Origin of the sequence: Psychrobacter sp. DM8 (assembly GCF_051307025.1) — a bacterium.
Classification (GTDB): Bacteria; Pseudomonadota; Gammaproteobacteria; order Pseudomonadales; family Moraxellaceae; genus Psychrobacter.
The window spans coordinates 1-43,077 of sequence record NZ_CP195539.1 but is presented as its reverse complement, the minus strand read 5'-3'; the positions used below and the strand labels follow the sequence as shown (position 1 = coordinate 43,077).

At 41.2% G+C, this 43,077-nt stretch carries 36 protein-coding genes and 2 pseudogenes; 14 read left to right on the top strand and 24 right to left on the bottom strand.

Annotated features, from left to right (window positions below; genetic code table 11):
- The first annotated feature begins 142 nt into the window (after window positions 1-142).
- Complete coding sequence (cadR, locus tag ACR64J_RS12705) at window positions 143-553, top strand: Cd(II)/Pb(II)-responsive transcriptional regulator (protein ID WP_025643920.1); 411 nt, start codon at window positions 143-145, stop codon at window positions 551-553.
- A 147-nt stretch (window positions 554-700) separates the two neighbouring features.
- Here cadR and ACR64J_RS12700 read toward each other — a convergent pair whose 3' ends face one another.
- On the bottom strand, window positions 701-1,423 hold the full coding sequence (locus ACR64J_RS12700; protein WP_198336923.1) for a CHAP domain-containing protein: 723 nt from the start codon (window positions 1,421-1,423) through the stop codon (window positions 701-703).
- A gap of 796 nt (window positions 1,424-2,219) precedes the next feature.
- Window positions 2,220-2,864 (bottom strand): DUF411 domain-containing protein, encoded by a 645-nt coding sequence (locus ACR64J_RS12695; protein WP_082787298.1) that lies wholly within the window; start codon window positions 2,862-2,864, stop codon window positions 2,220-2,222.
- Between the two features lie 239 nt (window positions 2,865-3,103).
- On the opposite strand from ACR64J_RS12695, the gene lnt reads away from it, so the two are divergent.
- A complete protein-coding gene (gene lnt, locus ACR64J_RS12690) occupies window positions 3,104-4,672 on the top strand; it encodes an apolipoprotein N-acyltransferase (RefSeq protein ID WP_068039556.1) in 1,569 nt (522 codons plus the stop codon).
- A 186-nt stretch (window positions 4,673-4,858) separates the two neighbouring features.
- Here the strand turns inward: lnt and ACR64J_RS12685 are convergent, their stop codons facing one another.
- From ACR64J_RS12685 to ACR64J_RS12660, 6 genes are all read right to left on the bottom strand, one after another.
- Window positions 4,859-5,785, bottom strand: coding sequence for a cation diffusion facilitator family transporter (locus tag ACR64J_RS12685; protein ID WP_058025953.1), 927 nt, complete (start codon window positions 5,783-5,785; stop codon window positions 4,859-4,861).
- 245 nt (window positions 5,786-6,030) lie between these two features.
- On the bottom strand, window positions 6,031-6,171 hold the full coding sequence (locus ACR64J_RS12680) for a hypothetical protein (protein WP_156410079.1): 141 nt from the start codon (window positions 6,169-6,171) through the stop codon (window positions 6,031-6,033).
- A gap of 1,109 nt (window positions 6,172-7,280) precedes the next feature.
- On the bottom strand, window positions 7,281-8,249 hold the full coding sequence (locus ACR64J_RS12675; protein WP_058025952.1) for a DNA-binding protein: 969 nt from the start codon (window positions 8,247-8,249) through the stop codon (window positions 7,281-7,283).
- A 127-nt stretch (window positions 8,250-8,376) separates the two neighbouring features.
- Window positions 8,377-8,673 carry a hypothetical protein gene (locus ACR64J_RS12670; RefSeq protein WP_025643904.1) on the bottom strand — a complete coding sequence of 99 codons (297 nt, stop codon included), beginning with the start codon at window positions 8,671-8,673 and terminating at the stop codon, window positions 8,377-8,379.
- Window positions 8,674-8,813: 140 nt separating this feature from the next.
- Complete coding sequence (locus ACR64J_RS12665) at window positions 8,814-9,755, bottom strand: replication initiation protein (RefSeq protein WP_058025554.1); 942 nt, start codon at window positions 9,753-9,755, stop codon at window positions 8,814-8,816.
- Window positions 9,756-10,116: 361 nt separating this feature from the next.
- On the bottom strand, window positions 10,117-12,303 hold the full coding sequence (locus tag ACR64J_RS12660) for a MobA/MobL family protein (protein WP_435951091.1): 2,187 nt from the start codon (window positions 12,301-12,303) through the stop codon (window positions 10,117-10,119).
- Between the two features lie 287 nt (window positions 12,304-12,590).
- Between ACR64J_RS12660 and ACR64J_RS12655 the strand changes: the two genes are divergently transcribed.
- Both ACR64J_RS12655 and ACR64J_RS12650 read left to right on the top strand, forming a co-directional pair.
- Window positions 12,591-13,106 carry a hypothetical protein gene (locus ACR64J_RS12655; protein WP_025643898.1) on the top strand — a complete coding sequence of 172 codons (516 nt, stop codon included), beginning with the start codon at window positions 12,591-12,593 and terminating at the stop codon, window positions 13,104-13,106.
- Between the two features lie 6 nt (window positions 13,107-13,112).
- Window positions 13,113-13,673 carry a hypothetical protein gene (locus ACR64J_RS12650; RefSeq protein WP_435951090.1) on the top strand — a complete coding sequence of 187 codons (561 nt, stop codon included), beginning with the start codon at window positions 13,113-13,115 and terminating at the stop codon, window positions 13,671-13,673.
- A 45-nt stretch (window positions 13,674-13,718) separates the two neighbouring features.
- On the opposite strand, the gene ACR64J_RS12645 is transcribed toward ACR64J_RS12650, so the two are convergent.
- The 6 genes and pseudogenes from ACR64J_RS12645 to parA all read right to left on the bottom strand — a co-directional run bounded on the left by ACR64J_RS12645 (window position 13,719) and on the right by parA (window position 21,303).
- A complete protein-coding gene (locus ACR64J_RS12645; protein ID WP_435951089.1) occupies window positions 13,719-16,595 on the bottom strand; it encodes a type I restriction endonuclease subunit R in 2,877 nt (958 codons plus the stop codon).
- A gap of 8 nt (window positions 16,596-16,603) precedes the next feature.
- A complete protein-coding gene (locus ACR64J_RS12640; protein ID WP_435951088.1) occupies window positions 16,604-17,779 on the bottom strand; it encodes a restriction endonuclease subunit S in 1,176 nt (391 codons plus the stop codon).
- Window positions 17,779-18,768 (bottom strand): RhuM family protein, encoded by a 990-nt coding sequence (gene rhuM / locus ACR64J_RS12635; RefSeq protein ID WP_435951087.1) that lies wholly within the window; start codon window positions 18,766-18,768, stop codon window positions 17,779-17,781. The genes ACR64J_RS12640 and rhuM overlap by 1 nt, the downstream gene beginning before the upstream one ends.
- Window positions 18,765-20,361, bottom strand: a pseudogene (locus tag ACR64J_RS12630) (type I restriction-modification system subunit M). The gene rhuM and the pseudogene ACR64J_RS12630 overlap by 4 nt, the downstream one beginning before the upstream one ends.
- A 94-nt stretch (window positions 20,362-20,455) precedes the next feature.
- The gene (locus ACR64J_RS12625) at window positions 20,456-20,659 is read right to left on the bottom strand and encodes a hypothetical protein (RefSeq protein ID WP_025643755.1); all 204 of its coding nucleotides are present in this window, start codon (window positions 20,657-20,659) and stop codon (window positions 20,456-20,458) included.
- Complete coding sequence (gene parA / locus ACR64J_RS12620) at window positions 20,656-21,303, bottom strand: ParA family partition ATPase (RefSeq protein ID WP_435951086.1); 648 nt, start codon at window positions 21,301-21,303, stop codon at window positions 20,656-20,658. The genes ACR64J_RS12625 and parA overlap by 4 nt, the downstream gene beginning before the upstream one ends.
- A gap of 236 nt (window positions 21,304-21,539) precedes the next feature.
- Between parA and ACR64J_RS12615 the strand changes: the two genes are divergently transcribed.
- The gene (locus ACR64J_RS12615) at window positions 21,540-21,752 is read left to right on the top strand and encodes a helix-turn-helix domain-containing protein (RefSeq protein ID WP_435951100.1); all 213 of its coding nucleotides are present in this window, start codon (window positions 21,540-21,542) and stop codon (window positions 21,750-21,752) included.
- 129 nt (window positions 21,753-21,881) lie between these two features.
- A complete protein-coding gene (locus ACR64J_RS12610; protein WP_435951099.1) occupies window positions 21,882-22,157 on the top strand; it encodes a hypothetical protein in 276 nt (91 codons plus the stop codon).
- Window positions 22,158-22,217: 60 nt separating this feature from the next.
- Here ACR64J_RS12610 and ACR64J_RS12605 read toward each other — a convergent pair whose 3' ends face one another.
- Entirely contained in the window at window positions 22,218-23,975 is a 1,758-nt protein-coding gene (locus tag ACR64J_RS12605) for a hypothetical protein (RefSeq protein ID WP_435951098.1), read from the bottom strand.
- Window positions 23,976-24,276: 301 nt separating this feature from the next.
- Between ACR64J_RS12605 and ACR64J_RS12600 the strand changes: the two genes are divergently transcribed.
- From ACR64J_RS12600 to ACR64J_RS12570, 7 genes are all read left to right on the top strand, one after another.
- Window positions 24,277-24,630 (top strand): hypothetical protein, encoded by a 354-nt coding sequence (locus ACR64J_RS12600; RefSeq protein ID WP_435951097.1) that lies wholly within the window; start codon window positions 24,277-24,279, stop codon window positions 24,628-24,630.
- Window positions 24,631-24,649: 19 nt separating this feature from the next.
- Complete coding sequence (locus ACR64J_RS12595) at window positions 24,650-25,369, top strand: lecithin retinol acyltransferase family protein (protein WP_394213694.1); 720 nt, start codon at window positions 24,650-24,652, stop codon at window positions 25,367-25,369.
- Between the two features lie 71 nt (window positions 25,370-25,440).
- Complete coding sequence (locus tag ACR64J_RS12590) at window positions 25,441-26,349, top strand: viperin family antiviral radical SAM protein (RefSeq protein WP_435951096.1); 909 nt, start codon at window positions 25,441-25,443, stop codon at window positions 26,347-26,349.
- 206 nt (window positions 26,350-26,555) lie between these two features.
- Window positions 26,556-27,260 (top strand): AraC family transcriptional regulator, encoded by a 705-nt coding sequence (locus tag ACR64J_RS12585; protein WP_286797629.1) that lies wholly within the window; start codon window positions 26,556-26,558, stop codon window positions 27,258-27,260.
- A gap of 104 nt (window positions 27,261-27,364) precedes the next feature.
- A complete protein-coding gene (locus ACR64J_RS12580) occupies window positions 27,365-28,294 on the top strand; it encodes a DMT family transporter (protein ID WP_286797631.1) in 930 nt (309 codons plus the stop codon).
- Between the two features lie 281 nt (window positions 28,295-28,575).
- Window positions 28,576-29,172 (top strand): recombinase family protein, encoded by a 597-nt coding sequence (locus ACR64J_RS12575; RefSeq protein WP_114701980.1) that lies wholly within the window; start codon window positions 28,576-28,578, stop codon window positions 29,170-29,172.
- Between the two features lie 164 nt (window positions 29,173-29,336).
- Window positions 29,337-30,920, top strand: coding sequence for a Fic family protein (locus tag ACR64J_RS12570; protein WP_435951095.1), 1,584 nt, complete (start codon window positions 29,337-29,339; stop codon window positions 30,918-30,920).
- Between the two features lie 332 nt (window positions 30,921-31,252).
- Here the strand turns inward: ACR64J_RS12570 and ACR64J_RS12565 are convergent.
- Window positions 31,253-31,785: pseudogene (locus ACR64J_RS12565) on the bottom strand (recombinase family protein); the annotation flags it as partial.
- 433 nt (window positions 31,786-32,218) lie between these two features.
- A protein-coding gene (locus ACR64J_RS12560; RefSeq protein WP_435951094.1) for an IS3 family transposase occupies window positions 32,219-33,402 on the bottom strand; the annotation gives its coding sequence in 2 pieces (ribosomal slippage) (window positions 32,219-33,111 and window positions 33,111-33,402; 1,185 coding nt in all).
- Between the two features lie 256 nt (window positions 33,403-33,658).
- Here ACR64J_RS12560 and ACR64J_RS12555 point away from each other — a divergent pair.
- Window positions 33,659-34,651 carry an IS110 family transposase gene (locus ACR64J_RS12555; RefSeq protein ID WP_435949141.1) on the top strand — a complete coding sequence of 331 codons (993 nt, stop codon included), beginning with the start codon at window positions 33,659-33,661 and terminating at the stop codon, window positions 34,649-34,651.
- Window positions 34,652-34,741: 90 nt separating this feature from the next.
- Here the strand turns inward: ACR64J_RS12555 and ACR64J_RS12550 are convergent, their stop codons facing one another.
- The 7 genes from ACR64J_RS12550 to ACR64J_RS12520 all read right to left on the bottom strand — a co-directional run bounded on the left by ACR64J_RS12550 (window position 34,742) and on the right by ACR64J_RS12520 (window position 43,077).
- Window positions 34,742-35,083, bottom strand: a complete 342-nt coding sequence (locus tag ACR64J_RS12550; RefSeq protein ID WP_102076232.1) for a DUF3817 domain-containing protein — start codon at window positions 35,081-35,083, stop codon at window positions 34,742-34,744.
- Between the two features lie 267 nt (window positions 35,084-35,350).
- Window positions 35,351-36,058, bottom strand: a complete 708-nt coding sequence (gene lspA / locus ACR64J_RS12545; RefSeq protein WP_133104927.1) for a signal peptidase II — start codon at window positions 36,056-36,058, stop codon at window positions 35,351-35,353.
- A 141-nt stretch (window positions 36,059-36,199) separates the two neighbouring features.
- Window positions 36,200-37,480: a c-type cytochrome biogenesis protein CcmI gene (ccmI, locus tag ACR64J_RS12540; protein WP_435951093.1), complete on the bottom strand. Its 1,281-nt coding sequence runs from the start codon at window positions 37,478-37,480 to the stop codon at window positions 36,200-36,202.
- Window positions 37,477-37,959, bottom strand: a complete 483-nt coding sequence (locus tag ACR64J_RS12535; protein WP_371532842.1) for a cytochrome c-type biogenesis protein — start codon at window positions 37,957-37,959, stop codon at window positions 37,477-37,479. The genes ccmI and ACR64J_RS12535 overlap by 4 nt, the downstream gene beginning before the upstream one ends.
- Window positions 37,960-38,042: 83 nt before the next feature.
- Window positions 38,043-38,705: a DsbE family thiol:disulfide interchange protein gene (locus tag ACR64J_RS12530; protein WP_114701929.1), complete on the bottom strand. Its 663-nt coding sequence runs from the start codon at window positions 38,703-38,705 to the stop codon at window positions 38,043-38,045.
- On the bottom strand, window positions 38,706-40,754 hold the full coding sequence (locus tag ACR64J_RS12525) for a heme lyase CcmF/NrfE family subunit (RefSeq protein ID WP_114701930.1): 2,049 nt from the start codon (window positions 40,752-40,754) through the stop codon (window positions 38,706-38,708).
- A 121-nt stretch (window positions 40,755-40,875) separates the two neighbouring features.
- Window positions 40,876-43,077 (bottom strand): heavy metal translocating P-type ATPase, encoded by a 2,202-nt coding sequence (locus tag ACR64J_RS12520; RefSeq protein ID WP_435951092.1) that lies wholly within the window; start codon window positions 43,075-43,077, stop codon window positions 40,876-40,878.

Here is a 43,077-nt window from a genome sequence, read left to right as displayed (position 1 = left end):
AATAATTTACCCTTTGAATAATGATATTATGAACCCTCTAGTGGCTTTAGAGTCAAGGTTATTTATCTACAGTTTCGTAATTTTAATTTCTCTAGCGCTAGTCTTTACAGCCACTTTAATTATTTAAATCATAGAGGTTGTTATGACAATCAAAATTGGTGAGCTCGCTAAACGCACAGGTGCCACAGTAGAAACCATTCGCTATTACGAAAAGGAGCACTTATTACCCGAGCCTTTTCGTAGCGAAGGGAATTATCGTTTATATAATGAAGAGCACATTGAGCGTCTACAATTTATCCTACATTGCCGTACGCTCGATATGGCTTTAGATGATGTGCGAATCTTACTTGAATACTGGGAGTCGCCTGACAAGGACTGCGGCGATGTGAATAACTTGCTAGATGAGCACATTCATGCTGTGGAAATACGAATGGAAGAACTGATGCACTTAAAGCATCACTTGACCGTTTTGCGCCAGAAATGTGCAAGTAGTGCACCAGCGTCATCATGTGGCATTTTAAACGCGCTTGTCGATAACTCCTGTCATGAGTAATGATATCAGTAGTGTTCATTTCTGACGGATCAAATCATGAAAGGTTAAATACGCCCTGATGTTAAGCACAAAAAAACCCAGCAATGATATTAAGATCACTACTGGGTTGGAGGAAATAACAACTATGTTGTGCTGACTTAGAAAGTCTTATTTATCATTCATAGCAAGGTGGATATTACGATCTGATGCGGATGCGTCATCCACGTATTTTGAATCGCGCCATGTCGTATAAGCATAGACACCACTGTATGGGCTGATGCTGTTCTGACGGAAATCAGAAATCCAATTTTCGCCATCAAATATTTGGATATGGCCATGCGGGCGCTTTGATGAGCGATCATAGACAATAACATCACCTACTTGGGTTGGCATATCATTACTGATTTTGCTAAAACCTGCTTTATCAAGCGTGCCACGAGTGGCGTACTGATAGGCTGAAGGATTGGGTGTAAATTCATAACCAGCTGATTGTAGTGCTTTACGTACGTAACGGGCACAATATCCAGAGCTGCCAGATAAAGCCACTTTTGAGGCGCGAGCAGCAGCGATAGCGGGGGCTGAATTGCTGTCAGGAACCTTATTGACTTGCTGCTGTTGTTTTTCAGCGTATAAGCGGCTGTTTAATGATGAAAGCTGATTCTCTTTTTGCTTGGCCTGCGCACTTAGGTTGCTAATTGCTTGACTAATTTCATCATTATTAGAAACATAAGCACCACTTTTGGTGCTATAGATGTTTTTTGATGAACCGTAGTTTGATGCCACAGAAGTATTGGTGATGGTATTATTTGTTTGAGAGATTGTGATAGCAGCACCACTCGTTTGTGCTATGCCCATACCCAGTACTGACAAAATCAATAAAGCCTGTTTCATAAATCTAATACCTACGGTTAATTCAAAATCGTCTGTTATCAACAACAGCGCAGTCAATTAAATCTCAATAACTCAAGTATATATATGTCATAGTGACTGATACTTCTGCTGCATATTATTCATATAAAAAATGATTATTGGCGATCACAGCTCATTGAAGTCTTACGAAGCTGTTACAAATCAAGCTGCTGACCAAAACACAAAGCCGACTTTAGCATAGGCTGTTTAGCCTGTCATCCCCCTTAAAAACCCCAAAAATACTTTTTTGATGTCGAAAAAATTGCTAATATCCCACATTTTACAATGTAAGTTTGTGTAACATGTACAGAATATAGCTGACTAGATTGACCACAATTTCTACTGTTTTATAAGCAAAAAAACGTCTGAGGGTTAAATCTATAATTTAGATTTAACCCTCAGACGTTTTTCTATTGGATGAAGTAATTACCCTATATAGGGTCTAACTAATTATTAAGATAATATAATAATTTATAATATTAATATAGATGTTAATTCCCTACTGGCTTATGTAATATTACGTAATTGTTTCGATACATCCTGTATATTCTTGTATTAACCCTTAGTTATTTATCTATTTTAAGGGTTAATAACCGATAAATCCGCTTACATTGTCATCAAAAGTTACAAATTCAAAGTTATTTTTAGTTTTAAAGTCGCAATAGCTAATGAATTTTTTGATGAAGAATCATTTTATAAGCAATAGAACAGTCTTATACTTGCTTCATTCGCTTTTAACGCTAACACTATAATCAAAGTATTCTTAACTGCTAACACACTATAATTGCTGCTCTACCGATTCAATATCAGCATAAACTTGGGTCGTCCCGTCTTTATTGAGTTGCATAACCTGATAGGGCATGAATTTATTTTGATACTCCATACCCGGGCTACCAACAGGCATGCCAGGTACGGCAAGACCCATAGCTTGTACTGGCGGATTTTCTAAAAACTGCGCCATATATTTAGCGGGTACATGACCTTCAAAGACGTAACCATCAGTAGTGACTACAGTATGGCAAGAACGCATTTCATTTGGAACGCTGTAGCGCTCTTTAAATACGGCTAAGTCCGCAACATCTTGCGCGGTTGCACTTAGACCATTATCTTCTGCATGACTTATCCATTCTTTACAGCAGCCGCAATTGGCATCTTTATAGACAGTGGCTGAGACGTTTTTTAGTAGGTCTGGTTTACTTACTGATGTCATCATAGGAGTATTTATAACGTTTGGTTCAGCTGTCTTCGGAACAGTCACTACATCTTCAGTTGATGCCGATGTTGTGCTTGCATCAGATACGCCACTACTCGGTTGGCTACAAGCAAATAGTGATGAGGCGGCAAGTAATACTAACGTACTACGCAACCCCTTAGACAGATAACGATTGAATATAAGACTGGATTTTATTTTTAAGGGGGTCATAGTGCTCTCTCATGTACTGTAGATATTGTGAGCTATAGAAGGTCAAGTAACACTTCATATCGTTTGGTAATGTAGCATAATAACCCATCAAACGGAGTACGTAAATTTATCCATTGAGCAGTGCGGACTGGTATCATAAGCAGTTTTCATTTTGAAATGCTGCCTGTAGTATTAACAGGTCTATCCGAGTTTTGGATTTTGACTAAAAATTCAAAACTCATAATTTTGGATAATTTGCGATGCGCCTGTCTACTATTAATCTACAAAAGCGTTTGAGTACTCACTCAAATCAATTACCGCTATGGTTTACGCTAGTAGCAGCATGGCTTGCAGGGGCTATTTTTTTATTTGCGCTAGCGCCTCATGGGTTCTGGCCGCTAGCAATAGTGTCACCAGCGATTTTATATGCGCTGTTGGTACCAAATATGAGTGGTCGTCGCGCTTTTATTATCGGTGAAGCTTACGGTATGGGGCTATGGTGCGTCGGCGGCTTTTGGCTCTATACTGCCATCCATGATTATAGCGATACTCCAACGTGGCTCGCATTGATTATGATTGGATTGATGGGTCTCGGTATGGGACTGTTTCATGGATTTTTAGCACTAGTCTTTAACCGTATGGTAGGCAAACAACCCTTTTCATTTGCTGCTCTTTGGGTGCTACAAGAATGGTTAAAAACTTGGTTATTCACAGGCTTTCCGTGGCTGTTTGTTGGTTATGCATTTACTGAAGAGTATTGGTTATCGTCCTTAGCACCCGTTGCTGGTGTTTTTGCCGTCTCTTTTGTTGCCATACTATTGGCTGCAAGTTTAGTAGAGCTACTGCTTCGACGCAGTAGTTATGCCGTCGTTTCTGTACTGTTATTAGCCATTAGCACATCATTATGGCTGGTCAATCCGCAATGGACAAAACCTAAGGGCACACCTGATCTGTCAGTGTCATTGATTCAAGGTAATATTTCACAAGATATAAAGTGGCTGACGCAATATCAAGTAGAAACGCTAAAGATTTATGCGAAGTTAACGCGCACTGAGTGGGGACGTGATGTGGTGGTGTGGCCTGAATCATCTATTCCGATGTTTCAGGATGAGGCTGCGGGCTTTATTAGTGAAATGATAGAAATGGCCAATGCGACCAATACGACATGGATAACTGGTATCCCTTATAAGGATAAAGCGGCATTCAATGCCAGTACGGATAAGTATCCCCCATTTTACAATAGCGTGATTGCTCGAGGTGTAGAAGCGGAAGGCCTATACAAGAAGCAGCGTCTAGTGCCTTTTGGAGAGTATATTCCATTTGAAGGCGTGCTCGATATTTTCCCAAGTTTGGCCGGTAGTCAGGATATTAAGAGCTATAGTCGTGGTAGTGATCAGCAGTCACCGCTAAAGGTGCGTGAACACAATATAGGGACGGCTATCTGTTATGAGGTAGCTTATCCAGATACCACGCGTAAAAATGCCATCGATACTGACTTTTTGTTGACCGTCTCTAACGATGCCTGGTTTGGCACTTCAGCAGGACCATTGCAACATTTGCAAATGGTACAAATGCGCGCGCTTGAGAACGGGCGCTGGTTTATTCGAGCGACCAATACTGGTGTTACCGCTATCATTAACCATAAAGGTCGTATTGTAAAACGCGCACCGCAGTTTGAGCGTACTGTACTACGTGGTGAGATACAGGCACGGGTTGGTAACACGCCCTTTATGCTTATGGGAAATTATCCTATCTTGATAATAATAACCCTGTTATTACTAATAAGCTATTTTGGCAAAGGTCTAACCACACTTAGAAGACGAGGGTAATAGTAAACTTAATCATAATAATTTAATCAGCGTAAGTTTTTTATTTTTTCTAGGTAACGTCCTAACGCACGTAAATATAAAAGTTTTAAACTATTGATCACATAAGAACTGATTGAAAAAATTATGTTGACATAAGGCACGCGCCTCATACTTAAAAAGAGATAGCTATATACGGTCTATCATCTTTTAGTTGATACTTTCATTTAATGCACGCGATTTTTGATTGTCATCTGCCTTAGTACCAAATTCAATAGTTGCATGTTGTATATTCTGATGCGCCAAATCTTCCTTGATGTTTTCTTTCATAGTAATAGTCTCTTCAAACGTTATATCGGTCTTCGGTACAATATGAACTGTAAGAGCATTCTCAGTGGTACTCAAAGCCCAGATATGTAAATGATGAAAGTTTTGAATAAAATTATAGCTCTCTAAGATAGCAGTGATTTTACTGAGATCAACATTTTGAGGTACTCCGTCGATAGCAAGCTTGATACTCTCTTTTAGTAGACCCCAAGTCGATAACAGTATAACGACTGAAATAATCAAGCTAACTAGAGGATCAACGATATTCCAACTTGTATAGTAAATAATAATGCCCGAGATAACGACACCTACAGAGACCAATGCATCTACCATTAGATGCAAGAAAGCACCTTTGATATTAATATCGTCTTTTTGACCTTTGTAGAATGCAAAAGCAGAAACAGTATTTATAAATACACCTATTAGAGCTGTAATAATAATAACTTTTCCTGCAACTTCCGGTATCGTATCAAATCGACCCAAGGCCTCATACGCAATACCTATAACGATTGTAACTAACAATATGGCGTTAATAAGAGACGCCATTATAGAAGCTTTTTTGTAGCCATAGGTATAAAGCGTAGTAGATGCTTTCTGTGCTAATTTCATTCCAATTAACGAGATTATTAAACTGGCAACATCACTTAAGTTGTGGCTAGCGTCTGCGATTAAAGCTAATGAATTAGTTGAATAGCCCACTATAAACTCGATGAGCGTAAATGCAGAATTTAGACCAATCCCAATATAAAAAGCTTTATTCATATTTTTAGGGTCTGGAGCTTGATGACTGTGGTTATCTGAATTACTCATAATTTACCCTTGTTTAGGTTGCTGCATTTTATTAAAGGTAGAAAATAAGTTTATTGCATATTTTCTATATTGCACAGTCAATATTGCTCTAATACCGTAGACCCACTTATTTTTATCAATAAACTGAGCCACAACTTGATTGTGTGTCCTATCTCTCCTTGGGCGAAAAAAGCGGATTTTACTGTAATCTAACTGGCTTACGTAAGCTTCTTGTTCTCATGTTCAAGCTCTTTAGTATGTGTAGCTTAGTCTTGAATGTTGGTTAGTATAGTTTCATTAGTGTGCTTTTTATGACATGACCACATAAAGGTGTAATCGTTTAATGCTTCAATCAGCATACGAACGGCGCGTTCTTTAATCTCAGGAGTGTAGGTTTGTCTTTTCATTATCGTATTCTCTCAGAAAGATGATTTACCGCTTCTTAACAGCGCGTGTAAAACCTTGCATCTGACGACTAAGCCGGTCTTCATAGTAAACTATCCCAGTATTGTCAGAAACTTAACGTCTTGTGAGGATGTACTAAGTGCTAACTTCAAAATGATTGAAATACCTACGCTAAATGACGACAAAAAAAGCCTAAGCAATCTAATGAAAAAGTAGATAATAAAAACCCAATCTACATGACAAACAAAAAAATGCCTCTGGGAGTTGACTCCCAGAGGCATTTAGTTTTAAATATAGCTAACGGTTACAGCGTGTTGACGCACACTGTAACGAACAAATAAGCACCTGAACTGCGTTATTTGAACAGCATTAAATGCCCGTGTAGGTGCATTTTATCCAAAATTTGCTTTCATATCAACTTTATTCACTATACATTTTAAAAACCGCTTGTTCGCTCGTTACATCCTCGTGCTGCTCTCTTTATAACCGTTACCCGTCAAATGGGTGGCAGGCTAAGGCGACGACTGCGTTTGACAGAAGGGTAAAGCTCTCGACAGGGGGTTCTAGACATATTGAGCAACGCAATGAGTGGTTATTTGTGCATATCGTAGCGGTATATTGGGTGTATTGCCCTTGCTAGCGTATGACAGCACAGTAGCGGTTAAGAGCGTGTCTAGGCGGTGCTATCAGCCGTAATCTTAACAACCGTAGCTTGATACAGTGATACGGTCTTGATGACGCGATGGGCGATGAAGTCGGCATGACTAATCACATCAAATCCAAGGAATGCACTAAAGTGTTTGTGAGTATGCTAGAAAATACTCATAGATGCTTTAGGGTGAGTGTTCCTTGAAATCTGCTCAAGGCTCCAAAATCAGCATCGGAACTTACTTAGGCTAATTTAAATAGTATATAGCCCACTAGGCTATATACTATTAGACTTCAGAGAAAAATTTAGAATAGTTCTTATACAACAGTCATTTATTCAGTGAGTCGATATTGTCATAGTTGATTCATAAGCTTAGTGTGAATAGAACGAGATCTACGCTTTAGGTAAAGTCTCTTCCTAGCTCATAACTATTCTTTATCTTGGAACCTTGAATACTTTTATTTAATCAACATCCAAGGCGTTATCTTTGTTTTGAATAAGTATTAGATTATCTTGAGCTTTCTTGAGTTTATTTTGTAACACAGTCACTTGTTCTTGTTCTGATAGGTGACGGCTCGATAGCTCGCCATATTGCTTATTCAATATACTATGTTCAGCTTCAAGTTTAGCCTGTATTTGAGTCAGCTGCTCATAAAGTCCTGATAGCTTATCACGTTCAAAGGTTACCGCCTTTAGCTCTCCTTTGATCTCTGCGGTAGCAGTTTGTATCTCATTGCGTTCAGCTGTGACCGTCTTTAGCTCTGACTTAGTGGCTTTAAGCTCCGCCTTTAAACGTGCAATCTCTGCTTTATCGCTATCAGCTGTAGCTTTAAGCGTGGCTACCTCACCAAGACTACTAGTAAGCTCTACAGATTGCTTATCTAATGCGCTACGTGTCTCTACAAGCTGTGATTGTGCTGTTTCTGCTTTAGTTCGTTCAAGCTCTAATTGATGCTTAGTATCTGATAGCGTCTGTTTGGTAGCATCATGGTCAGCTGTGGCTTGCTGAGCCGCTTTAGTTGCTGTCTCCGCAGTAGTGGCCACTTCGTCCAGCTGCTGTAGTAGATCTGCTTGTTCACCCTCTAAGGTTTTAACTGCTTCTTGCGCTTCGTCCGTCTCTGCTTGTGCCTTAACCTTAACCACCTCTAGAGCTTCACGCTCCTTAGACAGCCTATCGTTCGCCATATCAATAGCTGTCTGCCACATATCAGCGCCAAGCGTGTGCAAGCGTTCAGTGATACCGCTAGGTAAATCCACTTGTTGCAGCTCTTGCTCTTCCTGCTGTTCTCGCTTCCAACTCTGCATCGCATCACTAATGGTAGTGAATGAGCCACCGCCTAGCGCCTTACGCACCTCTGCCAGTGTCGGCTTGATCCCTTGCTCCTGTAATCGGTCAGCTGCTGCATGAATATCTTGTGTGGTGAGTGCCATGATTTTGTATTCCTTGATAGTGCATTGTAGTATGTTGTATATAGTATAATACAATATACAACATACTACAATGCAAGGTGTAAAAAAACCCCAAGTCGTCTTGAGGTTATAACTTGTTGGCTAAGACTTAATGATCAGTTAGGTATTCTTCTAGGGCATCATTGATCATGTCCTGATAGTTACCGCCTGTCTGCTTGGCTCTGTCCTTAAACTTAGCAAGAATGCTTGGGCTGATAACACTGGCTTCTGTAGTAAGCGTTTGTGGTTTGATACTGCCACGGATCGCGCCTGACCAGTCGGTGATTTCTGGAATGTCCGATAGATCAATGTCGTCATCGCTAAGCGTTGCTAAGTACTCTAAGTCCGCTTGCTGCTTAGCCGTTAATGGCGGCAACTTATCTATGTGATAACTAACCTTGTTCATATTGTCTCCTTTCAATCTTTGTGGCACGCCTGGCAGAGATAATGCGTATAACCTCAGGCCATAGATTTCAAACACTGCAAAAGCATTGGCCTTTGACTCTTAAGTAAGCCATATATCATAATTGGTAGTAAACATAGTAATTACTTACCTTGACTGACTTTTGGTAAGTAGCTCTCAAGCGCTTTGTTTGGCTTGTTAAAGCTTTCAGGCTCCCGCTGTATGATGTTAATCATTTCACGCTTAAAACTATCAGTACTCATTTTACCGTCATAGCTTAAACCTGGGTGATCGTTATAGTCGTTCATAAACTGCACATTATCAACAATTGATTTGATCTTATCTTCTGACAATTTACCGTCTTTACCAGCAATTTTATCTAATAACTTTTTGTGAAATTTGAGCTTTAAGCCTTTATAGCCCTTCCCTCTTGCTTTTTTTTGATACTCTACACTGACTTTATAATTCGTATTTTCATTTATATCGTTGATAGCTGTTTCAATAACATATCTTCGCAACTCACTAAATTGCTTATACTTATCTTTAACACACATTACGTGTTTAAACTCTTCTATCGTAAACTCTTTGCTGTACTGGTATTGATTAACCCACATTACCACCAATTCATACATTTTTATTGAATGAATACTCGATAACTCACCTATTTCTAATAGCTTGTATTTAGTGAAATTAGCTTTAAGTTGCGTCAAATATGGCAGTATTTTATTTGCGAATGATAATACGACTTCTCCGTTATCCGGATCATAAACAATACTACTAACAAGCCTTGTTTGAAGCGTTTTATTCTCGGGCAAGCTCATAACAATATCGACGTCATATAAACGTTTGCTTGCGTTCTCTATGTCACGATAAACATTCTGTTCGTTCTTAGACTTCTTACCAAAAAACAATGATTTAATATCATCAACTGTTACTTTATATTCTGTGTCTTGCGTGACATTTGGTGCATCAGGCCTACTGTCAATTTGACTGATACAAGCAAGCATGAGCTCTTTATCCGTCTTTTGCATTGTGTACGTTGCTAGGATTAAATCATTTGACTGAACAACTAAGTTATTTTCCATTTCAACTCTGCGCCCATAGTTACATTTAACAAGATCTTATCATAAAATAGAGTTATAAAAAGAGTGTTTTTTATTTATCTCTGTTTTCTGCTCATTTACTCTGTTTTCTGCTCATTTACTCTGTTTTCTGCTCATTTACTCTGTTTTCTGCTCATTTACTCTTTTTCTTTCTTGTAAGGTATTGATTTTAACAGGGAAAAATAGCTCTCAAACAGGATTAAACAGGAGCAAACAGGATTAAATAAACCCCTTAAAGAAACGGGTGATAAACTTTTTTGTGGATAAGTGAAAAATCATCACTTAAACCACGCAGCTTGCCTAAGTAACTTATTCCTCAGTAACGGTTCTTTTGAGGATTAGATTAAGGACTAAATCTTCGACTAGGTGTATTAACCTTATTCGCTTGATACTGGTAGGACTGTAAACCGTCCTGTATGGCCTTGTATTGGCTTTCAGAAAGTTTTCCGTCGTATTGCTCGGTAAACGTCTCTAAAGCGGCTTTAAGAGTCTCTGAGTAAGCTTTACGCTGGGTAGTTGGTAATGAGCTCATATCACGAAACGCAAATTTAAACTGCTGACACGTTTTATCTAAGGTATCTGCAAGATGTTCTTTAGCACATTTCCTCGCCTCAGCTGGGTGATTATCATTATCAATATAATCAGTTAACCATTCTGTATAGTTGAATGAGGAGACAACGTCTCGAGTCAGTCTACCAACGTCTCCTGCGCTACCGCCTAGCTTATTGATGATACTAGTTTTAAATGTCGCACGCTTTTGATCAATATCGTCCCTAAAGTCCTCAAAATGCTTAATAAGCGCCAGATACCGCTCTCGTTCAGCTTTAGGATCACGCAAAAGCTTGATAATGGATTTGTTATTTTCAACTAGCGTGTAATCAAAACGTTTGCCCACTTGCTGTAAGTGATCTCTAAACCCTAGCGCTTTATCTTTATCTTCAATACCAAGGCGCTTTGCAAACTCGCTAAGTATCGCAACTTGACGCTTATCAAATTTATCAGGGGCATCCTCTATCGTTTCTCCTTGTGCCCAGCTGATTGCCATTGAATTGTGATGGCGTTGAATTAAACGCATGGCTAAGTGCAGCTTCATACGTTCAGCATACTCAAAGATTCTCTCATCTTTGTGACGGTTTGCTCGAGTGTCTCGATCAACTTGTCTTTGCTGTCGATCAAGTCGTTCTTGCTGTCGATTAAGTCGAGCAGCTCTTGCTTGTCGTGCATTGTCATCGAAGGGGCTAGGGGCTGGTTTTGCGCTTCGCTCAGTTGCTTTGTTAATTTCAATATCTGACTTTCTGATAGCTTCAGTGATTCCCTCAATTGCTTGTTTTGTGTCGTCAATTCGTTGTGTGAGCTTATCATTTGCTTGTGCTGTGCCATTAATTCTTTGTTTTGTATCATCACATCGCTTTGGTAGGTTTTCGCATCGTTTAGCTGCCCAAGCAATGCCTGATTTTGCGTCTTCAACGCATCGTTTTGTGTCGTCAACTCGAGCTGCCGTTCTATGAGACTGTCCTGTGCAGTATGTAATGAGAGGCTTTGAGCTTCCAGAGAGTTGTTTTGCAAAGTCAGTTCGTTGTTTTGTGCCTCCAATGCGTCCAGGTAGTCTTGCATTTTTCTCAGTTGCCCAAGCAAGTCCTTTTCTAAGTGCGCTAATTCGTCGTTCATTGTCTGCTTCCTGTTTGATATGGTTCTCAGCCACCAAGTTATTACGTGCTTTGATGGCGCGGTTGGTATTACCTTTTTCGGTCGTGATGCCTCGGCGCTCCATGGCCGTCGCCTCCACTCCCATTTTAATGGTGGGCTGCTGATCAAGCCCCTGATCCTTGTAACTGCGCGCATCCATCAGCGGTAGATGATATTCGGCCAATACCTTATTGGCGGTATCTACCCACATCTCACGAATACGCTTAATCTCCTGCATTGATGACGGCAGATCATGCGCCTTACGTTTTTTATTGGACCACTCAAACGGGGTCTTAAGCTTTGGATCAAATGCCAAGGTTTTATTTGGTCCAATGGTAGGCGCTCGAGTAGTGACTAAAATATGCGCGTGAAAATTACGGGGATCAGGGTTTTCCTCACCCTCACGCAAATACTTAGAACTTGGTGGTACATTAGGATCGAATGGCAACTTCATCACCGGACGATGGATACACACATCCGCAATCACATCCATATCGTCACAAAGCTTTTGGGCAAAGTTTATGGCCAGCTGATGCCGATCATACTCGTCTAACTCATACGGCAAATTAATCAGCCACTCACGCGCCACCCGACTGTCCGAACGTGTCTCTGCCGCTTCAGCGGTATTCCAAAGCGTCTCCCGATCCACACTCACACCCAGCGCCTTTAGCGAAAATGGTAAAACAATATCGCTACTCATAACCCCAGACTTTTTACTATAGTCATGCGTCTTGCCATATTTGGCATCATCAAGCACATCGCCAGCACGATAGGCCGCAGATGCCACTGCCGACTGCCCTGCTTTTCGAGAAATCGCCTTTGTCGCGATATGTACCATCGTCATAAAAAGTCACCCGCTATTTTTGCTTTTTGCACACCACCGCTTTTCGTGGTGTGCGGGGTTTGGGGATTCCCCAACGAAGAAAGATTCAAAATTAAGATAGTAACGAAGTGGATAGATTAAATTTTGAGTCGTTACTTCGCCCTTAGTCAGGGAGACGCCACCATCAAATACTAAAATAATATATCTAAGATGTCTGATGCGGTTGTGTTAAAGCTTACCACAAGCGATTGAATGATAGTGAGGTGCTTGCTATGCTGAGTAAAATTTAATCGATAAGGGTAAATCTGATGTCAGTATCTAATAATAAAGCACCTATGTCTATTTTTGATAGTCAAGACTCTAATGAGCTAAAAGAGCGTCAACGGTTAGAAGAGTTAAAACGCCAAGCTAAGGTTCAGCAGGTGAAGCTGGATAAACGATTAAACAAGCAGAAGATTCTAATGGGGGCATTTTTGGGTCAAGTATTGGCAACTGAAGGTGAAACTGAGCAAATGATTCGAGATTACTTCGCCATTCACTTTCCAGATTTTTTAACAAGGAAATCAGATAAGTTTTTATTCAAAAGTATGATCGAGAGTTTAGGTGGTGATATAGGATTGGGTGAGGAAGAGGATCCATTTTTAGCCAACGTAAAAGAAAATAATAAAGAAGCTACTGATCAAAATACAGGCGTTGAAGGCAGAAATACTGATAGCAATAACCAAACGCAATCTGACTCTCTGGCTAATTATAGAGAACAGGATTCGCTACTAGATGACAATAGTCATGCTACTGGTGGAAGTAATCCAAACTATCATGGGTAATAGGTTATGTTTATTGAAAGCCACAAAGCTGCGCTATCAAGCTTTGATGCAAATATAGAGCCGTATATGGTCGATGGTGTAGTGGCAGATAGTGAAGGCGCTTTATCTGTGATGCTGCCACTTGCAAGAAATACGATAGCCATTAAATTTGCAGAAGATGATCATAGCGTTGCGGAAATGGTAGCTCGTGCATTTACTTTGTTTGAAAACTTCTGCACAAGCGATCAAGCATACGCTTTTTACAATGAGATGATGGAAAATCCAAAATTATATGATCGTGTGATGCAGCTCGTTACTCTGATGCTAATAGCTGATGAGCCATTAGGAACCCTTACCATAAGTAAGGCAGTGGATAAAAAACATGCAAAGCTTTTGAGTGATGTTCGGCTAGTTGGTGGAATTTTTGGGTTTTATGATAAAGAGACTAAGGTTTATACAGATGATATCACTTGCATAACTCATCTCAATGGAACAACTAAAGAGCTGACTCTGCCCCCTGAGAAGGTTTTGATGCTGATGAGCTATTACATAAATGGCCAACGTGTATTGACCATGATGCCCTGGTGATGGGTTTAGGTTAAAGTGCAGTTGCACAGGATCATGGATAGTCTTTTACATATCAGCATAAAACTTCTGGATAAAGTCACGAGTCTTGCTCATGAGTCGCTCGTGAAGGGGTTTGCGCTCAAATAGCTTAACTTTATAGTTAGGTAGCGCTTTCACTTCGTTACGGTCAGGTAGCCGCTTGCTAGTCTTATACTTTCTGAGGATCTCTTGCATGACATCGGCTTTCAGATTGTTATCTTTACATAGCTCTTGGTACGCAGCCTCCTTCTCTACGTCCCAAAAGTGTGCAAAAGCCTCCTCTACTGTCTGACCATCTGGCATTTTAGGCATCTGCTCCTTGATGAACTTTTGGATAAGCTCCTGCTTGTCACGGAAGGTCGGCTCATTCATGATCAAGTCGTCCACTTGGGCTTGGTACTGGGCAGCCTTCTCTTCGTTGCCGTCGTCCTGCTGTTTATTGGCTTGCTTGAGTAGCTCTAATATGTAGCCAACGTTAATACGGTCGCTGTGTAGCATCTCAATTTGGAAGTTGATGTCTCCCAACACTGAGGCTTTATCCTCGCTATTTTTATTTTGGGTGCGAATGTTGCGGTATAGGTCTATATATTTACTGGCAAAATTGGCGAAGTCTTCTTTATTCAGATCTGTATCAGCCTGGTCGTAGTCTACGAAGGTACCTAACTGCTCGTTATAGCGCATCACTTCACGAAAGGCTTTGATAAATGCTAACTGCTCATCTTCAGTCTCTAGTGTATCAACGGCCTTATAATCAGCGCAGATGTCTAAGAGATTCTTGGCAGCTTGATCGTAGTGCTTTCGTAGCTCATGCATTTCAGGAATGACGGCGATATCTTTCGCTTTCTTGTTAGCAAACAGGGCTAGAGCGTCGTCGGTGTTCTGTTTTAGGTTACGAAAGCAGACGATATTACCGAAGGGTTTTTTGTCGTTATAAATACGATTGGTGCGTGAGAAGGCTTGTACTAATCCGTGATACTTTAGGTTTTTATCCACGTATAGCGTATTTAAGGTTTTAGCGTCGAATCCTGTTAAAAACATATTCACAACGATCAGAACATCAATCTTGCGCTGTTTTACTTTGGTGGCGATATCACGATAGTAAGGGTAGTAGTTCTTGCCTGAATCAAAGTTTGTAGCGAATGTATGATTGTATTGGCCAATGTAGCGATCTAACTTGTCGCGGCTGCTCTCATCGATTTGGGCAGGGGTTTCAAAGCTCGACTCTTCAATTAAACCATTTTCTTCGAAACTGGCATCGGTCGCTTCGTTGGCCGCATAAGAAAATATCGTGGCAATGGTAAGTGGCTTGAATGTAGGGTCGTCGGCTTGCTTTTGCGCTTGAATACGCTCAAAAGCGTCGTAGTACTGCGTGAGCATATCAACGGAGCTAACGCAAAATATGGCGTTAAACTCGCGGCGTTTGGTCTTGGTGTCATGCTTTTCGATGATATAGCGAGCGATATCATCAATGCGTTTAGGGTCGTTATAGACCTCTTGAGTGTCAATGGCGGTGACTTTTTCATCGGCAGCACTGTCGTTTTTGGTGAATTTACCCACATAGTCAATCTGAAAGGGCAGCACGTTTCTGTCACGAATGGCATCCACGATGGTGTAGCGGTGCAAGCAGTCATCAAATAGGTAGGCGGTAGTGAGCTTAAGCCCAGCTTTATTGTGAGCGTTGTCAATCAATATGGGTGTGCCAGTAAAGCCGAACATCTGCGATTGTTGAAAAAAGCGTTTGATGTTTTGATGGGTTTCCCCAAATTGGCTGCGGTGACATTCATCAAAGATAAACACGACTTTTTTGTCTTGTAAGTAGCGGATCTTTTCTTGATGGCGCTCTGATTTGATAGCGCGGTTGAGCTTTTGAATGGTGGTGACGATCAGCTTGTCGTGGGTCTCGCCGAGCTGCTTGACTAAGTTTTTGGTGTTGGTGGTACTGTCTACGCTGCCGTCTTTAAAGGCGTTGAACTCATTAGCGGTTTGAGTGTCTAAATCGTTTCTATCCACGACAAACACCACTTTTTCGACATCAGGTAGCCCCATGATGATTTGACTGGCTTTAAATGAGGTCAGCGTTTTGCCTGATCCTGTGGTGTGCCAAATGTAGCCGTTTTTATCTGAGGTGGTGGCGCGCTCAATTAAGCGCTTGGTGGCATGGACTTGATAAGGTCTGAGTACCATCATGGTCTTTGAGGACTCATAAAGGACGATAAACTGAGCGATCATCTCGGTTAAGTGCGTGGGGGTTAAGAATACCTCGGTAAAATCGATGATCTCATTGACTGGTTTGTTGTCGCTATCTGCCCAGGGAAAGGTGAAGTTAAAGTGCTGAGTGCCTTTGGCATAGTAGCGTGTGTTTGCGCCATTACTGATGACGAACAGCTGAATGAACTCAAATAAGCCATGCCCTGCCTTATAAGCGGCTTTTGAGTAACGCATGGTCTGATGGAACGCCTCGGCAATCTCGATGCCGCCACGGCGCTTGAGCTCGATTTGGACAAGGGGCAAGCCGTTAACCAAGATGGTGACATCAAAGCGGCTGGTGCGCCCGTTTTGGCTGCTGTGGTCAATCATAATCTGATTGCTCAGCTGCCAGATGTTGTCCTTAGCATCTGGCCAAAAAAACTGAATATGGCGTGAGCTGCCATCATCGAACTTGATGTTGAACTTATCGCGCAGTTTTTTGGCACGCTCAAAGGCGCTGCCACTGCCCAGATGACTGATGACCTGCTTCCACTCATCGCCTGATAACGGCTTATCCAGCTGATTGGCGCGGACGATTTGCGTCTTTAGATTGGCAAGGAGTGCCGCCTCGGTGGTAATGATAACGCGATCATAGCCTAGGCGCTCCATTTGCGTCATTAGGCTGTCTTCGAGTTGGTACTCACTTTGCTCAGTCATTAGGTATCCTATACAAACATCTGCTGTAATAAGCCTTTCTTCCACGTTTTGGCGTGGTCGATTTGCTCGGCGACGTTATCAATTTTTTGGTCAATAGCGGTTAAGAAATTGGCGATTTTGGTTTGTTCTTCTAATATAGGATTTATTACGGGTATATCCTTTAAGTTTTTTAAGTTTAGCTTAGGCTGTGCGGTTCCTGAGTTGTATTGCTCATAATTTAGTGTTTCTAAATAGCTGGCTAAAAAAAAGTTATTACCATTTTTTGACCTAAATATATGAGCATGATTATTTAGCCAAAACTTACCAGTTACTAAGAAAGCTAAAGGTGATGAGCGTGTCAAAATATTAGCTCCATCTTCACCAATTAAAATATATTCTCCGTCAAAAATGTAATCATCTACATGATCAATAACGCCTGATGCACCAAAATAACGATAGTCACCTTGCCTTTTTTGCCGTTCACTACTACTAAGAGGAACTCTTTTCCCATTAAAAAAGTTGACCACCTCTCCTAGCGTTCTATCTTCCCAATCCTCAAAATCACTACCATCATCCGCTTTAAAGCGCAGTTTTTGGCTAAATATCTGCTGCATCATGCCTTTTTTATAGTCGGTAAGTAGCTCATGCTTTTGGGTCAGCTCGTCAATCTTAGTATCAATGGCGGATAAGAATGTAGCGATTTTGGTTTGTTCTGCTATATTAGGAAAGTTGAAAGGAAATGCTAAGACATCGCCCTTAGTAATGTTGGGGTCTTTGCGGCTACTAGCTGCAAAACTTTTCCATAACTTCACATTATGATTTAAATAATCTAAAAGAAATCGCGAATCTATATTCTCGTTAGGATATATTGCCGATAATGCTTGGTTGCATGTAGCTTCATTTGCCAACAATCCTGTGCGACCAATTTGATTAAAGCCCCCATACATAGCAACAAAAACAGTTCCTTTAGGAAGCATTTTTACGGAAGTGCTTTTCAAAGCAACCTTAGAAATCTGTTCTTCCGTATGTGTAATGACAGCATTGTTCAGGTCTGTCGTTTTGACCCAAGGAATATTTGCATTTTTGAAAAATTCCTTATTACTTCTTAAAGGTGTAGCACCTGAAGTAACTTCAAAAACCTCACCTATTTTTGAGGCTAACCAACTTCCCTCAAACTCTTTAAACCGCAATTTTGGCGTTGCCATCACATTACATCCTTATCTTGTATCACCAGTAGATTCATCACCAGACGGATGAGCACCTCTTTTTGAGTGGGGTCTGATTCGGCGATCAGCAGTGTGAGCGCTGCAAGCCCCGTATCATTGATGATGGCAGTACCCTCATCATTGAATAAGCGGTTATTACGGTATAAAAAATCAACAAATAAGAACGCTGCACTGCGCTTGTTACCATCAGCAAAAGGATGGTTTTTGACGACAAAATATAACAGATGCGCCGCCTTGGATTCGATACTGGGGTAAACTTCCTCACCAAACGCCGTTTGTTGAATATTACCCAATATGGCAGCCAGTCCATCACCGCGAGGCTTAGCAAATAGCTCTGTGGCCTCTTTTTTATCCATCAGGGTTGATTTGAGCTGATTCAGTGCCTGCATGGCACTTGGTGCGTCTAAAACCTCGCCGCCTGGTTGCCCCACAGGCTCATGCAACAAACCCTCATCGTAGCGCTGCAACCATAAAAAAGTTTGGGTGTAGCGGCTGATGATCTCGACCAAACCTAGTGCGCTGTCTTTGCTATGCTGCTCAGATTGAGCCGTTTTTTTGATTAAGGCGATGGCTTGCTCAAGCTCAGCGGTGTTTTGCTGCAAACGCTGTTGATTAATGCTAAAGCCTTGGATGAGATGCTCTTTTAAGGTGCGCGTCGCCCATTTGCGAAACATCACGCCTTGCTTGGATTTGATGCGATAACCCACGCTGATAATGACGTCCAAATCATATAAGGTCACGGGTTTGTCAGAAAAAGCAATTTGCACTTTTTGCAAATTGCTTTTTAGATCCACCTCTTCATCACCAATCGCGTTATTGATATGGCGTGAAATCACTGAAACATCACGGCCAAACAGATCACTCATTTGGGCTTGGCTTAGCCATACCGTGTCTTGCTCAACATTCACTTCAAGGCTGACTTGGTTGTCTACTTGATATAGCTGGATTTGACTGTCTACGGTGCTCATGACCCTACCTTAAAGGGCGAATCAATGCCCAGCTCTTCACAAAAGCCATTAATGACAGCGTCCGTTTCTTGGCTCTTTTTTTCTAAATCTTGTAATGCCTTGGCAACGGCTGTTAAATCCACTTCAGGCTCAGCCTCAAACGTGTCCACGTAACGCGGAATATTGAGATTATAGTCGTTATCGCTAATGTCCACTAAAGATGCGACATGGGCGAATTTATCGACGTTTTTACGCGCTTGATAGGTTTTGATGATGGTATCGATATGCTCAGGTAGCAGCATATTTTGATTACCTTGCTTCTCAAAGCCTTGACTGGCATCGATAAAAAAGACGTCTTTATCGTGCTTGCGGTTCTTTTTAAAGACTAAAACAGAGGTCGGGATACTGGTGCCGTAGAAGATATTGGCAGGGAGCCCAATCACTGCGTCTAAGGCGTTAAGGTTTTTGATGATGTATTCACGAATATCGCCCTCACTTGAACCGCGAAACAGTACACCATGTGGTAATACCACTGCCATGGTGCCGTCGTCGTCTAAGTGATGCAGCATGTGCTGGACAAACGCCATGTCGGCTTTGGTTTTGGGCGCAAGTTTGCCATAGTCTGAGAAGCGCTCGTCTTGAAGCAGTAAGGGATCAGCGGACCAGTTCGCTGAACATGGCGGATTGGCCACAATGGCATCAAAGCGCATTCCGACGTGCTGCGGACGCTTGAGCGTGTCTTCTTGCTTGATATCAAACTTGGTGAAGTTCACACCATGCAAAATCATGTTCATGCGTGCCAAGTTATAGGTGGTGCGGTTCATCTCTTGACCGTAGATTCTATCTACGTCATCCGCCTCACGCTTAACGCGCAGCAGCAAAGAGCCTGAGCCACACGTTGGGTCATAGACTGAGCTTATGGCGTCCTTGCCGCTAGTGACGATTTTGGCCAGTAACGTAGATACCATACGTAGATACCATTTGTGGGGTATAAAACTCCCCCGCTTTTTTGCCTGCGCCACTGGCGAACTCACCGATCAGATACTCATAAGCATCACCTAGCACATCGCTTTCAGTGTTACTCAGGTCAAAATCAATGGCGTCTAAGTGACTTAGCACTTTTACGATCAGCTCATTACGGTCATCAGGGCTATTACCAAGCTTGGTTGAGTTTAGGTCAATGTCTTCAAATAGGTTGGCAAAATCCTCTTCTGAGTCTGTGCCTAATGTGCCCTGCTCGATGGCTTTTAGCGTATCAGCCAAATCATCGAGAATGAACGCTTGGTCTTGTTTGCCGCGTTTGGCCAGTTGGTGAAACAGCTGATTGGGCGCAAGCGCATAGCCAATCTCATCAATAGCGTTTTCTTTGACTTCCTCGATATATTCAAGATGCTCAGGATTACTGATGTCAAACTTTGCAAAGTTGTCGAAGCCTTCGCCTTCTTCAGCCAAGATATTATTGGCAAAGCGGATGAATTTATCTGATAAGTACTTATAAAAAATAAATCCTAGTATGTAGTCCCGAAATTCATCTGCGCCCATTTTGCCGCGTAGATCGTTGGCAATATTCCAAAGCTGCTTTTTTAACTGTTGAAGCTGTTGTGATTGACTCATGATTATCCTAAATTAACATCGCTAGGTGTATAGGTGTATAGGTATATATACACCTGAAAATTAATTTTTATAAATCAATAATATAGACGTGCTATTAACGCTCATTAAGCCGTGATTCAATCATCTCAGTGAGTAGCTTAGTGACAGTTGTACGATTATCGAGCACGTACTGTTTAAGCTCAAAATAGGTGTCTTCATCAAGATTGAAATTGACTCGTGTGCTCTTTTTAGGCTTATCAGTGACGTCAGACAACTCAAGCGCGTCTTTTTTATCTTTACTTGGGCGGCCAGCTTTCATAACTCTACTTCCTTATCAAAAAACGTTTTAACCTCGTTGACCAGCTGCGTGATCTCAGTCACGGCATTGCTCTTAGCAGATTCTGTCTCAAATACCGTTTTACCCACTGAAGCACTGTTTGGGTAGCTAACACGCTGTACGATTCTGGCATCAAGTACGGGTAGGTTGTAATCTTGAAGCACTGCGGCGACTTCTTTGCCGATATTGGTGTTTTGGATAGCGCGAGATACCACAAACGCGGCTTTGAGTTTGCCATCAGTCATCTCGATGCGCTGCTGCACAAGTTCAACAAGATCGCTTGTAGCCCACACGTCGTAAGGGCTTGGTTGTACTGGTATCAGAACGAAGTCAGCGGCTTTGATAGCAGATAGTGCCAGATTAGTCGCTTGTGGCGAGCCATCAATCACAACGAACTCTTTATTAGAGACGTTTTTTAGGTCTTTATCTAGGGTTGGTCTATCAAGGCCGATGACAGGTACAGGATTGTCTTCGTCAACGGCTCTCCAATCGCGAGCACTGCCTTGCTGATCACTATCGACTAATAGCACACTATGACCTTGAAGCTGCAATCCACGCGCTAAATGCGTGGCTATCGTGGTCTTGCCGCTGCCACCTTTCTGATTCAGTACTGCGATTACTTTCATGGTAAAAGCCTTATGATGATTATGTATTCATACACTCAAATGAGTAAATACTTATATAAGTATATTATCTCAAACCACTAATAAGTACAACCGAAAGTACTGTGCTTATTAGTATTGGATAGGTCTTACTATTAAACCGATATGACACGTAGTAAAATGCACTACTTGATAGCACTATGCGTATCTAGCGAATAATTTGTATGCTAATAGCACTATATTTGAAATAGGAGATGGTAATGGTTAAGTGTCATTTATCAACGATAATGGGTGAGAAGCGCCTGAAAATTGCAGACGTTGCAAGAGACACTTCTATCAACAGAGGCACAATTACGCGCATGTATCATGAAGAGGCCACTCGAGTTGATTTAGAGGTGATCGAAACATTATGCCGCTATTTCGATATCGAGGTAGGCGATCTATATGAACTTACTGAAGATTTAGACGTTTAGTCTTTAAACGTATAAAATAATCTATAGAAGATTATTTTGTCTTGAAATGAGTTAAAATGTGTGTATAATTTTACCTGTAGCAGAACGTTTAGTTAATTATAAAATCTAATTAATCTACAGGAGATTATTATGTATACATCAGCGCAGCAGCCAACAACGTCATCTTGGTTTGATCACAATGTGAAAGTTTTAACCAAGCAACTTATTGAAAACTTACAAATACAGCAAGGTTCACAGCTGGCCAAAATATTGGGCGTGAATCCGATTTTCTATAATGATGAGGCGCTTCATGTATGGGTACAGCGCCAGATAGATGAGGGGTTAATCGTTGATGATGAGGCGATTGGTGTGCTTGAGGCGGCGTTTATTGGTTTAATGAGAAGTTATGAGCAAGTAGAGCTATGAGTTGATAAGCCCAGCTATCAATTATAATAGCTGGGTTTATGAAAGAGACAGCTGAATATATTAATCATTTATTTCTGGTGATTTAGGTTCAGCATCAATACTGCTATCAGCACTATCAGTTAGCGTTATTGATGGCTTTCGTATCCATAGAGGTAGAGGAAATGCCGAGTTGTAAGGATATGGTACTGGGTTCTCAGTACTAGATTGACTTGAAATACTATAGATTAGCTCACGAAGTTCTATGTTTGCTTTTCTTTTAAAGAAGAAGGGTACGGTCTTAAAGCGATACATCATCTTTTCTTGCTCTGTCTCACCAAAACTAGCATCTAGACTGCCTGTTAAATTATCATCTTCGTCTTTATTCTCACTAAAAACAGTCCATAACGACATTATTGGATTATTTAGCCGATATAAATTATTGATACCAAGAGTGTCTTTATCTTGAACTCTTTGAATTAGGTTGTTGAGATTGTCTTGGCTTTTATCATTATTTAAGTATAAATTTAACGAGTTGATACATGTAATCAGTAAATTACGCTCCTTAACTGGGCTCGCTTTTTTCGCAGCTGGCTTTTCCTGTACACTCTCATAAGCGTTTTTAAGTTCTTGCGCATCTCGAAATACATGGTTCAAACTTGGTATCCCCCTTTCTAAATCAAAATAGATGATAGAAACAATGGCTTTGGGGATCTGATCAATCCGTCTAAACATCTCAGTTGAATACCTATCATACCAAGCACTAATATCAGCTAATGCTTCCTCGTTATTGAAGCGCTCTTCAGCTCGATGTGGACGGCCAGAAAATTTCTGGGACTTAAGCTTAGCCTTTACAGCGAGTTTAATACTATCAAAAAGGTCATCTAGCTGATTAATTTTGTTTAAATTGCCTACTAGCCCAGACTGTATATCAATAACCGTGCGGTCTGAACCAATATTTATCTTAAATGAGTCATCAAAGGTTATCTGTTTTTGCCCCAGTTTATTTTTTGTCTTACCATAAGAAGGGTTCGAGATTTTATCAAAAACCTCTGTAGCCCACCGTCCAAGCTCAATAGCTATATCACTCCTTACTTCGCTTAAAATACTGTCTTTATTGTGTGGAGTATATTCGTCTACAATTTTTGCAAGGCTACCTTCCTTATCAAGCTTAAGCATATGCTGATATTGCTCTTCTGATATGCTTTGTAGCCTAATTCCTTTAGGGTTGACATGGTCAGCATGAGATTTAATCTTGTAATATATTGATCTTTCAATATCAGACGCCTCATAATTATTCTGTCTTAGAAGCATTTTGAAAATATCCAAAGGGTGATGAAGACACATATACATATCGTAGTAAGGGTATGATTTTGATACGTCTTGACCAAGAACGTATTTAATGGGTGCAAACGCTATACCATTTTCTTGCATTCCTCTCAATATAGCACTGCTCGCATCAGACTCTAACGTCTGCAAATAAGCAATGATGTCATTACTACCTACATTACCCTCTAATTTCTGCAAAATATTCTCTCTCATATTATCCAGTGTTTGCTGATCCGTGTTTTCTTGTTCGGCAAACACTGTCATCAAGAATTTCATCCTTCCTCGCACAGCTAGAGCATTCCACTCATCTTCTATCAGGTATCTAACATAACGCATCACTAAGAAAACCTGCTCAAAAACCATCTTATAAGTATTTTGTGCGTCTCTAACTATGTCCTCTATGTCCTTGGGTCTGATTTTTAAGTACTCGAGATTGCTCTTTATAGTGCTGTCAGATAGTTTTTCCGATTGACGGTTAAAGCTGGTAGCAGTGAACAGTTGATTTGAATGCATAAAGAATCCTAATGGTTAATATTTTGTAAACTAAGATAAGTTGTCACATAGACTGCTTAAAAATATATCTTATCTAATAATTTGAAAATAATCGAATTTCTCATGAAGATTATGTAAATATACGTATATTGGTAGTCAAAAAACTAAATAATTAATATAGTTTACCAATTTAATTTTCAAGTTGGCTAATAGCGCGGTTAATTAATAAGATAAAATGTCATTATACACTAGTAAAAAAACTTATCTAGTGTATTATGTACTCATCTAAGACGAAGAACTTAATATTAATACGGAGATCGCTATGCTAAAGCCAACCCACCATTTTGAAAAACGCATCGCCCAAAGAGGCATCAGTCGTGCCATGGTCAAGTGGACTATAGATCATGGCGAGATAAAGGGAGATAAATTCATTACTACGAGAAAAATAATTCGAAGCATTGTCAGTAAGATGAACGCTCGTATCACTAAACTAGATCGCCTTAAGACTAAGTTTAAGCACTTTAATGTCACTAGGCTTATTGATAAGGCGCGTAACAGATTATTGGTGCAGAAAAAGATAGCTTTGAAAATTTTAGCAAAGGGCGGGGTAGTGGTGGTGGTGGATAACGCTGCCCTAATCACAGCTTATGATGTAGACAGTTACAAAAAATACTAATCAAACTTAAGGAATTATCGTGAAAAAACTAACAGCTGGTTCACATATCAAGACATATCGCTTGGGTTACTCTCATCACGGAATTTATTGTGGAGATGGTAGGGTGGTCCATTATAGTGGCTTTGCACAAGCCTTTAAAAAAGGCGCACTGGAAGTCACTACGCTTGAGAGGTTTCTAGGTGGCGAGATAGACTATTATATAGTCCAACATCCTTCTCATAAATTAAAGTACTCGAGCAGTGAGATTGTAGAGAGGGCTCTTAGCCGTGTAGGCGAAGATAGCTATAATCTTGCATTTAACAACTGTGAGCATTTTGCAACTTGGTGTGTCACAGGAAGAGGTGAAAGTAAGCAAGTACGATCAGCTCTAACATACACAACAACAGCCGCTGCGGCGGGTTATCACGCAACAAGAACAGCATCTACTGCTGCACAAGTGACTGGATTGGTCGCGAGTTCGGCAAAAGCCTTATCAGGAACTACCACATCAGGTATTGCTGTAGGTAGATTGGCCGGTTGTGCTACGGGTGCTATAGGTGGTGCTGCATTGGGTACTTCTGGTGCTGTGGGAACCACTGCTTTAGTAGGCGCAACAGGAGCAGTGTCTGGGACGACTGCATTAGGCTTCATGGCAACTGGAGCTGCGACAGCCGCAGCTGCACCGATTGCTCTACCAGCACTAGCAGTAGTAGGTGCTGGAGCGGTAATAGGTGGTATTTTAGGCGGTTTTTTTGATTAAATGATATAGCAACTATAAAGCCGCTAAGTAGCTGAATGTGCTTAGCGGTCTTAACATAATAGGTAATAGCCATGGATTATAAAGAAAAATATAAAACAGAATTGGTAGTGAACTGGCATATCACGGAAGCTTGCAATTATCATTGTCATTACTGCTTTGCTAAGTGGGATAAACAAAAAAATGAGTTACTCAATGATAATGAGTCTGTCAGTAAGCTCATGGATGAAATACAAGGGTTACCGTCGATTCTAAACGATAAATATATGACCGAATTTAAGAGCGTGCGACTAAACCTTGTTGGTGGCGAAACGTTCCTCAATACAAGAAAAGTTATAAGAATCATTCATCACGCTCGACAAAGAGGCTTTGTACTTTCAGCAATAACAAATGGTAGTCGGTTGAATAGTGAGCTAATAGAGCTTATCGCAGATAGCTTTAGCAGCATTGGTTTTAGTGTTGACTCATTGGATAGTGATACTAATACAAAAATTGGTAGGATAGAAAAAAGTAAAGTCATGGATACTCATAAGGTATTATTAGATATTAAGGCTATAAAGAAGATCAATCCAAGAATTGATATAAAAATAAATACAGTAGTTAGCAGTTTAAATAAATCAGAAGACTTGTCTCGGTTCATTGAGCAAGTCGCTCCTGATAAATGGAAGGTTTTCAAAGTATTACCAGTTTTAACTCACGACAATAATATTTCTCAAGATGACTTTGCTAGGTTTTTAGAGCGTCATCAAAGCTTTAGTGACGTTATATCTTCTGAAAATAATGATGAGATGACAGACTCTTATTTGATGATTGACCCTATAGGGCGCTTCTTTCAAAATTCAAATGTTGGAGAAGGTTACCTTTATAGCAAACCAATTCCACAAATAGGTATCCGTGCCGCAATTAATGAGATTAATTTTGATGTTAGTAGATTCCACGGGCGCTATAAAAACAAACGTATCGATATGCGAGAAATTTCATAGCGCATATTTTACTGTACGCCTATAGCGAACCAGTCAAGTGCTTTCACTGGCTCGGTTCCCTAGTGAGGACTCGAATTTTTGGCTGTAGGCTAATGATGTCGGTATATTGAGTTATTTAGGTAGTCGCGGTATACTTCGTTGTGTACATGCAGTGAGCCTTTGGATCGTTATTTTTATTTACCGTAAGCGCTGCTATAGAGAAAGAAATGATAAGCACTCTCTCAGTTAGATCCTATAGTCGTCAAACTAAAGGGCATTCTCATAACTTTCATCAAATTGTTTTACCGCTTCGAGGCGTTATAAACATTGAGGTTGAAAATTATATTGGTAAAGTTACTCCACGGGAATGTGTTGTGGTCAAAGCATACGAAAAACATTATTTTAATGCTGAAGAAAATGCAAAGTTCATTGTTGTTGATACAGATTCTTTACCAGATCATATCCTTGATTCGGAAAAAATTGTCTTTTCAATCAGCTCGACATTAATATTATTTTTAGAGTTTGCTGAAAGCCAGTTAAAGAACCAAATTCATGCTGAAATTGAATCATTGATGTTTACTACTTTCTACAAACTTCTAGAAGAACAAAAATTATTCGTTCAGTATGACCATAGAATTAGAGAAGTAGCGGACTATATTAATAACAACCTTTCTAATAACTTATCTATAGACGCTTTAGCAAATATTGCTTGTTTGAGTGCTACACAGTTTAAAAAGAACTTTAAGTCACAGACGGGTCAGACAGTAACTGAGTACATTACAGAGCTGAGAATGCAAAAGGCTCAAGCTTTATTACTGCATACTGACTCACCCATTTCTATCATTGCTGAATTAGTTGGTTACGCTAATGTCAGTGCATTTAGTCGCCGTTTCTCAAAGTATTTCGGTATCCCACCTTCTAGAGTTTTCTAAGTAAAACGCGTCTGACCAATCAACAAAACCATCCAATCTGCAAAATCCGATATTAATAGCTCTCTATAATAGTATTATTCAATATAACCTTGAGAGTACCTATTATGTTTCAGGTGAAATCCAGTTTGAGCGCTGTTGTATTTGTAGTTATTGCTAGCATTCTTTGGGGTACAACAGGTACTGTATCCGCTTTTACGCCTGATGTCAGTCCTTTAGCAACTGGTGCGTTTGCAATGGGTATAGGTGGTGTACTGCTAGTAGTAAACGCTAGAAAACACATAATTAATGATAAAATAAAATTAACTTCTCAGCCCAAGGCCTTATTAATAGGAGCGACATGTGTTGCCATTTATCCATTAGCTTTTTATTCTTCTATGCGTCTAGCTGGTGTCGCTATTGGAACAGTTATCTCAATTGCTAGCGCTCCATTTTTTACAGTAATAATGGAGCGTCTAATCAGCAATAAAAGGATTAATAAAAAATGGGTAGTAAGTTTTCTATTTGGTGCCGTTGGTGTCAGCTTACTGACTATAGGAAAAACTAAAAATATTGACCTAGATATAGTGGCGAACCATCAAAAATGGGGAATATTACTGGGTTTGGTTGCAGGATTAACTTATGCCACGTACTCGTGGTCAGCACGGCAACTGATAGAGACAGGGGTGGACTCTAAATCTGCAATGGCAAGTATGTTTGGTCTCTCCGCAATAGTATTGTTACCTTCATTACTATTTACAGGCGATAATCTATTTTTAGATGCTAAACATATAACAGCTGCTCTATACATGGCAATTGCACCTATGTTTATAGGGTACTTGCTTTTTGGTCAAGCACTGAAAGCCATTGAGGCAAGCCAAGCCACGTTAATTACATTATTGGAGCCTATCGTAGCGACAATACTTGCGGTTATTGTTGTTGGAGAGATTTTTTCTCCTATTGGTTGGCTAGGTATGTTTCTAATGATTATTTGTCTTTTATTACAAATGGTTAAAGTTCCAGCTCCGAGGTATTTTAAGAGAAGTCATATTTTCTAAGAATTTTGAGTATACCCCAAGGAAACCAGTTATTTTATCTTTCAAACTTATTAACAGACTACTTAAAGCAGACTGTTAGCATGGAACCATCTATAACAGACTTTTGAATTATAAGACTGGCTGCTGTGCTTTTTTCCTATCATTAGCCTATACCCAAAACATAAAACTTCTAAACGACAACCTATCTATCATTTGACTTTTATTTGATATTAAATGATAGTAATATCTTGCTATTATCAATGAACATCAATTATTAAGTCTAACTGATACAAAGAGGTATTATGACCGTTCGTATTTATGTGAGAGCCAGCACTAAGGATCAAGACGCTACTAGAGCATTAATAGATTTGGTTGCCTTCAGTAGCCGCTATGGTGATAGCTATGTTGATTACGTTGAGCACTTCAGTGGTACAAAGCTCGATAGACCAATCTTAGCTAAGTTGCTAAAGGACGCCGAGCAAGGCGATATTTTATTGGTTGAAAGCGTGGATAGATTAAGCAGACTATCTCAAGATGATTTTTCGATTCTAAAGCAGCGTATTAAAGATAAGGGCTTACGATTGGTGGTGGCTGATCTACCAACCACACATACGATGAGTGACGGTATGACAGGTGAGATCCTAAAAGTGATTAACGATATGCTGATCGATTTATTAGCGACCATGGCAAAGCTTGATAATGACAAGCGTAGAGAGCGCATTAAACAAGGATTGGCCAACAGTGGCTATAAACCCACTGGTAAGAAAGCCAATACCGCAAAACACAATCGTATTAAAGCATTGGCTAGTCAAAACAATATGACAAAAGAAGAGATCGCTAAGGCGGTTGGTGTTGGCGTAGCTACCGTTTATCGTGTCTTAAAGCAGGTCAATAGCTGAGGTATTTTAAATATCGACTCAACGTGACCTTTGGTCTTGATTTAAAGGCATCGCAACGTCATAAGAAAATCGTTTTAATGCAATAAGGCTTTATAATAATCATTATATTGCATTCATAATTGTTTTTGCGCAAAATGGCTTATCTATAATCGCTTGAGCCACTCATGATGAATACCCCTATCTCAGATCCTATTGGCGCAGCATGGCTTGTCCGTTATGCCAGCATAGAGCTGGTTTCGCCTTTATATGTCAGCAGTAGTATCGGTGGGCGCAGGCAAACCTATAAAGACGGTGACGTCATTCATAACGCTTATCAGGAAACCGCACGTCCACTGGACACTATCATTGCGCACTTACAGTTTCACATGCGTCATGAAGTACTGAATTTAGAGTTACTGGTTCGTCTATTTGAGCAGATAGGGGCAAATGACGTGCAAGCATGGGTAAACGCTGAGCCGACAGGCAGCTATGCCCGTAGAATGGCTTTCTTGTATGAGTGGCTCATGGATAAGCATTTAGAGGTACCGAGTAATATAGGCGGTAACTATGTGGATGCTTTGGTTACCAAGAAGTTGGTTACTTCAAGTCCTTCGCAGGTCATCAAGAACGCTCGCTGGCGTATCAATGACAATCTAGCAGGAACCCGTCATTTCTGTCCGATGCTGGTAAAAACAGAGGCCTTTACGCAAGCAGCTGCACTCAATATTGCCACAATGGTTGACAAACTTAACGATGAATTTGGGCAAGACTTACTGATGCGCGCCTCCGTATGGATGACCCTACGAGAGAGTAAAGCCAGCTTTACTATAGAAGGTGAGGGAAAAGAGTTAAAACGCATTGAACGTTTTGCCGATGTGATGGCACGGCGTACCGGCACCGGTGACATTCCGCTTGATCCTGAATCACTAGCAGAGTTGCAACAAGAGATACTCGGTAGCAAAACGGTTATCCAGCAGTATGGTGTCCGTCAATCACCAGTTTTTGTGTCGCATACTCAGGTCAATGGCTTTAAAGAAATTGTGCATTATATTGCTCCACCAGCTGATGACATTGCTGATAAGTTAGAAGGATTACAGGTATTTATGGAAAAGACTGAGGGACAATCAGCACTGATGCGTAGTGCGGTTGCCTCCTTTGCCTTTGTATATATTCATCCGCTGGCGGATGGCAATGGCCGTGTACATCGCTTTTTAATTAATGACGTCCTCAGGCGAGACCAGGTCATTCATGAGCCGATTATCCTACCTATATCACAAGCCATTGCCGAGCATCCCTCAGACCGGCATGCCTATGATAAGATTTTAGACCGTGTCTCTGTGCCGCTCATGAAGCAAATCCGTGATCATTACAGCTTTGATAAACAGGCAGTTACCTACCCTGATGGTATTCGCTCAAACTTAAATTTTGGAAATACTCACCTGATTCAACCTGCATGGCGCTTCATGGATCTAACGCCTCACGTTCAGTACTTATCAGGACTGATTGCTCATGTTATTGAAAAAGAGATGCATAACGAATCACAGTACCTAAGAAAGCATGACCATGCACGACTGGCGATAAAAGAGATTGTTGAGATGCCCAACAGCTATGCCGATAGAATCATTCGCAGCATGCTACAAAATAAGGGTGCTAAAAGTAATAAGCTACTGAAGGATTATCCGTTTTTGGCAAATGATGAGGTTTGGGACGATATTTTCTCTATCGTTGTAGAGACCTTTAAAGATGAAGCAGATGGTTTGAATAGTTAGACGAACCCTGCTATACGCAGGAAAGTCTGCCTTGATAATCAAGCTCAAGCTAGTCTCAATATTATCGTTCCAATGATGATTCGTTTGTAAAACGATTCGGCGAAAATACCGTAGCCTGAAAAGTAATCAATATTTTTCTTGACCCTATTCAAGCTAATAAACTACTAAAAATAGAATATGTTAAAGGAACTTTGATAACAGATTACTTTTGTTTGACAAGAATTATTACAGCTCCTAAAATTTGAGTATTTGAGTATTTGAGTATTTGAGTATTTGAGTATTTGAGTATTTGAGTATTTGAGTATTTGAGTATTTGAGTATTTGAGTATTTGTTTAGCTATAACAGCTATCAGCTGACGCGAACACTCAGCTGTAGCTTGTATTTCAGAATAGCTATGCCCAGATTTTAGGAGGCTAGCAATAATCTTACGCTTTTCGGTATCTTTCCTACGCCCTAAATATTTACCTTCTGTCTTAGCATGAGCAATACCTTGCACCTGACGGTTATGTCGGTCTTTATAGTCCTTTCTAGCAATAGCAGCGAGCATATCAAGCATCATCGAATTAATGGACTGTAATACGCTGCTCATAAATTCAGTGCTGCTCTCAGATTGAGGCGTCATATAGGAGGTCGGTAGCTCTTTTGATACTACCCCAGATTCTTTTCTAATAGCATTCTTTTGAGAGTATCCCAATCAGCTTGGTTTAAACGTGCTAAGCGGTCAATCTGCTCTACCAAAATTATATCGCCTTCATAGGCATCATCGATCACTTACATTAACTGTGGACGTATTAAAGTTGCGCCTGATTCGTTTTCGACATAGAAGGCGGCAATTTTGTGATCATGATCAGTAGCAAACTGTATAAGCTCGTTTTTGGTACGCTTGGCATCTTATTCTTTGGTAGACGCTCGTAGACACGCTCTGATAAACATAAACACGTACAATAGTCTGTTATAAGTAGTTCCATTACAGCAGTCTATTTTAAGTCGTCTATTAATCGGTTTTTGATGCCTTTTAGATGGTTCCCTTGGGGTATACCCTACGATAGCAGGAAAGCCATCGCGAATGACAAAACCTGTTTAGCTTTTAAACAAGACGGGTTTGTCGATAGTATGTAAGATAAGTTCGAAAAGTAACTGGAGTGTGAGGCTATTCATACTGGGTCTGAATTAAAGTTTTATTGTGATTAATTTCTGCTCAATGTTATTCATTTGTCGCCATGATGAGTGATGGCGGCTTGTGATTTAGTTAGGAAAAATAATCTTGAGTAATAAGATATGTAGTGGTCAAATATTTTTAGACAGTACTTAAGAGGTTTTTGTTGAAATAAAGTCTCTCTTTCTCGCTCGGTGTTAAATACTCATTAAAGCTGTGTGGTCTTACACTTTGATAATAGCCCCAAATATAATCATTTACTGCCTGCCGAGCCTCATCAATATTGTCATAGCCGTTTTTTGGCATCCACTCTGTCTTAAAGCTTCTAAAGAACCTCTCTGTAGGTGCATTGTCCCAACAGTTGCCTCGTCGGCTCATACTATGCGACATACCATTGCACTTGGCTACGCATTTAGCATACTCTTCACTGGTATAATGACTGCCTTGATCTGAATGAAACAGCACGCCTTTAGGCTCAAGTCTTATGTGATATGCCATTTTTAGTGCAGATGTGGTCAGCTGGGTATTCGGGCTATCTGACAAGGCAAAACCAACAATACGTCGAGCATATAAATCCATAACGATGGCTAAATAACACCATCCGCCTTTGATACGAATATAAGTAACATCACCTGTCCACACTTGGTTTGGTGCAGTGGGCGCAAACTGACGGTCTAGTATGTTTCCATAAACTTTATGGAATTTTTCACAACGCCTGTACTTATGTGATTTTATCTGTCGACTAATCAACCCCATTAGTGCCATCAGCTTACCTGCTCTGTAGCGTGTGAGTTTAATGTCATGTTGATGCGTGACGATAGCAGATACCGTCCTTGCACCAGCCGAGCCATTTGACTGCTCAAATACTTCTCTGATTAAGGCTTTGAGCCTTATAAGTTCAATGTCTATAGACCTAGATTTAGTACTGTTGTAATAGCTGCTTCTAACAACCCCAAACAGTTCACATAGCTTGTGTTTGCTAATATGCTTATGATGCTCTGCAAGCTTGGTTATTAGCGATAGACGCTGAGATTATCTTGGGCTAGCAGAGCAGATGCCTTTTTTAATATATCTCGCTCCATCTTAAGCTGCTTGACCTGTTTTTCAAGCTCTTGTATACGCCGTAATTCAGGCGTTAGGGCTTTGCCTTCTGGTGGCATGACACCTTGCTGTTCTTTACGGTATTTATATACCCAATTCTCTAAGGTGGTTTTGCCGATACCTAATGAGTTGGCTACTTCTGGTATCTTCCTGCCTTGATCTTCAACCAGTTTAATGGCTTCTAGCTTAAATTCTTGGCTGTAGCGTCCGCGTTTGGTGGTCATATCTTCTCTCCAGTCTTGGTGATAGTATAACCTTGTATCTTGAATAATCGCTTAATACTATCGATGAAAGTTGATAAAATAAAGCAGTTATTCATGAGCATTGAGAGTATGAGTATAACCTTAGTGCCTAGACACTGTGTAAGAGATTATGCCCAATGCTCATCCTATCATCTTAATATTCTGAATGGTATCCAAGTGCCTCGACATCTTATCAGATGCCATGAGTGACACTGCATAAACAAGGGAAGACAATAAGATGACACATTATATAGGCATAGACGTTAGTAAAAATAAGCTAGATATTGCATGGCTCAAAGACACTGACAAACTAAAATTCAAAACTAAATTCTTTAAAAATGATCACAGTGACTATGCTGCTCTTATCAACTGGCTAATTGCTAACATTACTGATGACTTAAACAACATCCACATAACCCTTGAAGCCACAGGCGTCTATCACGAGAACATCGCCTACTACCTATTTGATAAAAAGCTTAACGTCAGCATCATCAATCCTGCTTACGTCAAAAGCTATGCTGCTAGTTTAGGAAGTCGCAACAAGACGGATAAAAAAGATAGTATGTTATTAGCCCGCTACACCTATAGTGCTAAGCCTAAATTGTGGACACCGCCGCCAGCAGAGGCGCGTCACCTCAAGTCTTTACTGTCGCGCTTAGACGCGCTACAAGAAGACTTACAACGTGAGCTGAATCGATTGGAAAAAACGGAGGCCACAGACACCGCTCCTATCGTTAAAGCGTCTATTGAGCAGATGATAGTCTCTTTGCAAGCCGCCATTGTTAAGCTCAATGGTGATATTGATGACCATATCGATGGTCATCCCAATTTAAAGCAAGACCAATATCTGCTACAAACTATTAAAGGCGTCGGCCCTGTTGTCTCAAAGCAGATGATGTCGCTGATGCATAATAAGCAGTTTAGTCAAGCGTCGCAAATGGCAGCCTTTTTAGGTCTAGTTCCCAAGCATAGTGAATCAGGGCTATTTAAGGGCAAGTCTCGCTTAGCAAAGAATGGCTCAAGTGCCGTAAGAGCTAAATTGTATATGCCGGCGCTAGTCGCCATTAAGCATAATCCCGACATTAAGGCGCAGTATGAGCGACTGCTTGCTAAAGGTAAGTGCAAAATGCAGGCTGTCTGTGCGGCGATGCGTAAGCTTGTGCATATTTGTTTCGGCGTGGTTAAACATCAGCAACCTTACCAAGCAAGAGTTGAGCTAATTAACACTTGATTTGGCTTTTTTAAGATGGTATCTCTTATCTACTGTCCTATTTCATTATGCCACTACAATACGTTTGTGGCATTTGTAGCAGAGCTTGTTCTAGGCTTCTTTACTTACATTTTCCTGCAAGTTCTTTTTTAGTAAATGATCGAATATAAATGGGCCAAAAGGTAAGAGTGAGCCGAGTACGCCCGCAGGTATTGCCCAAAGAGGCATTTTCATTTTGATAGCTGAGCCTATAAGTATTATGATATAGGTAATAAACAACATACCGTGTGCCATACCGATGTATTTCACACCTTCTGGAATGTCCATCATATATTTTAGTGGCATGGCGATGAAGAGCAATAATAAGAAAGAGGTGCCTTCTAGATAGCCTATAAGGGTAAGACTTTTTAACGCTGTCTCTTGTTTTTTTTCTAAGGCTGTGAATTTTTTCAATAGTTGGCTGAGTCTGTGACACTGTATTTTCCTTTTGTTATTATCAATAAAGAATTTATGGATTATTCAATGTCTCTATAATAATGGCTCTACGCAGAGCTTTTAAGTATTGAGTTTTAAGACCTAAAATGAGTGAGTACCTATACCAGTCATACATTACCTTCCAGTTCACATTTTATAAACATACTCAAGTATAAAAAGTATTTTTCCGTATAGAGTGAATACGACGCTAGTTCATTTTGTTTGTGATAATCGGCATCAATGTGCTTATTTATTACGCTTACTTTCTAAAAATATCATGTCAATTATAATCAATGCGACACCGACACAGACACCTATATCTGCAACATTGAAAAGAGGATAATTCCAGACATCAGCATAATGCACATGGATAAAGTCAACCACTTTACCAATTCTTAAACGATCGATTAAGTTGCCAATCGCACCACCAAGCATTAAGGCCAACCCCATAGATAATAGCTTGGCTGCACGTGGCGCTTTGATTAAATAAACCGTTAAAAAGATAGCCATTACAAAAGCTACGCCTGAGAAAAACCATTTCTGCCAACCGCCAGCGTTGGCTAAAAAGCTAAATGCTGCCCCATAGTTATAAGCGAGTGTCCAGTTGAGAAATGGTTCAATGACCGGTACGGGGTCATTGAACGCTAATGTGGTTTGGGCCAACCACTTAGTCCATTGATCAAGTATTAATACCATTATCGCCAACAAATACCAGATAAAAGCGCGACTGCCATTGGCAACCATTTTTGGCATTTTGTCCAACTTATCTTTAGGTGTTATTGAGTTGCCTGAAGTCACGTACATAGCTTTAGGCGTATGATTTATGGTTTTAGAGTCAATCGATTGATGAGTACTACTCACAGCTATAGGTACCTTCTTGTCAGCAATATTAGTACTAGCCGATTCAACGCTATTCAATTTAGTACTATCTAATCTGTCGGTAGATTCAGTCATAGTTGTTTCCTTTATCTATGTTTATACAATGAACAATGTTAAACGTATATGTTTTTGGTATACGATTATTAATCGCGCCACTTTCATAAACGGCTCCACTTACCGCTCTGGTATTATGAAACTTACGGTAATAATTTTTTATTAGGGAATCTGTTGATTGATTTCAACATTAACCTGAGTCTGTTCAACGCTAATCATTATAGGATTACCCGATAAGTCGCCTGATTCTGCTATGGCATTACCGCTATGACTAATACGAGCAACGACTGCTAACTGAGTTTTGTCACTACGAGCTGAATTTAACGTGCGATCTGGCATCATCGCATCAAGATTACTTAAGCGGATACTAGCCTCACCTTGCTTGATAATACTAATGGGTAAACGTTTGGCGGCAAACGGTGGACCTCCTTTAACGTCACGTATCGCAACAAACAACACATCATCAGCTTTCACTAACGGTAATAAATTAGCGTTAATTTTCACTGTCACGTCAATACCTTCTAGCGCTTGCTTTTCTTGCGTGCTAACGTAGTTGCTTAACTCATCTAAGCTTGCTAAAGCTTTAGTATGATCACCTGGTTTGGCCACAATGCTGCCTTGTAAGCGTTTAATCCAACCTTGCGCTTGGGCAAAGTTACTACTACGAGTCTCACCCATTGCCATGAGCATTTGAGCCCGTTCATGCTGCGGATTCTTAGCTAATATAGCTTGTAATACACGGCGAATATTGGCGTCTAACTGACCTTCATTAACAAAAAAACTAGTCTGAGCATAAGTAGTAGCAATCTCCTCGTTATCAGGTGCTAAACGATAGGCACGCGATAAGGCTTCTAACGCAGAGTCAGTCGCCTCCATCGATAAGAAAAGTTCAGATAGGCGCATCCAGCGATTAGGATCATCAGCGTTACGATGGACGTTGGTCTGCATAGCGCTAATCAACTGACGACCGTTTTCAGTCGCCCACTTTGGTGGCTTATCAATCTTAGCCGTCAATAGGTCATCAGCCACTTGTCCTACTTTGTCCTCGCTTGTCCACAAATCAAACACGGGCGTACGATTGCCTATTAGTAAGTACGCCATTGCAGCCAATATTGGGATCCAAGCTGCGACAATTAAACGGCTTTTGACATCAGGGGTGACCATAGGTGTTATCTGACGCTGCGCATCTAATAGCTGACGCTCCAGTTCCAGCTTTTGATTTTGATAATGGCTATTATTAATAGTACCGCTGTCTTTATCTGTTTGTAGCTCAGCTAAACGTTCGCGAAATACTGCAACATTAATATCTAGCAGTTGATTGTCTATTGGTTTGGACTGCAAACGCGGTGCTCGTAGCCATGGCATAATAGCAATTAGCGCAAATATAAGAGCAATCAGCAAGCTTAGAGCTACAAATAAGCCAAAAGTAGAAAATAGAGTCATTTTTTGTCCTCTATGCTAGTAATATCGTGGTCGACATTCTCAGCTTGCGATAATAGACGATCAAGCTCAGCCTTTTCCGCAGAGGTCAAGGCAGCAGTACTGTTCACTGTAACGCCGTTTTGGCCACGGGCGACAACTTGGCGGCGTTTACTTTGCCAAAACCAACCAACAATTAAGACGAGCAATAATAGTGGTGGAAAAAACCATAGGATCCATGTCGATGGTCGCATAGGCGGCTTGTAGCTAATAAAGTCACCGTAGCGCTCTTGCATATAGGCGCGTATTTCAGCATCACTACGTCTATCTTTAATTAAATCATAGACTTTTTGCTTTAGATCCTGTGCAATCGGTGCATCAGAGGCTGCAAGGTTTTGATTTTGGCATTTTGGGCAGCGAAACTCTTCTATTAATCCACGATACTGAGCTTCTTGCTGTGGTGAATCAAAATCGTATACGTCAATAGCTGCGTTTGCCGTCATGTTAAGCAGACACGCTAGTATTAAGCTTGCTAGTTTTAAAATTATATTGAGTTTTATTTGAGGAGCTCTTATTCGAGTAACGTTCATTTGCACATCTCCTCAACCTGAATGAGATCAGGACTATCGTTGTTCTTATTAGCCTCATTAAGTACGGTCAGGCACGGCTTAACACGCTGTTGCCAATTGGCTTCATTAATCTCACCAACAATATGCTGACGAATGATGCCATCTCCATCCACAACAAAGGTTTCGGGCGCACCAGTTATGCCTAAGTCTAGAGCAAACTGACCCAATGAATCCTGAATAGACATAGAAAATGGATCACCGCCTTGGTTTAAGTAACTGAGCGCATTACCAATCTCATCCTTATAATTCACACCAACGATATCAATGCCGCGCTCTTCTAGTTGCATTAAAAACGGATGCTCAATAATGCAAGTTGGGCACCACGAGCCCCAAACATTAAGTAAAAACGGCTTATCTGGCAAATTATTATTGGTGATAGTACGGGTAGTATCTGCTAATAACGGCAGCTCAAAGGCAGGAACCGGACGCTCAAGAGCGGTATTGGTCACAATGTCTGTTGGTTTACCTAAGCGCATGTACAATATAACTACCAAACCAAAAAAGAGGATAAGCGGAATTAAGAACCATAGCTTCATCTGCTTTTTTTTCATTGCCTTTGGGTTACGCTGCTTACTGTTTTGGCTATCTTTTTGCTCAGGAGTGTTATTCGACATAGTCATTTATTTCTCCTTTAGTGTCGACATCGTCGATGCTGAGATTGCCTGCTCAATAGCTACCTCATTGACTCCATCAGTAGCCAAACTACCAGTAACTAGCAACGGAGCTTTAACTTTTTTGATGCGGTATCGTTTATCAAGCATACTAATTAATCCACCTAGAGCCATGATAATTGCCCCTAACCAAATCCAGCGAATTAATGGTTTTACATAAATCCTTAATGCCCATTGGTTACTACCATCGGCAATAGGTTCGCCCAGTGCGACATAAACATCGCGCATAAGACTGGGGTCAATAGCGGCTTCAGTCGTTGGCATCGTGCTGATAATATAAGTACGCTTTTCTGGAGTCAGTTTCGCCACTTCACGACCGTCTTTGGATACCACGACTTGCGCTTGCGTTGCATCAAAGTTACTACCCTTTATTTCAAAAAATTCAGTTACTTCAAAATCGTAACCTTGAACATTGACTGTATCGCCAATACCCATTGCTACGTCACGCTCAATACTCAGGCTACTAGTAAAGGCTATGCCAATGACAGCAACCAATACGCCAATATGAGCAGTCTGTTGACCCCAATAGCTCAGACGCAACTGCCGCAAACCGTTAAAAAGATTAGGCGCATTCTTAGTTTTATCTTTAAAATCAACTGCCATCCATAGCAGTGCCCAAAAGCTAACGGCTAAAGTCACACCAATATTAAGCATAGACGATGGATTAACAAAGTAAGTAATAATGGCAGCTAATACTAAGCTACTAACGGCGATGACCATGCCTATACCCAGTAGTGGACGGGTGTCTTTTTTCCAGCGAATATTTGAGCCCATACCCATAGCTATTAATAACAGCCACGTTAAAGGTACAAATAATGCATTAAAATAAGGAGGGCCAACGGACACTTGTCCTAAACCAAAGGCATCAGCGATAATAGGGTAAAGGGTGCCGAGCAGCACCACTAAGGTTGCAATCAAAATGATGGCGTTGTTGATCACTAAAAAGGACTCACGTGAAATCAGCTGATATTGACTTTCAACGGTTAAACGCCAACCTCGAACGGCAAACATTAATAGACCACTACCGATGATAATGCCAAGAATAGCTAAGATAACCAAACCACGCGTCGGATCAGCGGCAAACGAATGCACTGAGGTAAGGACTCCAGAGCGTACCAGGAACGTGCCAAGCAAGCTTAAGGCAAAGGCGAAAATAGCCAGCATAATGGTCCATGCTTTAAACACCCCGCGCTTTTCAGTGACTGCTAATGAATGCAGCAATGCTAAGCCGACAAGCCAAGGCATAAACGAGGCATTCTCTACCGGATCCCAAAACCACCAACCGCCCCAGCCAAGCTCGTAGTAGGCCCACCACGAGCCCAGTGCAATACCAATGGTCAAAAACCCCCAAGCCGCGAGCGCCCATGGACGTGACCAGCGTGTCCAAGCAGCATCTAAACGCCCTTCCCACAATGCCGCCATACAAAATGCAAAAGGTACTACCATACCCACATAGCCCATATATAACATGGGCGGATGAATAATCAGACCGAAATCTTGTAGGACAGGATTTAAATCAGCGCCATCGACCGCTAGATTGGGTAAGGTACGCTCAAACGGTGACGAGGTAAATATCAGCATCGTTAGCATCATTAACTGTACACCGGCCAAAATAACTAATACCCGCGCACGCATTGATAACGGCAAGCCGCGACTAAAGTATGATACCAGTGCACACCATGTGGCCATGATGGTCATCCATAGCAGCAAAGAGCCCTCGTGTCCGCCCCATGTCGCCGATAACTTATAGTACCAAGGCAACAGCGTATTGGAATGCTGCGCGACGTAACTGAGGCTAAAATCATTATAATAAAAACCTGCTATCAAAGCGCCAAATGACGTTATCATGGCGGCAAACTGTGCCCAAGCTAAGCTAGGGGCTAGTCGTTGCCAAGCAACTTGGTTATGAATAACACCAATAGTTGGCAGAATTACCTGCAATAACGCCAATACAAAAGCGGTAAGCAAGGCAAAATAGCCCAATTCTGTAATCAACATACGGTCTAACCTTATTTACTCTAATGCGGTTGCAGTTTACTGTGGCGGTGGAATTTTTATTATTAGAACCCACCCCCGAAATCTGCTGCTATCTCTAGTTTTTAATTGATTTCGAAGGGTTTTATTTAACTACTTTAGGCGGATTTACCAGTGGAGGCGCTCCCTTAAAGCGCAGTAAACGTAACGCATTAAGAGTAACGAGCACTGTTGCTCCAGCATCAGCTAGAACCGCAATCCATAGTCCAGTAATGCCGAATACGGTCGTGATCAGAAAGACGCCTTTGAGACCCAAAGCGAAAATGACGTTCTGATGAATGTTGCGCATGGTGGCACGTGAAAGTGCGATGAGATGAGCCATATCCGTAACACGACTTTTTAATAATGCGATATCGGCCGTCTCAATGGCCACATCGGTACCACCACCCATCGCGATGCCAACATCGGCAGTTGCTAGCGCTGGCGCATCGTTAATACCATCACCAACCATCGCTATTTTGCGGTTGTTCTTCATCTCGTTAAGCAGGCGCAGTTTGTCCTCAGGCAAAAGCTCAGCTTCCCATTCCACGTCTAAATTACTGGCAAGTGCTTGAGCGGTTAAGCGGTTGTCGCCTGTTAGCATGACGGAGCGCACACCCATCGCTTTGAGCTGAGCCACACCTTCATGAGCGTCGTCTCGTAATTCGTCTCTTAGCGCGATTAATCCAAGCACTTCACGGTTTTGCTCATCGAAAAGAACAGAGACGGTCTTACCCTCATTTTGCAGCGCCTCAATTTGCGCCTGTTGTGTGGATGAAATCAATGCCTCATCGGCTGCGTAAACAGGCGAACCGATAGCTAGCGCGCGCTCCGCGACAGTTGCGTGTACCGCTTTACCCGCAGTAGCAGAAGCTTTGGAAGCCACAGGTATAACAACTTTAGCGGCTTCAGCATGGCTGACAATGGCTTCAGCAAGTGGGTGACTAGAACCAGTCTCCACACTGGCAAAAAGTGCCAATATCTCATCTTGACCTTGAGAATTCTGACCTTGAATACTTGAGTCCTCTTGTGTAAAGGCAACAACATCGGTCACGCGTGGTTTGCCTTCAGTTAAAGTGCCTGTCTTGTCAAAAGCGACCGTCTTCACTTGGCCGATAGTTTCTAAAGCACTACCGCCTTTGATCAGCAAGCCACGGCGCGCACCAACAGCAAGACCAGAGGCGATGGCAGCGGGTGTTGATAGTACAAGAGCACAGGGACAGGCAATCAGCAACAGTGCTAGACCGCGATACAACCAAGTCGACCAATCTCCACCCATGGCTAACGGTGGAATGATAATAATTAGTGCGGCAATAGCCATCACTGCCGGTGTGTAATAGCGACTGAATTTCTCAATAAAACGGGCAGTGGGTGCTTTGGAGGCTTGGGCTTGCTCTACCAGCTCAATAATGCGCGAAATGGTGTTATCGGCGGCTGTCTTTTCTACGCGCACTTGGAGCACACCATCGATGTTAATTGACCCTGCAAATACATTGTCACCCATCGTCTTGGCAACAGGAACAGACTCTCCCGTCACGGGCGAATCATCAAGGCTGGACGCACCTTGAACAATGGAACCATCAGCAGATACCCTATCTCCAGGACGCACCAGCACAAGGTCATTCACTTGTAATGAAGTCGCTGGAACGTTACGCTGCCCACCTTGAGCATCAAGTAAAATTGCACTTTTCGGAACCAGCGATGATAAGGCTCTGATGCCAGCGCGAGCGCGATCAGCAGCGATACTCTCAAACAGTTCACCGATTGAGAACAAAAAGACAACCGCTGCGGCCTCTTCAGCTTCACCAATGATAAGTGCGCCAAGCACGGCGACGGACATCAGCGTTTCAATTGAAAAGAATGAACCTGTTTTAGCCAGTGCTAAGGCTTTGCGTGCAAATGGAAAAACGCCTACAATCACAGCGATGGCAAACACCCATATCCCATAAGCGGGGAACAGTAGTGACAGTGCATAAGCGCTGCCCATCAAAATACCGAGACCAACAACCTGTTTGCCTTTTTGAGTTTGCCACCACCGCTTATCCTGCGGAGCCATCTGATTGTCGCTGTCAATATCAATAGCCGATACAGTTTGTTGACCAGTATTGGCAGATATACCGAACCCTAGGCTTTTGATGGTTTTTTCAATATCACTAGCCTGAGTCGGCGCATCAGGGGCCAAGCTTAGCTCTAGCGTTTCTGTAGCAAAATTTAGCTGAACATCAGAAACCCCAGGCATACGTTTCAAAGCTGTTTCAATCTTGCCGATGCAACTGGCACAGTCCATACCTTCAATATGATATTTCAT

Bases quoted from the DNA above. Each gene is read 5' to 3' on its own strand.
- cadR (WP_025643920.1), top strand. From the start codon at position 143: ATGACAATCAAAATTGGTGAGCTCGCTAAACGCACAGGTGCCACAGTA.
- ACR64J_RS12700 (WP_198336923.1), bottom strand. From the start codon at position 1,423: ATGAAACAGGCTTTATTGATTTTGTCAGTACTGGGTATGGGCATAGCA.
- ACR64J_RS12695 (WP_082787298.1), bottom strand. From the start codon at position 2,864: ATGACCCCCTTAAAAATAAAATCCAGTCTTATATTCAATCGTTATCTG.
- lnt (WP_068039556.1), top strand. From the start codon at position 3,104: ATGCGCCTGTCTACTATTAATCTACAAAAGCGTTTGAGTACTCACTCA.
- ACR64J_RS12685 (WP_058025953.1), bottom strand. From the start codon at position 5,785: ATGAGTAATTCAGATAACCACAGTCATCAAGCTCCAGACCCTAAAAAT.
- ACR64J_RS12680 (WP_156410079.1), bottom strand. From the start codon at position 6,171: ATGAAAAGACAAACCTACACTCCTGAGATTAAAGAACGCGCCGTTCGT.
- ACR64J_RS12675 (WP_058025952.1), bottom strand. From the start codon at position 8,249: ATGGCACTCACCACACAAGATATTCATGCAGCAGCTGACCGATTACAG.
- ACR64J_RS12670 (WP_025643904.1), bottom strand. From the start codon at position 8,673: ATGAACAAGGTTAGTTATCACATAGATAAGTTGCCGCCATTAACGGCT.
- ACR64J_RS12665 (WP_058025554.1), bottom strand. From the start codon at position 9,755: ATGGAAAATAACTTAGTTGTTCAGTCAAATGATTTAATCCTAGCAACG.
- ACR64J_RS12660 (WP_435951091.1), bottom strand. From the start codon at position 12,303: ATGACGATGGTACATATCGCGACAAAGGCGATTTCTCGAAAAGCAGGG.
- ACR64J_RS12655 (WP_025643898.1), top strand. From the start codon at position 12,591: ATGTCAGTATCTAATAATAAAGCACCTATGTCTATTTTTGATAGTCAA.
- ACR64J_RS12650 (WP_435951090.1), top strand. From the start codon at position 13,113: ATGTTTATTGAAAGCCACAAAGCTGCGCTATCAAGCTTTGATGCAAAT.
- ACR64J_RS12645 (WP_435951089.1), bottom strand. From the start codon at position 16,595: ATGACTGAGCAAAGTGAGTACCAACTCGAAGACAGCCTAATGACGCAA.
- ACR64J_RS12640 (WP_435951088.1), bottom strand. From the start codon at position 17,779: ATGGCAACGCCAAAATTGCGGTTTAAAGAGTTTGAGGGAAGTTGGTTA.
- rhuM (WP_435951087.1), bottom strand. From the start codon at position 18,768: ATGAGCACCGTAGACAGTCAAATCCAGCTATATCAAGTAGACAACCAA.
- ACR64J_RS12625 (WP_025643755.1), bottom strand. From the start codon at position 20,659: ATGAAAGCTGGCCGCCCAAGTAAAGATAAAAAAGACGCGCTTGAGTTG.
- parA (WP_435951086.1), bottom strand. From the start codon at position 21,303: ATGAAAGTAATCGCAGTACTGAATCAGAAAGGTGGCAGCGGCAAGACC.
- ACR64J_RS12615 (WP_435951100.1), top strand. From the start codon at position 21,540: ATGGTTAAGTGTCATTTATCAACGATAATGGGTGAGAAGCGCCTGAAA.
- ACR64J_RS12610 (WP_435951099.1), top strand. From the start codon at position 21,882: ATGTATACATCAGCGCAGCAGCCAACAACGTCATCTTGGTTTGATCAC.
- ACR64J_RS12605 (WP_435951098.1), bottom strand. From the start codon at position 23,975: ATGCATTCAAATCAACTGTTCACTGCTACCAGCTTTAACCGTCAATCG.
- ACR64J_RS12600 (WP_435951097.1), top strand. From the start codon at position 24,277: ATGCTAAAGCCAACCCACCATTTTGAAAAACGCATCGCCCAAAGAGGC.
- ACR64J_RS12590 (WP_435951096.1), top strand. From the start codon at position 25,441: ATGGATTATAAAGAAAAATATAAAACAGAATTGGTAGTGAACTGGCAT.
- ACR64J_RS12585 (WP_286797629.1), top strand. From the start codon at position 26,556: ATGATAAGCACTCTCTCAGTTAGATCCTATAGTCGTCAAACTAAAGGG.
- ACR64J_RS12580 (WP_286797631.1), top strand. From the start codon at position 27,365: ATGTTTCAGGTGAAATCCAGTTTGAGCGCTGTTGTATTTGTAGTTATT.
- ACR64J_RS12575 (WP_114701980.1), top strand. From the start codon at position 28,576: ATGACCGTTCGTATTTATGTGAGAGCCAGCACTAAGGATCAAGACGCT.
- ACR64J_RS12570 (WP_435951095.1), top strand. From the start codon at position 29,337: ATGATGAATACCCCTATCTCAGATCCTATTGGCGCAGCATGGCTTGTC.
- ACR64J_RS12555 (WP_435949141.1), top strand. From the start codon at position 33,659: ATGACACATTATATAGGCATAGACGTTAGTAAAAATAAGCTAGATATT.
- lspA (WP_133104927.1), bottom strand. From the start codon at position 36,058: ATGACTGAATCTACCGACAGATTAGATAGTACTAAATTGAATAGCGTT.
- ccmI (WP_435951093.1), bottom strand. From the start codon at position 37,480: ATGACTCTATTTTCTACTTTTGGCTTATTTGTAGCTCTAAGCTTGCTG.
- ACR64J_RS12535 (WP_371532842.1), bottom strand. From the start codon at position 37,959: ATGACGGCAAACGCAGCTATTGACGTATACGATTTTGATTCACCACAG.
- ACR64J_RS12530 (WP_114701929.1), bottom strand. From the start codon at position 38,705: ATGACTATGTCGAATAACACTCCTGAGCAAAAAGATAGCCAAAACAGT.
- ACR64J_RS12525 (WP_114701930.1), bottom strand. From the start codon at position 40,754: ATGTTGATTACAGAATTGGGCTATTTTGCCTTGCTTACCGCTTTTGTA.
- ACR64J_RS12520 (WP_435951092.1), bottom strand. From the start codon at position 43,077: ATGAAATATCATATTGAAGGTATGGACTGTGCCAGTTGCATCGGCAAG.